The sequence below is a fragment of the Hymenobacter seoulensis genome (assembly GCF_054780535.1).
Window position 1 is genome coordinate 171,145 of record NZ_BAAGWD010000005.1, and the last position, 57,671, is coordinate 228,815.

At 58.3% G+C, this 57,671-nt stretch carries 49 protein-coding genes (2 of these 49 only partly in view); 9 read left to right on the forward strand and 40 right to left on the reverse strand.

What is annotated here, in order from left to right; genetic code table 11:
- Positions 1–12: the beginning of a GNAT family N-acetyltransferase gene (locus tag ACYVHC_RS18640; protein ID WP_460615305.1), read on the reverse strand. It extends 465 nt beyond the left edge of the window; 12 of the gene's 477 nt are visible here — the first part of the coding sequence; the start codon lies at positions 10–12; the stop codon falls past the left edge of the window.
- 139 nt (positions 13–151) lie between these two features.
- Positions 152–922, reverse strand: a complete 771-nt coding sequence (locus tag ACYVHC_RS18645; RefSeq protein ID WP_460615306.1) for an MBL fold metallo-hydrolase — start codon at positions 920–922, stop codon at positions 152–154.
- Between the two features lie 111 nt (positions 923–1,033).
- On the opposite strand from ACYVHC_RS18645, the gene ACYVHC_RS18650 reads away from it, so the two are divergent.
- On the forward strand, positions 1,034–2,515 hold the full coding sequence (locus tag ACYVHC_RS18650; RefSeq protein WP_460615307.1) for an aminotransferase-like domain-containing protein: 1,482 nt from the start codon (positions 1,034–1,036) through the stop codon (positions 2,513–2,515).
- Here ACYVHC_RS18650 and ACYVHC_RS18655 read toward each other — a convergent pair.
- The 7 genes from ACYVHC_RS18655 to ACYVHC_RS18685 all read right to left on the reverse strand — a co-directional run bounded on the left by ACYVHC_RS18655 (position 2,462) and on the right by ACYVHC_RS18685 (position 8,938).
- Positions 2,462–3,154, reverse strand: a complete 693-nt coding sequence (locus tag ACYVHC_RS18655) for a carboxymuconolactone decarboxylase family protein (RefSeq protein WP_460615308.1) — start codon at positions 3,152–3,154, stop codon at positions 2,462–2,464. The genes ACYVHC_RS18650 and ACYVHC_RS18655 overlap by 54 nt on opposite strands.
- A 273-nt stretch (positions 3,155–3,427) precedes the next feature.
- Positions 3,428–4,204, reverse strand: a complete 777-nt coding sequence (locus ACYVHC_RS18660; RefSeq protein ID WP_460615309.1) for a Rossmann-fold NAD(P)-binding domain-containing protein — start codon at positions 4,202–4,204, stop codon at positions 3,428–3,430.
- A 20-nt stretch (positions 4,205–4,224) separates the two neighbouring features.
- The gene (locus ACYVHC_RS18665) at positions 4,225–5,073 is read right to left on the reverse strand and encodes an aldo/keto reductase (protein WP_460615310.1); all 849 of its coding nucleotides are present in this window, start codon (positions 5,071–5,073) and stop codon (positions 4,225–4,227) included.
- Positions 5,074–5,092: 19 nt separating this feature from the next.
- A complete protein-coding gene (locus ACYVHC_RS18670; RefSeq protein WP_460615311.1) occupies positions 5,093–5,995 on the reverse strand; it encodes an AraC family transcriptional regulator in 903 nt (300 codons plus the stop codon).
- 123 nt (positions 5,996–6,118) lie between these two features.
- Positions 6,119–7,009 carry a helix-turn-helix domain-containing protein gene (locus ACYVHC_RS18675; RefSeq protein WP_460615312.1) on the reverse strand — a complete coding sequence of 297 codons (891 nt, stop codon included), beginning with the start codon at positions 7,007–7,009 and terminating at the stop codon, positions 6,119–6,121.
- A 53-nt stretch (positions 7,010–7,062) separates the two neighbouring features.
- A complete protein-coding gene (locus ACYVHC_RS18680; RefSeq protein WP_460615313.1) occupies positions 7,063–7,836 on the reverse strand; it encodes an SDR family NAD(P)-dependent oxidoreductase in 774 nt (257 codons plus the stop codon).
- 121 nt (positions 7,837–7,957) lie between these two features.
- Positions 7,958–8,938, reverse strand: coding sequence for an aldo/keto reductase (locus tag ACYVHC_RS18685; protein ID WP_460615314.1), 981 nt, complete (start codon positions 8,936–8,938; stop codon positions 7,958–7,960).
- An 849-nt stretch (positions 8,939–9,787) separates the two neighbouring features.
- On the opposite strand from ACYVHC_RS18685, the gene ACYVHC_RS18690 reads away from it, so the two are divergent.
- Positions 9,788–10,255 (forward strand): LexA family protein, encoded by a 468-nt coding sequence (locus ACYVHC_RS18690; RefSeq protein ID WP_460615315.1) that lies wholly within the window; start codon positions 9,788–9,790, stop codon positions 10,253–10,255.
- 278 nt (positions 10,256–10,533) lie between these two features.
- Here ACYVHC_RS18690 and ACYVHC_RS18695 read toward each other — a convergent pair whose 3' ends face one another.
- The 15 genes from ACYVHC_RS18695 to ACYVHC_RS18765 form a co-directional block, all read right to left on the reverse strand.
- Entirely contained in the window at positions 10,534–10,998 is a 465-nt protein-coding gene (locus ACYVHC_RS18695; RefSeq protein ID WP_460615316.1) for a hypothetical protein, read from the reverse strand.
- Positions 10,999–11,327: 329 nt separating this feature from the next.
- The gene (locus ACYVHC_RS18700) at positions 11,328–11,915 is read right to left on the reverse strand and encodes a recombinase family protein (RefSeq protein WP_460615317.1); all 588 of its coding nucleotides are present in this window, start codon (positions 11,913–11,915) and stop codon (positions 11,328–11,330) included.
- Between the two features lie 822 nt (positions 11,916–12,737).
- Complete coding sequence (locus tag ACYVHC_RS18705) at positions 12,738–13,376, reverse strand: hypothetical protein (protein WP_460615318.1); 639 nt, start codon at positions 13,374–13,376, stop codon at positions 12,738–12,740.
- Positions 13,377–13,391: 15 nt separating this feature from the next.
- On the reverse strand, positions 13,392–14,105 hold the full coding sequence (locus ACYVHC_RS18710) for a M48 family metallopeptidase (RefSeq protein WP_460615319.1): 714 nt from the start codon (positions 14,103–14,105) through the stop codon (positions 13,392–13,394).
- Positions 14,102–17,335, reverse strand: coding sequence for a type I restriction endonuclease subunit R (locus tag ACYVHC_RS18715; RefSeq protein ID WP_460615320.1), 3,234 nt, complete (start codon positions 17,333–17,335; stop codon positions 14,102–14,104). The genes ACYVHC_RS18710 and ACYVHC_RS18715 overlap by 4 nt, the downstream gene beginning before the upstream one ends.
- A 185-nt stretch (positions 17,336–17,520) precedes the next feature.
- Positions 17,521–18,543, reverse strand: a complete 1,023-nt coding sequence (locus tag ACYVHC_RS18720; protein ID WP_460615321.1) for a hypothetical protein — start codon at positions 18,541–18,543, stop codon at positions 17,521–17,523.
- Positions 18,544–18,680: 137 nt separating this feature from the next.
- Entirely contained in the window at positions 18,681–19,535 is an 855-nt protein-coding gene (locus ACYVHC_RS18725; RefSeq protein WP_460615322.1) for a hypothetical protein, read from the reverse strand.
- A gap of 12 nt (positions 19,536–19,547) precedes the next feature.
- Entirely contained in the window at positions 19,548–20,141 is a 594-nt protein-coding gene (locus ACYVHC_RS18730) for a hypothetical protein (protein ID WP_460615323.1), read from the reverse strand.
- A 150-nt stretch (positions 20,142–20,291) separates the two neighbouring features.
- Entirely contained in the window at positions 20,292–21,575 is a 1,284-nt protein-coding gene (locus tag ACYVHC_RS18735) for a nucleotide-binding domain-containing protein (protein WP_460615324.1), read from the reverse strand.
- Between the two features lie 13 nt (positions 21,576–21,588).
- Positions 21,589–22,137 carry a Pycsar system effector family protein gene (locus ACYVHC_RS18740; protein ID WP_460615325.1) on the reverse strand — a complete coding sequence of 183 codons (549 nt, stop codon included), beginning with the start codon at positions 22,135–22,137 and terminating at the stop codon, positions 21,589–21,591.
- A gap of 65 nt (positions 22,138–22,202) precedes the next feature.
- Complete coding sequence (locus tag ACYVHC_RS18745; RefSeq protein ID WP_460615326.1) at positions 22,203–23,480, reverse strand: restriction endonuclease subunit S; 1,278 nt, start codon at positions 23,478–23,480, stop codon at positions 22,203–22,205.
- A gap of 2 nt (positions 23,481–23,482) precedes the next feature.
- A complete protein-coding gene (locus ACYVHC_RS18750; protein WP_460615327.1) occupies positions 23,483–25,003 on the reverse strand; it encodes a type I restriction-modification system subunit M in 1,521 nt (506 codons plus the stop codon).
- 106 nt (positions 25,004–25,109) lie between these two features.
- Positions 25,110–25,412, reverse strand: coding sequence for a hypothetical protein (locus tag ACYVHC_RS18755; RefSeq protein WP_460615328.1), 303 nt, complete (start codon positions 25,410–25,412; stop codon positions 25,110–25,112).
- A 10-nt stretch (positions 25,413–25,422) separates the two neighbouring features.
- Positions 25,423–26,010 (reverse strand): restriction endonuclease subunit S, encoded by a 588-nt coding sequence (locus ACYVHC_RS18760; protein WP_460615329.1) that lies wholly within the window; start codon positions 26,008–26,010, stop codon positions 25,423–25,425.
- A 238-nt stretch (positions 26,011–26,248) separates the two neighbouring features.
- A complete protein-coding gene (locus ACYVHC_RS18765; RefSeq protein WP_460615330.1) occupies positions 26,249–26,680 on the reverse strand; it encodes a hypothetical protein in 432 nt (143 codons plus the stop codon).
- Positions 26,681–26,795: 115 nt separating this feature from the next.
- Between ACYVHC_RS18765 and ACYVHC_RS18770 the strand changes: the two genes are divergently transcribed.
- Positions 26,796–27,047, forward strand: coding sequence for a helix-turn-helix domain-containing protein (locus ACYVHC_RS18770; RefSeq protein ID WP_460615331.1), 252 nt, complete (start codon positions 26,796–26,798; stop codon positions 27,045–27,047).
- A gap of 64 nt (positions 27,048–27,111) precedes the next feature.
- Here ACYVHC_RS18770 and ACYVHC_RS18775 read toward each other — a convergent pair whose 3' ends face one another.
- Positions 27,112–28,410 carry a Y-family DNA polymerase gene (locus ACYVHC_RS18775; protein ID WP_460615332.1) on the reverse strand — a complete coding sequence of 433 codons (1,299 nt, stop codon included), beginning with the start codon at positions 28,408–28,410 and terminating at the stop codon, positions 27,112–27,114.
- Positions 28,394–28,861: a LexA family protein gene (locus ACYVHC_RS18780; RefSeq protein ID WP_460615375.1), complete on the reverse strand. Its 468-nt coding sequence runs from the start codon at positions 28,859–28,861 to the stop codon at positions 28,394–28,396. The genes ACYVHC_RS18775 and ACYVHC_RS18780 overlap by 17 nt, the downstream gene beginning before the upstream one ends.
- Positions 28,862–29,322: 461 nt before the next feature.
- On the opposite strand from ACYVHC_RS18780, the gene ACYVHC_RS18785 reads away from it, so the two are divergent.
- The 5 genes from ACYVHC_RS18785 to ACYVHC_RS18805 are packed head-to-tail and all read left to right on the forward strand — an operon-like array spanning position 29,323 to position 36,310.
- Complete coding sequence (locus ACYVHC_RS18785; protein WP_460615333.1) at positions 29,323–30,501, forward strand: tyrosine-type recombinase/integrase; 1,179 nt, start codon at positions 29,323–29,325, stop codon at positions 30,499–30,501.
- Positions 30,470–32,365: a hypothetical protein gene (locus tag ACYVHC_RS18790; RefSeq protein ID WP_460615334.1), complete on the forward strand. Its 1,896-nt coding sequence runs from the start codon at positions 30,470–30,472 to the stop codon at positions 32,363–32,365. Before ACYVHC_RS18785 ends, ACYVHC_RS18790 begins: the two co-directional genes overlap by 32 nt.
- Before the next feature lie 12 nt (positions 32,366–32,377).
- Positions 32,378–34,423, forward strand: coding sequence for a hypothetical protein (locus ACYVHC_RS18795; RefSeq protein ID WP_460615335.1), 2,046 nt, complete (start codon positions 32,378–32,380; stop codon positions 34,421–34,423).
- A complete protein-coding gene (locus ACYVHC_RS18800; RefSeq protein ID WP_460615336.1) occupies positions 34,404–34,970 on the forward strand; it encodes a hypothetical protein in 567 nt (188 codons plus the stop codon). Before ACYVHC_RS18795 ends, ACYVHC_RS18800 begins: the two co-directional genes overlap by 20 nt.
- Positions 34,971–35,002: 32 nt before the next feature.
- A complete protein-coding gene (locus tag ACYVHC_RS18805) occupies positions 35,003–36,310 on the forward strand; it encodes a Y-family DNA polymerase (RefSeq protein WP_460615337.1) in 1,308 nt (435 codons plus the stop codon).
- Between the two features lie 11 nt (positions 36,311–36,321).
- Here ACYVHC_RS18805 and ACYVHC_RS18810 read toward each other — a convergent pair whose 3' ends face one another.
- The 10 genes from ACYVHC_RS18810 to ACYVHC_RS18855 form a co-directional block, all read right to left on the reverse strand.
- Positions 36,322–37,764, reverse strand: a complete 1,443-nt coding sequence (locus tag ACYVHC_RS18810; RefSeq protein WP_460615338.1) for an efflux transporter outer membrane subunit — start codon at positions 37,762–37,764, stop codon at positions 36,322–36,324.
- A gap of 55 nt (positions 37,765–37,819) precedes the next feature.
- The gene (locus tag ACYVHC_RS18815; RefSeq protein WP_460615339.1) at positions 37,820–40,993 is read right to left on the reverse strand and encodes an efflux RND transporter permease subunit; all 3,174 of its coding nucleotides are present in this window, start codon (positions 40,991–40,993) and stop codon (positions 37,820–37,822) included.
- Positions 40,994–41,073: 80 nt separating this feature from the next.
- Positions 41,074–42,249 (reverse strand): efflux RND transporter periplasmic adaptor subunit, encoded by a 1,176-nt coding sequence (locus ACYVHC_RS18820; RefSeq protein ID WP_460615340.1) that lies wholly within the window; start codon positions 42,247–42,249, stop codon positions 41,074–41,076.
- A 23-nt stretch (positions 42,250–42,272) separates the two neighbouring features.
- On the reverse strand, positions 42,273–42,554 hold the full coding sequence (locus ACYVHC_RS18825) for a hypothetical protein (RefSeq protein WP_460615341.1): 282 nt from the start codon (positions 42,552–42,554) through the stop codon (positions 42,273–42,275).
- A gap of 168 nt (positions 42,555–42,722) precedes the next feature.
- Positions 42,723–44,105, reverse strand: a complete 1,383-nt coding sequence (locus ACYVHC_RS18830) for a sensor histidine kinase (protein WP_460615342.1) — start codon at positions 44,103–44,105, stop codon at positions 42,723–42,725.
- Positions 44,106–44,122: 17 nt separating this feature from the next.
- Positions 44,123–44,797 carry a response regulator transcription factor gene (locus ACYVHC_RS18835; protein ID WP_460615343.1) on the reverse strand — a complete coding sequence of 225 codons (675 nt, stop codon included), beginning with the start codon at positions 44,795–44,797 and terminating at the stop codon, positions 44,123–44,125.
- A 131-nt stretch (positions 44,798–44,928) separates the two neighbouring features.
- Entirely contained in the window at positions 44,929–45,345 is a 417-nt protein-coding gene (gene uraH / locus ACYVHC_RS18840) for a hydroxyisourate hydrolase (RefSeq protein ID WP_460615344.1), read from the reverse strand.
- 61 nt (positions 45,346–45,406) lie between these two features.
- Positions 45,407–45,982 (reverse strand): GlcG/HbpS family heme-binding protein, encoded by a 576-nt coding sequence (locus ACYVHC_RS18845; RefSeq protein ID WP_460615345.1) that lies wholly within the window; start codon positions 45,980–45,982, stop codon positions 45,407–45,409.
- A 252-nt stretch (positions 45,983–46,234) separates the two neighbouring features.
- Positions 46,235–46,909 carry an MCP four helix bundle domain-containing protein gene (locus tag ACYVHC_RS18850; protein WP_460615346.1) on the reverse strand — a complete coding sequence of 225 codons (675 nt, stop codon included), beginning with the start codon at positions 46,907–46,909 and terminating at the stop codon, positions 46,235–46,237.
- A 118-nt stretch (positions 46,910–47,027) separates the two neighbouring features.
- Entirely contained in the window at positions 47,028–48,776 is a 1,749-nt protein-coding gene (locus ACYVHC_RS18855; protein WP_460615347.1) for a sensor histidine kinase, read from the reverse strand.
- 393 nt (positions 48,777–49,169) lie between these two features.
- Here ACYVHC_RS18855 and ACYVHC_RS18860 point away from each other — a divergent pair, with 393 nt between their 5' ends.
- The gene (locus ACYVHC_RS18860; RefSeq protein WP_460615348.1) at positions 49,170–49,565 is read left to right on the forward strand and encodes a hypothetical protein; all 396 of its coding nucleotides are present in this window, start codon (positions 49,170–49,172) and stop codon (positions 49,563–49,565) included.
- A gap of 176 nt (positions 49,566–49,741) precedes the next feature.
- Here the strand turns inward: ACYVHC_RS18860 and treF are convergent, their stop codons facing one another.
- The 4 genes from treF to ACYVHC_RS18880 form a co-directional block, all read right to left on the reverse strand.
- On the reverse strand, positions 49,742–51,319 hold the full coding sequence (gene treF, locus ACYVHC_RS18865; RefSeq protein WP_460615349.1) for an alpha,alpha-trehalase TreF: 1,578 nt from the start codon (positions 51,317–51,319) through the stop codon (positions 49,742–49,744).
- Between the two features lie 99 nt (positions 51,320–51,418).
- Entirely contained in the window at positions 51,419–53,506 is a 2,088-nt protein-coding gene (locus ACYVHC_RS18870) for a glycoside hydrolase family 65 protein (protein ID WP_460615350.1), read from the reverse strand.
- A gap of 155 nt (positions 53,507–53,661) precedes the next feature.
- On the reverse strand, positions 53,662–55,227 hold the full coding sequence (locus tag ACYVHC_RS18875) for a RagB/SusD family nutrient uptake outer membrane protein (protein WP_460615351.1): 1,566 nt from the start codon (positions 55,225–55,227) through the stop codon (positions 53,662–53,664).
- Between the two features lie 19 nt (positions 55,228–55,246).
- Positions 55,247–57,671, reverse strand: partial view of a SusC/RagA family TonB-linked outer membrane protein gene (locus tag ACYVHC_RS18880; protein WP_460615352.1) — the 3' portion only. 620 nt of this gene lie beyond the right edge of the window; only the last 2,425 of its 3,045 coding nucleotides appear in the window; its start codon lies beyond the right edge, outside the window — the gene reads right to left on this strand; it ends in the stop codon at positions 55,247–55,249.

Sequence of the window (57,671 nt, forward strand, 5' to 3'; positions counted from 1 at the left end):
CAGGTGAAGCATAAGAACGTTGAAAGTTTAAACGGGAACTGACTGGGGAAGTACTTCGGGAGCGGTAGCAGGGCCCGCCAAAGCAAGCACCTACTGAAGAAAGAAAACAGGCCCGCCGCAAAAACCAGGCTACGGCCCGCTTTCCAGGGTTTTAGCGGATTGATTCCGGACGGGCCAGGGTACTCGTGGTCAGGGTTTGACAATCAAGCACGTCGCCGGCCTGCAGCAGGTGGATCCGGGTAGTGGGGTAGGGCTGGGTGCGGGCAATAAACTCGTCCGGGGATTGGGTGTGCTCCGGCGCCGTGCCGTAATGGAAGGGTATCACGTGGTCTACCTGAAGCAGCTTTACCGCGTGCGCCGCTTCCAGCGCGCCCATCATGGAGCGGCCGCCAATGGGCAGCACCGCAATCGTGGGCTGGTAGAGCTCGCCAATTAGCTGCATGTCGCCGAACACGCAGGTGTCCCCCGCAAAATAAACGGTAGTGCCGTCCGACAGGCCCACGACAAAGCCGTTGGCGGCGTGGGGGAAGCCGATGGTCTTGTCGGTCAGATAGACGTGGGCCTGATGAAAGGCGTTAACCATGGTCACGGTCACGCCGTGGACCAGCAGGCTGCCCCCCAGGTTCATGGGCTCAAACAAGCTTTCGTCCACCGCTTGCTCGATGAGAAAGCGCCGGCAGATGTTGTTGGCAATAATGGTCGGCGTGGTCTGCTGAATGAATTTCTTTAGGCAGATATCCAGGTGGTCCTCGTGGCCATGGGTAATCAGCAGCAGGTCCACCGCGGGCTGGTGTTCCAAGCCCGGGGGGATATAAGGATTGTCAAACAACCAAGGGTCCACGAGAATAATCTTGTTTTCGGGGGTGGTGATTTTAAAGGTCGCGTGACCTAGCAGTTGCAGGGTGGTGGGATGAGATCGCATAGTCGGAATGAAGGGGCGCGGGCCGGGCGGTGTTTTCGAAAGACCCCCCAAACCTCGTAGCTTGCCGGCCCAGTGGCCTGGTCCGGTTTTTAGATAGTCACTGGTCCGGTTATGCTTCCCTATGCCACGCTGATTCCTCTAAACCGCCACGCGGTAACTTCCCTAAGTCAGCAGCTGACCACGGGCCTGATTCAGCTCATGCAGCAGGGCCTGCTGGCCGCCGGCAACCCCTTACCCGGTACGCGCACCCTGGCCCGCCTGCTGGCCGTGCACCGCCAAACCGTCGTGGTGGCCTTCGACGAGCTGGAGGCGCAGGGCTGGATTGCGCAGCGCGCGTCCAAGCCGGCCGTGGTCAGCCCTGGCTTGCCGATGGTGGCCCCCCGGCCGTTTCTGGCCGAAGCCGCCCGCCGGATGGCGCCCCGCGCCGCCTTCGCGTACCCAAAATCCCACCACCCGTCTTCTTTGCCTTCTACGGGGAAGGCCCTGCCCTTGTCTCTGAGCAGCTCCCCGGACAGCCGGCTGGCCCCGCTGGCGGCGCTGGCCCGCACGTACCGCGCCCTCTGCCTGCAGCCGGGCCACCGCCACCTGCTGGGCTACGCCGACGAGGCCAACAGCAGCCTCTTGCTGCGCCAGCAGCTCGCCCTGCACCTGCACGCGACCCGGGGGCTGCCGGCCCGGGCGGAGAACGTGCTCATTACCCGCGGCGGCACCATGTCGCTGTATCTGCTGGCGCAGCTGCTGCTGGGCCCCGGCGACGCCGTAGTGGTAGGGCAGCGCAGCTACCACGGCGCGGACCGAGCCTTTGCCGCGCAGGGCGCCGACCTGCACCGCGTAGCAGTGGACGGGCAGGGTCTATGCATCGCCGAACTAGCCGCCCTCTGCCAGCAACAACCCGTGCGCCTGGTCTACGTGACGCCCCATCATCATTATCCAACCACCGTGACCTTGTCGGCCGAACGCCGGGTACACCTGCTGCAGCTAGCTGCGCGTCATGATTTTATCATCCTGGAGGACGATTACGACTACGATTTCCATTATGACGGGGCGCCCATTCTGCCACTGGCCAGCACCGACCGCGCGGGCCGGGTGCTGTACATGGGCTCGCTAAGCAAAGTGCTGGCCCCGGCGTTTCGCGTGGGCTACGTGGTGGCCCCGGCCGACCTCATTGAGGAGTTGGAGAACCGCAGGCGGCGCCTCGACCGCCAGGGCGACACGGTGCTGGAGCGGAGCATCGCCGCGTTGTTCGCCGATGGAGACATGGGGGCGCACCTGAAGCGGGCGCGCCGGACCTACCACCAGCGCCGGGATCTATTCTGCGGGTTGCTGCGGGAACGACTCTCCGCCTGGTTTTCGTTTGAACCGCCCACGGGCGGCCTGGCCGTGTGGGGCCGGTTTGCCGACCACGTGGACCTGCCCGAACTCTCCCGGCGGTGCCGGCATCAGGGGTTGGCACTAAGCGACGGGCGGCGCTACCAGACTGCGGCCGAACCCCAGCCTTCTCACCTGCGGCTGGGATTTGCGGCCCTCGACCGCGACGAGCTAACCCAGAGTGTTCATATTTTGGAGCACACCCTGCGGAACATGTACCCCTAGCGCCGCCAGCACCGATTCCAGAATCTGGCGTCCCGTCGTCGCGGCCTGAGCGCCGACGGTATCCTCGACCAGGACCAGCAGCTCGCGCAGCTGCGCCTCGGATACGCCCACGTTAAGCGCGCCCTGGTAGTGGGGCAGCGCCAGGGGCTCCTGCATGCTGGTCAGGGCCGCCACCGTCACCAGCTCGCGCTCCAGGAAGCTGAGCACGTCGCTCCCGAAAAGGTCGGCAAACAGGTGCTCCTTCAGGAAACGGTCCAGCACCGGGTTAAAGGAAAAAGCGGCGGTGAGCTGCTGCGGACTCATGCCCGTCACAACCACTTGGTTTTGCTCGCCCCGGACGTATTTGCTCGCGGTATCGGTGATCGGGGTGGCTTCCCGGCCCTGGCTGTCCTGGATTCTCTGGGCGCGGCGCTCCTCCACCACTTCCCGGAAGAGGTTCGTGCCCCGCACGCTGGCCGCAAAGCCGCAGTAGGCGTACAGGTGCGCCAGCTCTTCGTTGATTTCGTTGATGGTTAGGCCGGCCTCCAGCGCACTGGCCAAGGCGACTTTTAAGTAGGCCACATTGCTGGTAGCCGTGAGGGCCGATATCGTGACGAGATGACGCTGCTTAGGCGTCAGGTGCTCCGCATTAGTTTCCATGTTAACAGGGGATAGTAGGTGGATAAATGAACTGCCTAGGCGTCTTGCCAAGGGCTTCATTTACACTAGCAAAGTTCCGGTCAGACTACCCCCAGCTGTTAAAGACATTCAAACCAAAAACTATGAAATGCAAACCGAAAGCAGGCCGCGACTGCCCTAGTCGCTACCCGCCGTTTTTCAGTTGCGTACGGTGCAGGTGCCTAACTCAGAAGCACAAAGAAGGCGTGGTATGCTGACCACGCCTTCTCCCTGTCAAATGGCTATCCAGTGTACTCAGGCGTTCAAGGGAAAGGCCACCCCGGTGAGCCGGGCACATTCGGCCAGCAACTGCTCCTGCACGGCCACGTCGGCGGCTTGGGCATGCGCACTGCTGGGCCGCTGGTGGTGCAGGTACTGCCCGCTGATGCGGGCCGCCGGGTCCTCGCCGGCCGCCAGCCAGGCCTGGGTTTCGGCGCCTTTGGTCAGGCTGTCGGGAGCACCCGCGCCGCCCATCTTCGTGGGCACCCAGCCGGGGTCGACGGCGTTGGAAAGCACGGTGGGCCAGTGCCGGGCGACGGCATTGGACAGCAACAGGTCGTGCAGCTTCGAGTCGCAGTAGGCCTGGGTCGTATTCCAGGGGCGCTGTTGCCAAGTCAGGTCGCGTAGGCTGGCGTCGCCCTGGCGGTGCATGCCCGAGCTCAGGTACACCAGCCGGGCCGGGCGCTCGATGAGGCAGGTCAGTACGTAGGGCGCCAACGTATTCACGGCCAGCAGGGGCGGCCACCCCTCGGCCGTGGGTACGAGCTGGGGCACTTGGTAGAGGCCCGCGTTGTGAATTACTGCCTCGAAGTGACCGAGTTTATTGACCTGTTCGGCCACCTGCTTCATTCCGGCCAGGGTGGAGAGGTCGCCCACCACGGCGGCTTCGGCTTGCGGCACGGCCGCGCGGGCCTGCTGGGCTCGTTCGGCACTACGGCCGTGCAGCACCACTTGGTGGCCCTGCTCGGCGAGCTGGCGGGCGGCCAGCTGACCGAGCCCATCGGCCGAGCCGGTGATGAAAATACGCGCCATAAAGAAAGGGTGGTAGTGGGCTAGATGTTGAAATGCGCCTGGCTGATCATCTTTACGAGGGCTGGGTCGTGGTGGTCGAAGATGGTGGTCTTCTTCGTGTCCAGCGTTTTAATCGCTGCCAGGTCTTCGGCCGCCAGCTCGAAGTCGAAAATCTGGCTGTTCTCGATGATTCGTTCCTTCTTCACCGATTTGGGAATGACAACGATGCCGCGCTGCGTGAGCCAGCGCAGGATAATCTGGGCCACCGAGCGCTGGTATTTGGCCGCGATGGACTGGAGCAGCTCATTCTCAAAGATGGTGGGGTCCTGGGCAAATGGGCTCCAGGATTGGAGCACCATGCCGTGCTCCCGCAAAAACTGCTGCGCTTCCTCCTGCTGCCAGTAGGGATGCGTCTCCATCTGATTGACAGCCGGCACGACCTCGTGGTGCAGGAGCAGGTCCATCAGGCGGTCGGGGTAAAAGTTGCTGACGCCGATGGCGCGGATGCGGCCTGCTTTGTACAGCTCTTCCATGGCCCGCCACGAGCCGTAAAGGTCGCCATAGGGCTGGTGAATCAGGTACAAGTCCAGGTAGTCGAGCCCGAGGCGCTGCAGGGACTTTTCGAACGCCACTTTGGTGGAGTCGTAGCCAGCATCCTGAATCCAAAGTTTAGTAGTGATGAACAGCTCCTGGCGGGGCACGCCGCTGCGCTGGATGCCCTGGCCAACGGCCTCCTCGTTTTGATAGGCGGCGGCCGTGTCAATCAGGCGGTAGCCGGCTTGGATGGCCTCGAAGACGGCCCTTTCACATTCGGCGGCATCGGGTACCTGAAATACGCCGAGGCCGCAGAGGGGCATTTCTACCCCGTTGTTTAATTTGACGGTTTGCATGAAATTATGTGTAAGTAGATTAGCCCACGTTGGGCAGGAGCGGCGGGGAAAGGTCCTGGCGAAAGGCCCGGGGCGTGCGGCCGGTGTGCTTTTTAAAGAAGTGGCGGAAGATGTCCGGCTGCTCGAAGCCCAGGCTGGCGGCAATAGCGGCTACGCGCCAATCGGTATATACTAGCAGGGCCTGCGCTTCGTGGCCGATGCGGTGGGCAATGTGCGCTGCCGGGGATAAGCCGGTCGTGGCCTGCACCGCCCGGTTCAGCCGGCGGACGCCAATGGCCAGCCGGTCGGCAAATTCAGCGGCTGTTTTCAGGCACAGCCCCTGCTCGGGGCTTTCAATCGGGAACTGCCGTTCCAGTAGCTCCAAAAAGAGGGCCGTGATGCGGGCCGCCGCATTCTTGGGTCGGTTAAAATGGGTGGACGGTTGGAGTCGCCGCACCTCGTGGAATAACAAGTCGAGGTAGCTGCGAATCAGCTCGTCCCGAAACAAGTACGTGGCCTGCTGCTGCGCCAGTATTTTCTGAAAAAGGTCTTCCACGTAGGCTGCCTGTGCCTCGGTCAGCTGAAAAACCGGCGTGCCCCCGCTGGCAAATACCGGCGACTGTTGCCAGCCGGTCGCCAGGTCGTGGTCGCCCAAAAAGGCCTCGCTGAAGAGGCAGGCGAAGCCGTGCTGCTCGGCCGAGCGCAATTCCATGGAACACGGAATGCGCGGGCTGGCGAAGAACAGGCACGTACCGCGCAGCGCAATGCTTTTGTCGGCGTAGTGAATGGTGCTTTCGCCCCGCAGCAGGCACACCTTGTAGAAATCCCGCCGGTTAAAGGACGGCACCGGCTGATGCACCAGGTCTATTTCGTAGGCTTTGAAGCCTTTCAGCTTCCGCGCGCCGGCCTGGTGGTCGGCAGCAGCCAGCACTTCCTTGTTCATGAGGTAGGGGATAAGTCAACCCACACGCGCACGCCGCCGCTTACCCGGTGACGCCCGGGCGGGGATGGTGACTAGTCGTTGTGAGGGATGCTGGTACCGGCTAAGCAGCCGGTGGCGTTGGGGCTACGCGGCGGGAACCGCTTTGCGGCAGGCCAGCGGCGTGTCGCCGGTGTGCTTCTTGAAAAAGTTGTTGAAGTAGGTCGGGTACTCAAAGCCCAGGCTGTAGGCGATGTCGGCCACGCTCCAGTCAGTGTGCTGCAGCAGGGCCTTGGCCTCGTCCAGGATGCGGCCATTGATGTGGGCGCTGGTGGGCTTGCCGGTGATTTCCTTTACCGCGCGGTTGAGGCTGTTGACGTGCACGGCCAGGCGGTCGGCAAACTCCTGGGGCGTTTTGAGCGCCAGCTTCTGCTGCGGACTTTCCACCGGAAACTGCCGCTCCAGCAGCTCCAGAAAGAGTGAAGCAATGCGTGCCGCGCCGTTTTTGGGCTGAAACGAATGCTCGTACGGCTGCAGGTGCAGCGTCTCGTGAATCAGCAGTTGGATGTAGGTGCGAATCAGCTCTCCTTTGAACGGGTAGTCCGTGGCTTCCTCGGCCTGCATCTTCTGGAAAATGCCGGTCAGGTAGGCCGCCTGCGTTTCGTTAAGCTGGAACACCGGGGTGCCGTTCAGCTGAAACAAGGGCGACTGCTGCAAGCTCTCCGACCGCTCGCCGCCCCCGCGTACGAACTCCTCGCTGAACAGGCAGGCGTAGCCCCGGTGCTGGTCGGTGCGCAATTCCATCGAATACGGAATGTGCGGGTTGGAGAAGAACAAGTAGGTGCCGTCCAGCTCGATGCTCCGGTTGGCGTAATGAATTACGCACTGCGTGGTCATGATGCTCACCTTGTAGTAGTCGCGCCGGCTGTAGAGCAGGGGCGTTTGCTGCGGCTGATTGACCTCATACATCTTAAAGCCACGCAGCTTTAAGTCGCTCGTGTTTAGCTCCACCGGGGAAACGCCGCTGCCAGTACTCATGCCAGGAATTTACGAAAATCAAGGAAAAAGCGCCGGCCAGCGGCGTTCACGACTTAGTTCTTCCCGGCGTATACGCGGGTCTGGCCCCCGTCGACGATGAGGTCGATGCCGGTGATGAAGCTGCTCGCATCGGAGGCCAGGAACACCAGCGCGTCGCCGATGTCTTCTACCGTGCCCACGCGCCCCGCCGGGATTTCGGCCGCGACCCGCTGCACGTAGTCGTCTACTTGCTGCTGGGTCATCTTCTGCTCGTGGCTGTAGCCCTCGGTGGGCACCACGCCGGGGCTGATGGTATTGACCCGAATTTTGCGGTCCTTAAGGTCGGTGGTCCAGCTGCGGGCCAGCGAGCGCACGGCCGCTTTCGTGGCGGCATACACCGCGAAGCCGGGCAAGCCCATATCCGCCGTGATGGAGGCGTTGAGGATGACGGAAGCCCCGTCTTTCAACACGCCCAGCAGGCTCTGCACCGTGAGCACCACGCCCTTGACGTTGATGCTCAGCTCGCTGTCAATCTGCTCTTCGGTTAGTTCGGGAAGAGGAGTGGCGTGGCCGCCGCCCGCGTTGGCAAACAGAATATCGAGCTGGCCGTGCGCCGCTTGGATGGTGTCGGCTACCCGCTGGGCATCACGCTTGCTGGCGGCGTCGGCCTGAATACCATGGGCGGAAGGCCCTAGTTTGGCCACGGCCTCGTCAAGCACCTGCTGCCGACGACCCGTGATGTACACGATAGCGCCGGCTTCAATGAGACGCTTCGCGGAACCAAAACCAATACCGGTGGTGCCACCGGTCACCAGGGCGACACGCCCTTTTAATACTTGCGTTTCCATGTTGTGGTATTAGTAAAAAGCTTAACTCCCAGGCAACAGAGTGCCAGCCCGGCTGCCCGGGAGCTAAGTCGAATGAAGGAGGAAAAAGAAGCTGACGAAAGCCCGCTTGGGGCCCGCTGCGTTAGCGGTTAACCGTGGCTTGCTGCTGGGCATTGTAGCGCGCCCCCTGGATTTTTACCTGCTGGAGCACTTCTTCAATGCGGTGCAGGTCATCAGCGGTCAGCTCGACGTTGGCGGCGCCCACGTTCTCTTGCAGGCGGTGCAGCTTGGTGGTGCCGGGGATGGGAGCAATCCAGGGCTTCTGGGCCAGCAGCCAGGCCAGGGCAATCTGCGCGGGGGTGGCCTGCTTGCGGTCGGCAATGCCTTTCACGAGGTCCGTCAGGGCCAGATTGGCTTTGCGGGCTTCTTCCTGAAAGCGGGGCAGGGTGTTGCGAATGTCGCCTTCCTTGAAGGTGGAGTCCGCGTTGATGGCGCCGGTCAGGAAGCCTTTGCCCAGCGGGCTGAAGGGCACGAAGCCAATTCCCAGCTCTTCCAGCGTCGGAATAATTTGCTCCTCGGGCTCGCGGGTCCACATCGAGTATTCGCTCTGCAGGGCCGATACCGGCTGCACGGCGTGCGCCTTACGGATGATGTCCACGCCGGCTTCGGAGAGGCCGAAGTACTTCACTTTGCCTTCGGCAATCAGGTCTTTTACGGTACCGGCTACGTCCTCAATGGGCACGTTCGGGTCCACCCGGTGCTGGTAGAAGATGTCGATGTAGTCGGTTTTCAGGCGCTGGAGCGACTGCTCGGCCACCAGGCGAATGCGGGCCGGAGTGCTATCGAGGCCGGCCTTGGCGTCGCCGTTTTTAAAGCCGAACTTGGTGGCAATGACCACCTGCTGCCGCACATCGGCCAGGGCGCTGCCCACCAGCAGCTCGTTGGCCTCGCCATACGCCTCGGCGCTGTCGAAGAGGGTCACGCCCAGGTCTACGGCGGCCCGGATAAGTTTAGTGGCTTCGGTGACGTCGGCGGCCGGACCGTAGCCGAAGGTCATGCCCATGCAGCCCAGACCGAGGGCCGATACTTCCATGCCGCTGGAGCCAATTTTGCGCTTTTGCATCTTGTTTTCTGTTTGAGGGTGTGGGGAATAGTCCTTGCGGGGCAGCACTTGCTGGAAGCCTTTCAAAGCCCCCGTACTACTTGCTGCAGTTGACAATACAAAGGTCCCCTAACCCCAGCGCGGCGGAAAACACGATTCAAACCAAAAAGTAAGAATATCAAACCAAATGCAACCTAGGAGCCACCCGCCAATCCTTGCCGGGCTGTTGCACCGACTCTGGTAACAGTTGTCCTGCCCAGCCATTGGCAAGCGGCCCTGGGTACGCCGCCCGATTAAGCAGTGTCCCTACTGGTTGGTCAACCGCCTCCTTGTGCTACCTTTTTCGTTTTCTGAGAAGGCCTTGCCCGAACAGGCACCCATCTGATGCTATGAAGCTCTGCTTCGATGTATTATTGCTTCAAAATATTATTGCTTCGATGTTTTATTGAAGCATTGATGCATTGGCATTATGAAGCGTTTCCACCTACATACCCCTCTGCGGTGGGGTAAGGTGACGGGAAAAGAGTTCCGTTAGCTTACTTGCTTTTCTCTTGGCTTTTGGTGCGTCGTTTTACAGTCCTCCCCCCGGATAAAGCTACCTCGCCTCCCTAGCGCATAGCTTCGGCTGCGCCCAAGCTCGTTTGGTTGGCACCAAGCCATGGTAGGGGCAGGGCGGGGAGCAGGCTATCCCACCCAGACGCGGCAAAGCCAACGCTTTGCCATGATTCCCAATGGCTTAGCTGTGGCCCACCCCGGACTGCAACGGACCGCAGGAAACCGGTACCGCCCAATCAAGCTAAATTCATTAGCTTATTTAACTAACTTAATTAGCAATATCCGTATACTTGTGGCACACCTATTCTTGTTGCCATGTGTGATGTTGTTTTTCTGCCCGTTGTCCGCAAGCCGGCCTGGGTCCGCTTATTTGACATTTCCGTGCCCGCGGGATTTCCCTCCCCGGCCGAGGATCACCGCTCCATCAAGCTCGATCTAAACCGGCTGCTGCTGCCCCACGCTGATTCCTGCTACCTGGTCCGGGTCATGGGCCACAGCATGACGGGCGGGGAGTCCGGCATCCGCGACGGGTGCCTGCTGGCTGTCGACAACCAGCTCCAGGCCCAGCACAACGACGTGGTAATTGCCATGGTTGAGGGTGACTTTACCGTTAAGCGCCTTATCCAGCGCGGCCCCGAGGCCTGGTTTCTGGTGCCCGACAATCCTTCTTATCCGGAGCTGCGCATTGGCGAACCCGACCTGTTTACCATCTGGGGCGTGGTTACCCACGTCGTCACCGAAACCCGGCGCGGCCGGCTCTCCAGCCATGTTCGCGTTAGTTGATTGCAATAACTTCTTTTGCGTGAGCAAAAACTAAGTGGTGACTATGGAGGCCAGATTCAGCGCACTTTGAATCACTCGGCCTTCTGAGTTGAGGAAGATGAGCCAACTCGTGCTCTTCTGCAGGAATGGGGCAAATTACTTCAAGTAGAGAGCTACAAGTTAATGCTCTAAGAAGGTGTTGGTGATTGGAGTTCGGAATAAAAGCAAACGGGTCAGCAAGTTGTATCAAGAGTTAGATTGCTCCATAGGGCAACATTAACCTATGCAGGCCACCAAGATTAAAGTTGGCAATTCAGATGAAAAATGGCAGTGCTACAATGGACACGACCTCCATCTTCGTCATTTCGATTCATTCCCATATACCAGACAACATTTTCCTTCTTATTGAGAACGTACTTCGTGGGTAGCTCAGTCACACCAAGTATGTTTACATGTTCTGGTGTTGTTGATTGAAAATAATATAGCCCATCTTTCTCATGATGGAACGTCACAGAATCTTCCATCCACATTTTGTCTAATTTAACATTATAAATTTTCATTATCCCATCATCGAGCTTCAGAGCAAATTCTACGTTTGTTCTCTCCCGCAACTTGAAGTGTTCCATCTCAAGATTGTACTCACCAAATTCCTGTTGGATGCTTGAACAAGCAAATCTGGATTCGAGAGGATCATTGAAACCGCATCCAGAAGCTAAATACATTACACCAAGCAGGTAGGCGACTAAAAGTGCTTTCTTTGTCATTCTAAAGGGTATCTGGGGCTTTGGAAGAGCGTAAAAAGAGACGAGCCAATAAGTTGAGTAGGAGTTCTTAGACCTCTCCCTCATTATAGTTGATGGGCATCACCCCCTTACTTACTCGCATTGGCAAGTTATGTGCTGCCTCTTGCTTGCGCAACGCAAAGGGTGCCTTGATTAGCGGCAGATGTTGGAGGCCATTTTCTACATGTGCCGCACGAGTACTTGCCAACTTGACCGTGTGCCTCAACCTCCAGCCCTTATTCTTCAACACCCTTTAAGTTGGGTTTGGTGTTCTTGAAGTCATCATCTAGATGTTTAATCTACTGTTATCGTCAATCAGAAGACGTCACTTTGGATGCAGATACTCCCAAAGCGGCTAGATAGCGATAGATGGTAGCTCGACCCACCTTTAGTAATTTGGCAATATCGGTGGCATTCTGACCTTGGAGGTATAAAGTCTTAGCTGCCTCAGCTTTAGCTAGAGCATCCTTATTAAGGCCTGAAGGACGCCCGCCCTGCCGGCCACGTGCACGGGCAGCAGTCAGTCCCGCATTGGTTCGCTCACGAATAATATCACGCTCGAACTCAGCTAAGCTAGCAAACAGATTGAACATTAGCCGGCCTTGCGCCGTGGTAGTATCGAGATGGTCTTGTAAGCTTATGAAATTGATTCCCACATCTTGGAAGCCAGTAACTAGCATCACCAAGTCTTTGAGAGATCGGCCCAATCGGTCTAGCTTCCATACTACTATTGTATCACCGGATCTAACTTGATTAAGTAATTGCCGCAGTACTGGTCGCTCCTTAACTGAGGATGCCTTCTCCTGAAATATTGTTGAGCACCCGTACTTCTCCAAAGCGTCTAGTTGTAAGTGCAACAGTTGATCTGCTGTGCTTACCCGCGCGTAGCCAAACACCATAGCTTTATTCTCATTAAGTCAATATGTCTAAAGATAATGAGAATTAGAATAATGAGATTACTACCTGAGACAGTAAATCAAAGAGATTGTGAGTGGATAAGCAGATAGGCGCAAGTCTCGAATAACGTCCGTTTTATGAGACTAACCTTACCAGTAGCCATGGTAATAAACTGGTGCTAGCCGCCTAGATGTGGCGCAGGTTGGAAAGTATCTGGCGACTGGGGCGGCGGGATGTGAAAACCAAGGCGTTTACAACGAAGTTGAAGGAATTGTGGGGCGTGCGGTATTGAGCCGCCGAGTGCCCTGAGATAGGAGTAAGTATTAATGGCTAATGCACGATTATTAGAAGTAGGATTACTTAAATAGAGTAATAAAGCTTTAGGCTAGGCAATTCAAGGTCTGGCAAAAGCAGGATAACATATTCTGTCATGCACCCAAATACTGGGCAGCAAATGAGGAAAGGCTTTTGAACGGATAATGAGATTAGGGCGGCCAGTATAGTTTTTTTTAGATTGAGTGTTGTCGCACGGTTGATTCATGTAAATAAGCAGCGACTCTATATCGTGAATGCGCTTATGGGAGATATTAGCAAATGACTGGTAATGGATATACCCTAACCAGACAGTTATCTCATCCATTAAGTACTGATACTTTTTGCGGATGTGGTCCTTGTGCATCAAGCGAGCATGGGTGCTTTGACTGTAAGCCATGCCAATGTACCGAAGTTCTTTTTTGAAGGTAATGGCGTACAAGAAACAGTCTTCGCAGTCATTTAAGCCAGTATAATTAGTGGGCTTCCACTTAAGTGTTACAGAATCCATACTACTTTAGAAACAAACCTCCAAACGCCGCTTTCACTAGTTTTAAAACTTCTTGCGCTTGAGTTGGATTAAGCATAAGTCCTGTAATGGCACTGACGAAGCCGCCGATAATCCAATTCTGCCAGTCTTTCTTAGTTAAACCTTCGGCCTTCACAGCAGCCTCGGCAGTCAAGTCAATTAACTTTTGCTTGGCGGCTTCGGGCAGGTCAGCCGTGGCAAAGTTTTGCTTCATTTGACGCAATTGCCCTTGTACTTGGGCTAACTCGCCACGAGTAAATTTATCATTGGCCGCCTCTGAAACGTTCCCAAATAGTTGAGCCGTTTTAGTTGCTTCGGCCCAGAGGTCGGGGGCATCTATATCAGCACGTATTTGTTGAGCCCATATAGAAAAGCATTTCAGCACGTCTTGCCAAGTCTGTCCCAAGTCAGCCCATCCGGCACTCGCCACGTAGGGAATAGTATCAACAGAAAACTCTCCGTTAATACTGTTTCGGTTTATAGTCACAGTGAAATGGCTGATGTCTCCTAAAACTTTGATAATGTATGCGCTGGCCCCCCTATCCTCCTGAAGATGGTTTATAGGAATGTCCATTTTTTGAATAAGCTCAACGAGCTGGTTGCGCTGTGTTTTTGTCAACATATAGAAATTGAATAGTCAGCTTAAAGCCTTCTCTAACTTCTCCTTTCGGCGTTGCCAGTCGGGCAGAACTCGGGTGAGTAGATTGAAGAAACGGCGGGAATGGTTGGGTTCAATGAGGTGGCAGAGCTCGTGGAGGATGACGTAGGCAATGGCGCTTTTGTCAGCGCGGATGAGGTCGGTGTTAAGGGTGATGCGGCCGGCGGAGCTGCAACTGCCCCAGCGCTTTTGCAAGTAGCGCAGGTGAAGCGTAGGCGTGGGCAGCGAGTACTCGCTGAGCAATGGCAGGCACTGGTGAAGCACGGCTGGGAATTGATCAGTGGCATGCTGCTGGTACCATTGGCGCAGCAGTTTGGCAGTAAGGTCAGCATCATCTGGGTGGGGCGTATGCACCACTAATCGGCCGCGGATGAGCTTGACTTTTGAGTGTTCCGACTCTTCCAACCGAAGGCGGTACTGGCGGCCCAAGTAGAGGTGGGTTTCGCCGCTGACATAGCGCCGGGCCGGCGTAGAGGGCCGGAACTGTTGGAAGTAAGCTTGCTGACGCAGTATCCAGGCGGCGCGGCGGGTGACGCGGGCTTGAATCTGGGCCAGCGACACATCTGGCGGAGAGAGGACGTGGACGCGCTGGTCAGGGTGGACGGTGATGCTGAGAGTGCGGCGCGGGCGTACCTCTACTGTGAAGGCCAGTTCGTGGCTGCCATAGGTAATAGAAGACTCAGTAACACTCATGCGTACTGGCGGCGGGCAACGGCAAATACTTGGTCAAGGAGGCGGTCGATGGCTTCTAGAGAAAGTCCGAGGCTTTCGCGTGTATTTAGTTCGAAGAGGTAGTCGTCGAGGGCTAGACGGGCGGCGTTGACGAGCGAATCTTTATTGGGCCAGTCGACAATGGGTCGGTCTTGGTCGAGCAAATGACTGCGGAGTAAGTCGTCGAGGTGCAGGCCCGCGTGTATTGCTACCTCGCGGAGCATGGAGGAATCTGTACCGGTGGTCTGGCGCAGGGATTCTTCGGTGATGCCGTAGAGTGCCTGGGCGACGGGGCGACCCTGTAGGGCAGCGGGAGTGTCAGGGGCGGTGCGGTGACGTAATACTTGCTGCTGCACATCGCGGGCTCGCTGCAGATACTCGGCTTCAGAGATGCGCCGGGCGCGGTAATCGGCAATGGTTTCCTCAATAAGCTCTGACAGGCGGCGGAAAAGAGTTGGGTCTTCGTCCATCTTCTCCGTGATGGTGCGGGCGGTCCGGTGCGCAATGGTATCGGCTTTGGCGGCTGGCGTGCCGGCTTCGGCCACTACTTCAGCAAAGTGCTGCTCATCAAAAATGTTGACCAGCTGGGTGAGGCGAATGATTTCCTCAGTGCTGATGTGCGTGTCAATGAGCTTCTGTACCTGAGCTTCGTACTGTCTGTAATCAACGGTGTCGGCGTAGCGCTGCTTGGCCTGCTCGCGCAGCTTGAGGAAGAAGGCACCGTCATGGCGGTACTGTTCGACCTTAGCCGGCGGATTACGCTGCGTGAATTCCAAGGTGGACAGGGCCAGGCGCAACAGGCGCGCATAGACGGATACCATCTCGTAGAAATTATGGCGAACGGCCGCATCAGCCAATAACTGCTGGTAAGCTTCGGCGTCGTAGCGATTAGGGACGGGGCGAAACAGATCCCACACCGCTGCATGGCGCTGTGGCAACTCATCAACCTGACCACGCACATGGGCAAGCGTATCAGCCAGGTCGGCCTCGTCGAATCCGTCAAGGCTGGAATAGGTGTTCAGAGCCGAATCGAGCTGGTGAAGGTTGCCGTAGTAGTCGATGATGTAGCCGAAGTCTTTGCCAGGATGCACGCGGTTAACGCGGGCAATGGCCTGAAGCAAGGTGTGTTCGCGCAAGCCGCGGGTGAGGTACAAGACGGTGTTCCGGGGAGCGTCGAAGCCAGTAAGCAGCTTATCGACGACGATAATTATTTCAGGCTTGTCCTGATACTTAAAGGCGTTGATTACGTTTTTCTGATACTGCTCGGGCGATCCGTGCAGATCCATCATACGCTTCCAGAACCGCACAATCGGGTCGGTGGGCTCACTGGCATAGGCATCGTCGGTGCCCTCACGCTCATCAGGGCCTGATATGAGAACTTCGGATGATACCCGGCCCAGCATGTCGAGGGCAGCCTTGTACTTAAGAGCCGCTTTTTTGGAGCCGGTAACGAGTTGCCCTTTGAGGCCGGTACCGGCCCAAGTGGCGCTGAAGTGCTGACTGATGTCGAGGGCTATTTCCTGAATTTTCTGCTCGGCTTCGTTTAGGGGTTCAGCGCGACTAACCTTGTGCTTGAGGTCGGCACGCTGGTAATCGGTGAGGGGTTCGGTGACGACATCGAAGAATCGGTCGAGGGGACGGGCATTAACGGTTTGGGCAGCGTGGCGGCCCTCATAGAGCAAGGGCACTACAGCTTTATCTTCGACAGCTTGGCGGATGGTATAGGATGGATCGATGAGGCCGCCAAAGCGGGCGGCGGTGCTCTTCTCGCGCTTGAGCAGAGGCGTTCCCGTGAAGGCCAGGAAGCAGGCCTTCGGTAGCACCTGGCGCATGCGCGTGTGCAGGGAGCCGTACTGGGAGCGGTGGCCTTCGTCGACAAGCACGAAAATGTTATCGTCATTGAGAGGTGCGTCGAGATGCTTAACCGCTTTGTCAAACTTGTTGATGAGGGTAGTGATGACTTCGGCACGAGGGTCGTGCAGGAGCTGGCGCAGGTGCTTGCCGGAACGAGCGCGCTTGGGCAGCTTGCCGCACTTGATGAAGGTACCCTCAATCTGCTCGTCGAGGTCGGTGCGGTCGGTGACTAGCAGGATGCGGGAGCCGGGCAGGCGTGGGTCAGTGGCCAGCAACTGGGCCAGCATTACCATGGTGAGCGACTTACCGGAGCCCTGGGTGTGCCAGAGCACGCCGCCGAGGCGGCGGCCGTCGGAGTCGCGCTGCTGCACCCGCTCGAGGGTGGCGCGAACACCGAAGAACTGTTGGTAGCGGGCTATTTTCTTGAGGCCGTCTTCGTAGAGCACGAAGTGGAAAGCCAGGTCGAGCAGGCGTTGGGGCTGGCAAAGGCTCCAAAGGGCACGATCCTGACCAGTGGGCAACCGGGGGGCGGCCTGGAGCTGGCGGAAGTAGGCCTGGGCGTAGGTGAAGTCGCCGCTAAAGATGGCAGCTTCCTGCTCGGGGCGCAGGGGCTGGTTTTTGAGGGTGTGAAGCTGCTGCTCCCAAGCGGCTTGGGCCTCAGGATTGGGGTGTTGCTCGCGCCAGACAGCCCAGAACTCGGATGGGGTGGCAGTGGTGGCGTAGCGGGTCTGGTCGCCATCGGCCACCATTAGCAGCTGCGACCAGATGTAGAGCGGGCGAATGCCGTCTTCGGTTTGTTGGCGCAGGTGCTGGGAAATGGCCTGGTCGAGCAGGCCGGCAGCGGCGCGCTTGCACTCGAGCACGGCCAGGGGAATGCCGTTTACGAAAAGCACCACGTCGGGGCGGTAAGTATCAGGCAGCCCGGAGCGCTGCACCGTGAACTCACTGGTGACGTGGAAGACGTTGTTGGCAGGCTGCTGCCAGTCGATGTAGCGCAGAGAGAAGCTTTTGCGGTCGCCGTCGACGACCTGCTCGAAGCTCTTGCCGAGGGTGAGCAGGTCGTAGGCAGCCTTAGCGGCGGGGCCAAAGCCGAGGGGGCCGGGTAGGTCGCGCAGGGCCTGGATGGCAGCGGAGAGGTTTTCGTCGGAAAAATGATGCTCCTGGCCGCGGTGGCGCACGGCATTGAGGCGGGTGAGCTGAGCGCGCAGCACTGTTTCGAGGAGTACATTTTCGGTACGCCCGCCGCGGGCGGCCAGGGCCTGCGCGGGGGCAATGTATGTGTAGCCGAGCTTCTGCAGCCACAGCAGGGCCGGAAGCTGGGAGGCGTGATCTTCGCGCAGGTTGGGAGTAGCGGACATTACGTTCTAATGATGCGCCTCACCCCCCGGCCTCTTCTCCTAAAAGGAGATGGATGGCCTAGTGCAGGTCGCGGATGAGGTGATGTTAGTCTATTCTTGTCGCGAGTCTAATTCTGCCATTTGGAGGAATGAGCCTAGGAACCGTCCGGTCTTCAAGCCGGGCTTTTTTTGTTAATGACATGAGATTATTCAGCAGCGCGTTGGTCCGGCTCTTTCATCATGTTATCAGAGTCCCAAGAGTTGCCTAGCTCAATAAAAACTCCATCGGGTCCGACGAATATTTTGGGATCGGGATTATTATCAATTTCATCCGACTCATCGATTAGGGCATTCAATTTCGGAATCCGCTCAAATGGAATGTGCCAATCGGGATTCTCTAGATAGAATTTTGCAGGCTCTTTGAGAAGGCCGATAGTCAAGTCTAAATCTGGAAAGGATCGCGTGGTGAATAAAAATGATGTAGTAGACTTTGGAATCGTATATCGTCTGGGTACGGAATCAAGCTTATCAAAATCTATTAGGCTGCGAATAGGCGCATAGTATTGTTCCAAGAAGTCAAGCGGTTCGATGGTGTAACCTGCCTCGTTTGATTCACCTTCCGGATCTTTCCAAGTTGCATGAAGAATACCTGCACCCTTAGTGTAGGCAATGCAGGCTATGGGTACAGGTCTAGTGATATTTATGGGTTGTGCTCTACAGGCTTGTTCTAATGCACTTTCCATCAAGCCTTTCTCAATTTTTTCACTCCGGCCTTTAGCTTCCAAAACGAACCACTCTTTTTGAGGATTCATCCCGATTAGATCAGGCCGTGTACCCTTTAGTTTCTGGCCAAGACTTTTTAAGTAGCTATCGTAATGCAGTACCCAAGGAACGGTCAGGCAATGGCCGGATAAATACTTAGCCATTGTAAGCCCCATGAAATAAGAAATAGCCGTCTTTTCGCTGCCATCGAGTGCCTTATACAAATCGGTTTGCTGAAACTCCCCTTTCATCGACTCCTTCCAGCTCATCCTAATCATGTGCAAGCGTACTAAGCGCTCGTAGCGTGAATACTCCTTATGCTGGGTAAGCTCGCTTGCACCTGCTTTGCCGGCAGTAATAGCAGCCCAGACTAAATTGCTCCAATAGACAGTAACTGTATTCTCGCTGGTACATCTCGGATACTTTGCGGTGTCAAATTCAGCAGAGGTGTAAGTCAGTTTGGGCATTGTGTTATTAACTTCCTGAAAGGGTTTTACAGGATTTATTTTTGTTTCCGCGTACCCTTGTTTCAAACATGACCCTACCATGTGAGGAAATATCAGGGCTGGATGCCGAGCATTTTTCTTGTTGTAGACCTTTGCTGCTACTCATTATGCTCCGACAGATAGTCGATTAGATCTGCTTGATTTTGCTTTATCGGCTGGATTAACTCTTGGCTGGTCCCTAACAAGTTAGCCAGCATCCCAACTATTTCTTGCACAAACACCAGTGATTTGAACCACTGGGCGCAGAAATATGCTCCATCAAACTGGATTGTATCACGGTTTGCGGGACAATAATGATGTTGTTGAGATAGGTCCCTCTGCAGACGGTATAAATAAGATAAATGTTGAGTCGCGTTTAATGCATTTATTTGGTGGAACATGTCGCTTTCGGTTAGCGGTCTATCCACAGCTTTAGGGTCCTTGAAAAGTGTTAAGTCGCTTGTGGCCCTCAGTTGGCTGGGCTTTTTAGGGACAAGCGAACCTGTTTTAGGGTCAGCTATAAACATGTGTTCCCCTTTACGATGCATCTCATCTCGTAGCTCTTGCGCTTCTTGCTGAACTACTGCCGGGTCTTCACCTGGCCGCTCAAGATTCAAATTATCGGCCACGAAATTCAGATAGCTAATATATGGCCGGTCAAGAAGGTGAAGCTCATTTCTGAAGGACTCCTCGTGCTGATGGAAACTGGCTAGATATAGCCCTGTAATAGCATCTGTCAGACAAGTTCGCATCACGAGCGAAATGGGTACCTTGAGTTCTGGCTCTGCTGGCCACTGTGCCAACTGAACTACGACTCCAATAAGGTTGCACCTTATCCGGCGAAGTAAATCTAAATAGGTGTGCTGAACCAAACTTACATGCTTAAACTGAAGGCCAATACCATCAATCCCATCTATTAGACGGGTGATGTGGCGGTAAAGAACGTCGCGGTTTTTTTCGTCTGCGTAAATCATGATAGTGGGTAATTAGGGCTTATCCCAGTAGCGGCGGAACATTTCAGCTTCGACTTCCAGTAGGTGTTGGTAATCGGGGTTGGCAACGGCAGGCAGGAATTTGGAGCGGTGAATGTCCAATATCCCTAACTGCACTTCAGGCGTAAGCTTGGCTCGGAGTTGCTGCTCAAGCAGATGATTAATAGAGCAGACTCGTTCCTTAGTAAGGCGCTCTTGGCGGAAATAAAGCTTAAGGACGTGTACTTCACCATCTATAACGAGGCCCAATTCTGGTGCTACGTTTACCATGATGTCGGCGTGTTGCCAGGTAGTTTTGGGTGGCTGAATCCACTCCAGCTTCTTGCGACCCCAAAATTTCTGGTAACCTTTCACTACGGGCGGGTAACACTTCTCCTTCTGCTTATTAGTCAAACCTTGCAGTACACTTTCGAGCTCCTTTTTGGGTTTATCGGTTTTGTGCACGTGCTTGACATGGTCGCGTAGCGGACCATAGAAATCGAATTGCTCGTCGCGTCTCAGTTGCTCCACGAAGCGCAGCTTCTGGATGCCAGTTTTGGTGACGAAATTCAGGAAGTTGGTGAGCGAGAGCGAAACGGGTTCGGCCATAAGAAAGATAGGAAAGTGAAAAATTCAAGAGGTAAATTGAACTATCTATTGACACACTTATTAGGCTTCTACTTCATGGCTTCGGAGCTCCATAATGAACCAAGTTGCACGAGAACTTAATTGAAGGCAATAAATAACTCTTGGTTCAGGCTACTGGCCGAATATGAAGTGCCTCGCAGTGAAGTTTTCCAGATGGGCTGAGCGTTTCACTCGGCAAATTATTTGGTGCTGGCCCAGATATGCTGCGGTAGTTACTGCTGTTATCTGGCCATCGAAGCGCTTGCCTAAATCATGCTTTTCTTGACCTGCCTCTTTGGCCTCAGATCCCGAGTTAGTAACCTCCCACGTTATTGTATCTGTTGGCAGCTTATGGAAAGGCACTCCTCCTTTTGCACGCCTTAATTGAAATTCTAACTCTGTGCCTTTAGGAATTGAGTATAGATTTTGAGGATAGATACTTACAATTTGCCCGTTCTGTTTGATGCGACATTGCAAACGATAATCAGGTACTTCAATGCGAATACCTGAGGTTGCGCTACCATGTGCGAAATCGAATGAGAGCAGGTATTTCTGCCAGTCAAATACCCAGTTTCGGTATCTTGGTGGTCCATTGAAAATGTATGGGAGTGGCTTTTTGGAAACAGCTAACTCCGGTACACTTAGATAATCTCCTGGCAAATCGAGCTTTTTGCGCACATTGTCGCCAATCAATACCCCATTAGAAAGGGCTCTGGCTTGTAGCTTAGCTGCTAAGTCTGTATGCAAGCTCGTTGTAGTTAACTCGCTGCAACCGGGAATACCGTAGTGAGACCAAAGGACATCGTTGTCGTCGCCGTAGTCGATACCGACACGGATTTTAAGCGGTTTGACTTCTAACTGCTGGAAAAGCAAAGCCAACTGAGTATTAACGAAGTAGGTGAGCACCGAAGCCGCATTCAGTGCGGAAATGATGGCGTCGTTCTTGTGCACATTCTTGCCAACAAAATATACGAAGACCCCGTCGCCCTGAAGACGTTGAATGTGGCCGCCAAAGAAGCTGCATACTTCAATGGCTAGCGTCAAGACATAGTCTTTGATGCGGCGAATGGTAGGCAGGTCGTAGTAGGCATTGAGCCGGGTAGAGCCTTTGATGTCGGCGAACATAGACACTGCGTAATGATTCAGCGTTTCATCGTGCGCAAGACCCTTAAAATCGGGGTGAGGCCCTAATAGGGCACGTGGGGCTTTCCATTGGATGTTGCCAAACAGCATACTCAGATCTGACTGCTCTGCAGCTACTTCCGATGCCTGAATGGAATACAGCTTGGTGCGAACGGCTGGCGCTGAACGCCCAATGAAGTTGTCGTAACTCTCCACTACATGCCCCTTTTGCAGGGCGTTTTGGGAGCGCAGCAGGTTTTCGATAGAGCCGAGAGTATTGTCGAAAAGACGCACAGTAAATGGATTTTTAGTTAAATACGACGAAGAGAAATAGGGCAAAAAAGATGGTCAGCTGCACATACACCAGCTGGCTTGCCCAGCTGATGTGTCGGAATTTGCCTGACAGAATAGAGGCTACCTGGTTGGTTTGCCGGGCCAAGTCGTTGATGGTGCTGGCATTGTCAGCTTCCTTCACCTGCTGAAGAAAGGTGTCGGGTTGTAGTTCGCTTACCGAACCAAAAAATATTAGTGATTGGTAATTTCCCCGATTGTTACCGGACGTAAGCGCCGGATATACAGCCCGGATAGTGAGGTAAATGGAAATTACTGATACCAGCACGAACAGAAGCGAGATAACTTGAAACCACGCGTACACTGTACAATTCGACTTCAAGCCTTCTGCTAACTTCAAAAAGTTGACTACAAAGCCTCCAGCGGCGAAGGAGTTAAACGCTAGCAGAAAACTGCCTTTGGTGTTGACGGCATTGGCATATTGGTCGTAGCGGCCTAATATAAATTTGAGGTGGGTAATTCTATCCGTATCGGTCATGGAGTTTGGATGTTGAGATATTTCCACGGCTGAAGAGTTACCCATTTTCCAGAACCAGTTGGAGGGATAGAGATACTTTAACATGCTTATCATTATGCTCTTAATTGCTTTGTGGGTACCCGCAACTTGCCCGTAAGTAGCTGCTGCATTAGGCCCTTTTTCTGCTGCTGCCACTGCCGAAGCTGTGCCTGGAGCAGCTCGATTTCCTGGTCGCAGGCGGTGAGCACGGCGGCAATGCGCTGTTGCTCGGGGAGCGAGGGAAGGAGTATTTTCTTCTTTAGCAATTCCTCGGGGCCAATGCGAACTGCTTTTCTGCCGCCGGCCGCTATGTCAGCAAAGCGGGCGTAGAACTCCTCTCGTGAGAAGTAGGCGAGCAGTAAGCTAGCGTCAACTTCTGGGCTTATGTCAAAGGTTGGTAAGTCGAGGGTGCTTTCGTACCCATCAAGCTCATCAGGAATCAGACCGAAAGCACCATTCAGGAAATCGAGCTTGCTGTAGATGAATTGCCCGGCTTTGCGCGTGTAGTATTTCGTGTTTACGCTACCTATCTGGCGCTCATTTTTCGCAAGCACTCCTTTCCCGTACAGCTTTACAGTCAGCTTTTTGGCAGCCTTACCATTCGAGCCGGGGATACGACTCTCCGTAATAAGCGAGCTTATGCGCTGCTCTCGCCACGGCTGCCCCTGAAACTCGGGAAACCGCCGCTGCCCCGTCAGCAGTTGCTGCATCAGGCCGCGCTTGTAGGTGCGCTTGGCGGTGATGAGGTGTTGGGTGCTGGTGATGCACGAATTGAATTTACTGGCCACCTCAACAATAAACCGTTGTTCGCTCAACTGCGGCAAGGCAATGGGGAAGTCTTGAACGTCTTTGCCTGTAATGTTCGGGTCCTTACGACTGCTAGCAGCAAAGTTTTTCCAATAGTCAATGTTCTGGTTGAGCCAGGCTAGTAGAAATTCAGGTAACAGTATGTTGCTGTCTACCTCAATAGCCGAAATAGCTTGGTTAATTGCCGCATCAGCAGTTAAAATGCCCGTTCTGCCAATCTGCTTGAATCCGCCATACATGGCGACCAATACCGTTCCGCTTGGATATAATTTGCAAGAACTTTCTTTCAGAGCTAAGCTGGTAATCTGCTCCTCTGTTTCGCGGATTTCGTCGCGTGTCAGGTCACCTGTTTTAACCCAAGGTATAGTCCCGGCTGCGTAATACTTTTCATAGCCAGAACGCGCTGGCGTAGAGCCAGAGGAAATATTTCCTACCTCACTAAGCTTAGTAAATCCCCATTCTTTCGGTATCCAGCCCAGCTTCGTCGGCTTGTAACCCGGCTTCCCGGCGGCAGCCACTGCGGTCGTCATTTCCATCGTTTCCATGCTTACGCCTCCACGTTAATGCCCAGCTCGCGCAGGTAGGTGTGCACTTGGCCGCGCACAGCGGCCAGTTCGCCTTCCAGCCGGGTAATCTCCCGCTGGGTATCTATCAGGCTGATGGCCGTTTCGGCTTCCTGTGTATCCACGTAGCGCGGAATGTTGAGGCTGTAGTCGTTTTCGAGCAGCTGGGCCGGGGTAACGCGCTGGGCGTACCGCTCCTCGGTTTCGTAGCGGCGGTAGGCGGCCACCACACGGGCCATGTGGGCTTCGCCGAGTCGGTTTTGGTTTTTGCCAGCGTCGAAGTCGCGGCTAGCGTCGATGAAAAGTACATCGTCGGTGGTGCGGCCCCGGCGGAATAGCAGGATGGCGGCCGGAATGCCGGTGCCGAAGAAGAGGTTGGCCGGCAGGCCGATGACGGCATCGAGCAGGTTTTCCTCGATGAGGCGCTGGCGAATCTTGCCCTCAGTACCGCCCCGGAACAGCACGCCGTGGGGCACGATGACGCCGGCCTGGCCGTGGCCGTCGAGGGTGGTTTCAATCATATGCAGGATGAAGGCGTAGTCGCCCTTGCTCTTGGGCGGCAGGCCGCGGTAGAAGCGGCCGTGGCGGTCTAGGCCGGCTTCGTCGTGGCCCCACTTGTCGAGGGAAAAGGGCGGGTTGGCAGCCACCACATCGTAGCGACGCAGGTTTTCGCCGTCGAGCAGGCGGGGGTTGCGCAAGGTGTCGCCCCATTCAATCTGGGCATCATCGAGGCCGTGCAGGAACATGTTCATGCGGCACAGCGCGTAGGTGGAGCCGTTGATTTCCTGGCCGTAGATGGACACGTTGCGTGAGCCCACCTGGCGGGCCATCTTGATGAGCAGGGAGCCGGAGCCACAAGTAGGGTCGCAGATGCGGGCGCCGGGCTGGGGATCGAGCAGGCGAGCCAGCAGCTCGGCCACTTCGCCAGGAGTATAGAACTCGCCACCCTTCTTGCCAGCATCAGCGGCGAAGCGGGAGATGAGGTATTCGTAGGCGTTGCCGATAACGTCTTCGCCGCCCACTACAGAGGGGCGCAGGTCGAGGCGCGGGTCGGCGAAGTCCTGGAGCAGAAGTTTGAGGCGAGTGTTCCGCTCACGGGTCTGGCCTAGGTTGGGCTCAGAGTTGAAATCGATGTTGCGGAACACATCGGTGAGCTTGCCACGGTTGGCGGTTTCAAGGTCATCAAGGGCAATGTTGATCAGCTCCCCGATGTTATCGGCATTGCGCTGCTGGTAGAGGTAGTCAAAGGCACAATGCTCAGGTACTTGGAAGCGCTCCAGCTGCATAGCACGGGCTGCGCGAGCCTCATCGCCTTGATATTTGGTGAGGTAGGCGGCGTGGTGATCTTTCCACACGTCGCTGAGGTACTTGAGGAAGAGCAGCGTAAGGATGTAGTCCTTGTACTGGGTGGGATCTACAGTGCCGCGTAGCGTGTCGCAAGCGCGCCAGAGAATGTTGTTGATTTCCGTCTGGGAGACGCGAGATGTAGGTTGTTCTGGAATCATGCTTTGGGAGAAGAGTCTCATCTCCTGCAACCCCTCTCCTCGAGGAGAGGGGTTGCAGGAGGCGCGGTTTGGGGGTACTTACAACTTTATAGAAGGTAAAGGGACGTCAATTGGCTTCTTCACCAAATTCTTCGCCACATATACCGTCCCAGTTATGGTTGAAACTCACAGCTATAGCACGTCTGATGCTAATAGGAGTGCCTGACTTAGATAAGGCTAAGACTATATTCTTAAGGTCTTGTGTGGCTTGGGCAGGATGAGAAGATTCTTTCCACAGTGTAGATGCCGGCAGAATTATATCACAGTTGCGGTCAAGGGAATAGCGTTTACCAGAGTATTGTTTCTCTAGTAAGGCAGCTCTAACTTCATCATGACGTGCTGAAACGTCATAAGTGAGTAATGTATTCATAAGGAAGAGTTTAGGAAGCGGTGAGGAAAGAACCGGTGGCGGCTAGGATGGCATCTTGAAAAGCCTGCTGATAGAACAACTTTTTTTTATTTAGCAACTCTTCGGTAAGCTGTTGTTCTCGCTGGCTTAGCTGATAGAATGCTGCGAGACGCTCTTGCACTGGCAGCGCAGGTATGTCTATGGGAGTTGTCAGCAAGGCCGCTTTGTTAAGTACGGGTACTGTTGTGCTGGCATTTGTGATCCCCTGAAGGCGGCGCTGAGTGTAGGGGTGGTTAAAATACGCGACTAAGTAAGCCGGGATTATTTCCGGGTTAAGCCGTATTATGAAGAACCCAGAAGAGGCTACGTATCCAGACAACTCCCCTGTAACTAGAGTAGCAACGTAACGGCCGCCTTTAGCGGGAAGCAACACATCTCCAGCGCACAAGCGTGCACGTTCGTTGGCCAAGCTATTAGCAACATAGCGAGCGGGAGCTTCTGTAATTCGACGCCCAGTACTATCTAGGTCACTAGGAAGCAGAAGAATTAAAGGCCCTTTGTCTTGCGGCTTCTCATAGCTGCCTAAGAACACGGATGCGAGATCAGAGAGTGTAATCAAGATAATTTCTTCTGTAGTACACTACAAAAGTGAGGTGTAGCAGTGATATATCCTAAATATTTCTCTGTATATGACTACAATTTTATTTAATTAACGTGTCTGCTAATACAAATTGTAAGTTGACTATGCACCTATCACACTGTCTAATTGGTTGTTTTGCAGATCACTAAGTGCAAGAACACGAGTAGTCAAGTATTCTAAAGACTAATAGCACTCAAATAAGAGCGTCTAAAGATGATCAATGCAGTGTGGTGGTTATACCCAAGAGAACCGAACGCATATCGTTCTGTACGTCTAAATTCTCGAAATTTTCATATAGCATTTTAGCTCCTAATACTTTCAGTTCATTGACTAATCCTGGATTGAAGGTCGCAATGATCTGGTATGGATAGTCATCGTAACCCAACTTGGTAAATAGAGGCATGTAGCTTGAAATTTTGCCCCTTTTTTCATCAAAGCTGATAATCCTAAGTCCACATCCTCTTAAAGCATACATAATTTGAGTTAAATGCTCCCTAGTAGGGCAATGCTCACCGGGGAATATAGTAGTTACTGGTAGGGTACAGGACAAAGGATTTGCCAAGTTAAGTTGCTGTAGTAGCACTGTAAGTAACTGCCATGCTCTACTGTTAACAGAAGCTTCTGTCAGGGAATGATTAAGATGAGACATGAGTATGGTGATTAAGTGATAATCCTTTCTCAATTGAAGGCCACGCAAAGATTACCATCTAAATGCATCGTATACGATACGAATTGTAATTAATAGTCGGCTGTCCTTCGCGACAGTGAAAAATCCGGCTACTATACAAGCCTTTGGCCTACACCTTAGGAGTCTTCGTGTTCAAAGAGGACTCAGCCAGCAAGCGTTAGCCGATGAGGCGGATTTAAGTAGGCCCACGATTCAGCGTGTTGAAACTGCTCAGCTTTGTGCTACGCTAGATGTATTAGCGAGTATCGCCCGTGGGCTACAGATATCTCTACCGGAGCTAATGGATTTTCCTGAAGTAGATGGCACCACTCATAACATACCTAATTAGTTGTCAATTAGTAGATGTCACCGATTGTGTGAGGCTAACGTAGGCTTTGTTTATTAATACATCATCAGGCCCGTATCTGTAAAAGATCATCCCAATTAGTAGTATAAGCGGGGCTCTGCCACTGGCGCTGGCCCGAGTAGAAAGCGGGCTGGCGGCCCACCCCCACCTGGACGGTGGCGAAACGCACCGTGCCCGCGCCGTAGCGCTCATTGAGCTTGTCTAATTCACTCATGAGCCTGGTTCTCCGCTCGGCTTGCTCATTGGAGGCAAACAGCAGCAATTGCTGCTGGCCCGCCGCTTCCAGACCATCGAAGAGCACGCCGGCTTTCTTGTACACCGTGCCCGGCTGCCAGAGGCGCTTGAGCGCGGCCCGGGCGTAGCGCAGCAGCTCACTGGTGTCGCTGGTGGCCATGGGCAGGGCGATGGTCGTGGCGAACGTATGCGGGGGTGGGTCCGAGCCGAAGCGGTTCTGGCTGATGAAGACCGTGAGCAGGCTCACGGCCGAGCCCTGGCGGCGCAGCTTTTCCGCGGCGCGGGAGGTAAAGGCCCCCACCGCTCCCAGCACCTCCGGGAAGGCCGAGAGCGGGGTGCCGAAGGTGCGGGTGCAGGCAATGCGCTGCCGCTCCAGGGTGCCATCCTCACTCGGGGCCAAGGCGTAGCAGGGCACACCTTGCAGCTCGCGCACGAGGCGGGCGCCGACGACGCCCCCCAGGTGCTTGCGGGCCCAGGCCTCGGACACCTGGGCCAGGTCGGCCGCCGTCCGGATCCCGGCATCCGTGAGCTTTTGGGCGTACTGGCGGCCAATGCCCCAGACGTCTTCCACGGGTACCTGCGCCAGGGCCCACTGCCGCCGCTCATCCGTATCCAGGTGTAAGACCCCGTTAAGTAAAGGTGATTTCTTGGCTACGCGGTTGGCCAGCTTGGCCAGGGTCTTGGTGGGGGCAATGCCGATGCAGACCGGAATGCGCGTGCGGCGCAGCACCTCCCGCTTGATCACGGCCGCATACTGGGTCAGGTCGCCGTGGAAGCGCTCCATGCCGGCTAGGCTCAGGAAAGCTTCATCCACGGAGTAGATCTCCAGCTCGGGCGTCACGGAGCTCAGGTAGTGCATGACCCGGGCCGACATGTCCCCGTAGAGGGTATAGTTGGAGGAAAAGACGTGGGCCTGGTGCTGCTGCAGCAACTGCTTGACCTTGAAGTAGGGCTCGCCCATCCGGATGCCCAGGGCCTTGGCCTCCGCCGAGCGCGAGACGATGCAGCCGTCGTTGTTGCTGAGCACGACCACTGGCTTTCCTTCCAGCGCCGGCTGGAAGGCTCGCTCGCAGCTCACGTAAAAATTATTACAATCAACTAACGCGAACATGATTGGAAAGTCGGCCGCGCCGGGTTTCAGTGACTACGTGCGTGACTACGCCCCAAATGGTAAACAGGTCGGGCGCACCGATGCGCATCTCGGGGTAGGATGGGTTATCCGGTACTAGGAACCAAGACTTTGGCCCTCTTTGAATAAGGCGTTTAACAGTAAAGTCGCCTTCGACCATGGCAATGACAATATCGTTGTGCTGGGCTTCGAGCTGGTTATCTACAGCCAGCAGGGCCCCGTCGCGGATGCCGGACTCGCCGCCGGTCATGCTGTGACCCATTACCCGCACCAAGTAGGAGGAATCCTTGTGGGGGAGCAGCAACTGGTTCAAATCCAACTTGATGGACTGATGGTCCTCCGCCGGGGAAGGGAACCCAGCAGGGACAGCGATATCAAACAGCCGAACCAATAAAGGCTGTCGTCTGACTGATAAGAAGGCTACTTGGCACATAGCAATAGGGAACAAGTGTGCTACAAGTATACGTGTATTACTAATTAAGTTAGTTAATAGACTAATAAAATTAGTTTGCTATAGATATATTAATACCCTGCTTGTTCAGAGGTGTTTCAGGCTTTTAAAGCATTTGCCATATTTTTTTATAACCATGATACAAATAGCTATGCCTGCTATAGTACAACGTATACCACCATCTATGTTGTTTATTATATGCAAAACTCATTTGACAGACACGTGATGACATAGATAAGAATAGATTTTGATCAAACTATTGATGAGCAACTAAATAAATACCCTTTATATTGGTTAAAACAGAGCTATACAACGGCGCGTTAAATGCCAATAGATAATAATAGTTATAATCATACTTTATATAAATTTAGATTCTAAACGAATTGTATGTATGGGAAAAATTATAAAATGGTCATGTTGCAATAAACATTAAACGTCGAAGGATGCATATACACGCTTTCACCTGTGAGAATGATCGAGCGCGTTATATTCTGTACGATGAAAACGAGGCAATTATTGATTTGCCTACCCGATTCGCTTATGCTTTAGCCAGCAGGATACGCTACAGCAAACGTTCTGTTATTGAATACTTGAAAGTACTCAAGCTATTCTGTGAGTACGTCAGCTTAAGAGATTCTGGTAATCAAAACACAATGGATGAAACCATAGCCAGCATGGGACCAGTCATCATAGAAGATTGGTTTCTGAAATTAAGGGATGAAGGCATAAGTGGTGCGACTCTACGAACCCGAGATGTCATACTGAAAGCCTTTATGGAATGGCTCACTACACAAGAAGCGGGTCAAGTAAGGCAACCGTTGGATCATCCTTATTCAGACGGAAGGTTAAAAACTGCGACTCCATCGCGTCCTGCTCCTAAATATTTGACCTATCAGGAAGTGGCAACTTATATCCAACACGGTCTTCGTAACGAGAGCGAGCGATGCCTAGCACATTTTATGTATGATACTGGCGCGCGAGTTTCCGAAGTCCCCCGTGTACTTCAGGCTGATCTACCTGATTTAGAAGCCTACTCTTTTGAGACAATGTATTTCCCTTTACTCATCCGAGGTTCTAAAGGACGTGGTGGTTTACTGAGGGAGCGCTACACCATTATAAGTCGCCCCTTACTTGAGCGTTTATATCGCTTACACAATAACTGGCGAGTCTATTTGCGTGCCCAGGCTAACTACCCGGCTGACAAAATGCCCGCCTTTTTAAATGTATTAGGGCAGCCAATTACAGCTAGTGCTATTCAGAAGCAGACTTACAAGGCCTCAGTTCGCCTAAACAAGGACGGGCTAATGTCTAAACACATAACCCCGCATTGTTTTCGACACGGTACCGCCTTTTCTATTCTGCAATCCGAGCATGGCCGTGAATTTTTAGAGAACCTCGTTGTCTGTCAACGAGCCTTAGGGCATGTCAGTATCAAGACAACAGAGCTGTACACGATGATACCTGCACCCATCATTGCACGGATGCAGCAGTTCGGCTCACCCCATGGCTTTCGAGAACGATATCAAGAAGCGCAGTACATCTACGAGCAAAGCTTCAAGCCACAACGTGATCATACTGAACATCGGGGGCATGGGCCACACGTCATCACTAAGCGGCACTAATATGGGCGTATATCTAAACACGACCGATACAAACCGTTTGTTGCTACCCGAACCAACACTCAAAGACCCTTTGAGTCAAGTTGATTTTTTATTTAAGAGGTTGGCTAAAATCCGGTCTACTAGCCGTCATAATTTTCTAACCGCCCTCTCATTGTATAAGAAGCTGTATCTGGCAGCTACGAACAACTATGATCCTAACCTGCCAACTAAGAAGCTTTTCTATATTCATGAGCAGTGGGATAGCTTCTGCTTATTGAAAGTGCAGAGCTTCCTAGAAAATAATAACACAGAAAGTAACCCTCTACGTCTTTCATCGGCATCCGTCGCCAATTTCATCTCCGCACTTCGACAAGTGATGCAGTATGCAGCACTTCATAAACTAACGACAAGTACCTATATATACTCAACTTCGTCTGCGCCAGTCCAACGGGAAACAAATCAGAATGAGGCATACTCTGATGCAGAGATGGATATCATTAATAATTGGCTTAAAGAAAAGTTAACGCAAGCCAATAAGATTATTTGTACCCCTGGTTATCAGCGGGTAGGTGGAGGGCAGGATCCACGAATTAGGAAGCCAAGAACGTTACAACATCAGCAAAGCAAATCAGGGGATTTTGGCTGGACCCATATTGCCAATCAGCGATGGTACTTTGAAAATGTAATGGACTGCCAGGCAGAGTACAAAAGAGTTACGCCAGAGCATCCGCACTATTCATTCTATTACCACACGGCAAATCATCCAGGCGGTTATCAATCGTTATTTATCGATTGGAGAATCAAGCCCATCATTACGCTGGATGTGATGATGCCACTGGCCTTGAAATTGAGTTTGGAATCTGGATTGAATCCTAGCTCACTTTGGAACCTAACTACCGATTGTTTTCAAGAGAAGCATCCTTTGACCGGTGTACCATACATCCAGTACTACAAAGCTCGTAGTCAGGGACACATGGAGATGCATTTGAGTCCATATAACAAAGACGCAACGATTTGCGAGTTTAAAGAACAACAAGCTAATGTTATCCGCAAAACAATTGCCTTAGTACTACAAGCAACATCTTCTCTGCGAGCTAGTGCTCCTAAAGGGAGTGAGAATATTCTCTTTCTGTTCCAGGTCTCGCGCAAAAACTATTTTGGGGAGGTGCGTCGGATGCACGATGGCGTTTCCTCTACGTGGTGCACGAGCCAGGTTGCCACCTACGGGTTAAAAGCGGAAAATGGCAGGCCGCTTCAACTAGCCCTTGGGCGCTTCAGGTCCACAAGAATCACAGACATGGTGCGCAAAGGGTTTGACTTTTTTGAAATACAAAGTCAGTGCGGACACCGGTCAATCTTGACGACGTTAAAATATATAGCCCGTAATAATCTAGAGGTTAAAGCACGACAGGATGTGCTACAAGCTCTACGGGTAATCCACGATAATCAGGCTTGGCAACAACAAACTCAGCCTGCATATGCAGGAACGCCCTCTTCCTCGCATAATACAATACTATATAAAGGCATTGTAGCAGATTGCCGCAACGTGTATGATCCCCCTGATGAAGTAAAAAAGCTAAAGGAGTACACAGCGGGTCAGGCCTGTACTCGCTTCAATATGTGCCTGTTTTGTAAGAATGTTGTCTTGATGCGGCATCATCTACCCATGCTAGTAAACTATCAGCGGCAAATCAGAGAGGCAATTGGACACAATACTACTGAACTCCCGAACGAGCAATACTATGTGCGCACGTTAGGGATCCTTGATCGTGTGTTAGATCCAAGTACCTCTGAATTCTCTCAAGACGATATAACCTGGGCGAACACGGCTGCGGAAACCATGGATGGATTTATTGACCCAGTGGTATATCGATCCATCTTATAAGTATAGTGGATTATGCAGAAGGCTTCTTTAAGAGAATGGAACGATTGGCAGCAACTTTCTGAAGGAGCATTAAGCATCCATGACGACCTGCCCATTTCTAAGCTAAGTTGTTTTGGAGATGGTATTTGGGACTTTAACGATTCTAATAAGAAGCGTACTTTAACCAAAATGCCAGCTCAATTGCGCATTAACTGGCAGAAGTATACTGATGTGTTGTCACCTGCTTTACTACGCAGTGTTAAAGTATTAGCATTCTTCTTTGTCCATTACCCTGTCGCACTAAGCAATTTTCGGCGAGCTTCCGTTCGGGGGCTTAACCCAACCTATTATTGCCCAGTTATTACGGCTCTTCTAACGTTTCTGTCTGAAGTCTGTAGGCAAGCTAGCCTAGCAACTAATCCATCTGATTCAGTGGATAGGTATATCGAGACATTAACTGATATTACCATTACCGACATTCAGAAGGCGCTTGGGAATTTGTCGGTAGCTAGAAGTAAAAGGGAGGGGATATTAAAGCTTTTGGGCAGTTTAACGAGTCCCCTTTTGCAAGCATACTTGCCTATTCCGCCCTCAGGTGCGGCACCAGTATCATGGAATATCCATGATTTGAAAACCATTGATTTTAATATTATAAAACCTGCTTTACCAGGAGAAGGGAAAGGATTCAGAGACAAACCACTACCCGATTCATTATTCAGTTTCCTAGTTGGAGTAGCTACTCAAGATGTGCTGTGTTTTTTACTCGCCATTAAGCAAGTTCCTATAACACCAACTACATCCGTAACGCTAGATCGGAACAATTTTCTTAAGACCCATCCCAATTTCCAACAGTGTTACGAAGCGTTCATATCCTTATCTACGACACACTACGAGGCGGTCCTCAAAAGCAGTAAATCAAGCGGTTGGACGACACTTATGCGGGAGTTCAAGCGACGACGTCATGGGTTTTCCTACGGCTACATAAAGAACTTGATAGAGCGCGTCCAGTCGGCCGCTAGATACCTATTGCTGCAATTTACGGGCCTGCGTTATAGTGAAGCTGCCTTATTGCAGACAAGCTGTATTAAGAAGTTGTCCTCTGGCGATTACGTTATAAAAGGAACTGTAAGTAAGAATAAATCAACTGGCTTATTAACAGGACTAGATTATTGGGTAGCCTGCCCAATTGTTCGTGATGCAATAGCTGCGTTAGAAGAAATCGCGCGGTTTACTAGGAATGCATACTTGTTTACACCTAATATATTTTCAGTTATTAAAGAGATAGATACACCAATGACAGCAACCTCTATAAATAATATTTTAACAACATACCTCTACGACGTTGACGAGCAACAGCAGTATTGTTTGGCAGAGCGATTTACGAATAGGAGGTTCCAAGGTGTAAAAGAATCATATCGATTAACAACGCATCGGTTAAGACATACTTTGGCTCTACACATGAGTCGAGCTGGGTTGGGAATTCCATATATCAGTTTTCACCTAAAGCATATCTATCAAGCTCATAAGCGCTTCCAATCTGTTCAAGACGTGACATTAGGGTACGGCGGAATAGGAACGGATATATTCAACAACGCTATAGGAATCAGGCAAGCTAATCGAGAACTAGTTCACGCTGTATATCATCCCCATGCTCCTTTGGCGGGTCCTGGAGCAGAAGCATTTAAGCACAAGCGGGAGTTATATTTCACCGGCATGTTAGCGGCTGGCTGGCAACTAGATGAGATTATGGAACATCTCTCTTCAAGAGGTTTGCTAATGGCTGACGTTGGGTTAGGCTACTGTCAGGGCCGTAGAGAGATTGAACAGGAGGATGGCAGCAAGCAGCTACCTCCCTGTCTAGGCCAGCTTAAATGCAATCCTACTCGTTGCAAAAATGCGCTAATACCGCAATCCAAAGCACCTATATGGATACAAATGTATACTGAGAATCAGCAACGTATGCTTGATCCATTAATGGCACATGCTAAGCCAGAGTTTGAACAATTCGTAGAAGAGGCTCGCCAAGTGCTGACTCATCTAGGAGTAAATTTTGAGGACCATGCAAGGATTAGCTCCTGAATTTGTATTCAGACATGGTGGATCAGCAAGTGACTGGGTTGATCAGCACGACCGTTTACGCGCTGAAGCCCAGTCTTTTGCTTATTATGAACGAAATCAACTAGACTGGTGGAAGCAGAATAAGCAAATCAGGGACCTATTTATCGATGTAGAGCAAGAGGTAAGATCGTCGATTAAAGCTGGAAAAATACCTTCTATCCGAATTCTTTCTTGGGTCCAATTGGCTCGTAGACTCTCTTGTGATCGGGCCACGCTTAAACATGATCGGCGCTATCATTGGATTAATGATCGGCGCTTAATGCTATTGACACTTATTCAACAAGCAAGAGAAGAGTCTAAGATTGTAGCAGAGCCAGCTATTACCAAGCTCTCAGAAATGGAGCAACTAAAAGTTAGTTTACAGCAGCAGCGTACACAAACAGCAATATGGTATGATAAGTACCTGCGGTTAGAACAACGCTATGAGGAGTTGTTGCGGGTTTTAGCTGTCCGGAAAAAGCAACTCTGGATTGACAGTTCGTCTGATAATCACCACTTACCGAATTGAGGAATACGGCTGAGATAGGTAACTAATTGATATTGCCCATACTCAACACATTTTTACTCTCACAAAACTTCTACGTCAGCTGCGAGCGCGCCTTCCAGCCCCGCCTCGAAGGCCAGCCCGTCGTGGTGCTCAGCAACAACGACGGCTGCATTGTCTCGCGCTCGGCGGAAGCCAAGGCCCTGGGCATCCGCATGGGCGAGCCCTACTTTAAAGTCAAGCCCCTGCTGCTCGAGCACGAGGTGCGGGTGTTTTCCTCCAACTACGCTCTCTACGGGGATATGTCGGCCCGGGTCATGCACTACCTGAGCACCGTAACGCCCGAACTGGAGATCTACTCCGTGGATGAAGCTTTCCTGAGCCTGGCCGGTATGGAGCGCTACCAGGGCGATTTAACCCGGTACGCCGCCAACATCCGCCAGGAGGTGCGGCGGCGCACGCGCATTCCCGTCTGCATCGGCATTGCCCCCACCAAAACCCTGGCCAAGCTGGCCAACCGCGTCGCCAAGAAATCACCTTTACTTAACGGGGTCTTACACCTGGATACGGATGAGCGGCGGCAGTGGGCCCTGGCGCAGGTACCCGTGGAAGACGTCTGGGGCATTGGCCGCCAGTACGCCCAAAAGCTCACGGATGCCGGGATCCGGACGGCGGCCGACCTGGCCCGGGTGTCCGAGGCCTGGGCCCGCAAGCATCTGGGGGGCGTCGTCGGCGCCCGCCTCGTGCGCGAGCTGCAGGGCACGCCGTGCTACGCCCTGGCCCCGAGCGAGGACGGCACCCTGGCGCGCCAGCGCCTGGCCTGCACCCGCACCTTCGGCACCCCGCTGTCAGCCTACCCGGAGGTGCTCGGGGCCGTCGGCGCCTTTACCTCCCGCGCCGCGGAAAAGCTGCGCCGCCAGGGCTCGGCCGTAAGCCTGCTCACGGTCTTCATCAGCCAGAACCGCTTTAACTCCGACCCGCCCCCGCATACGTTCTCCACGACCATCGCCCTGCCCATGGCGACAAGTGACACCAGTGAGCTGCTGCGCTACGCCCGGGCCGCGCTCAAACGCCTCTGGCGGCCGGGCACGGTGTACAAGAAAGCCGGGGTGCTGTTTGACGGTCTGGAAGCGGCCGGCCAGCAGCAATTGCTGCTGTTTTCCTCCAATGAGCAAGCCGAGCGCCGAACCAAGCTCATGAGTGAATTAGACAAGCTCAATGAGCGCTACGGCGCGGGCACGGTGCGTTTCGCCACCGTCCAGGTGGGGGTGGGCCGCCAGCCCGCCTCCTACACGGGCCAGCGCCAGTGGCAGAGCCCGGCCTATACCACCAGCTGGGACGACTTGCTGCAGATCCGCGCCTAAGGCCGCGCCCCTTACTGCCAGCCGCCGCCCAGGGCGCGGTACAGGTTCACGCCCTGCAGCAGCTGGGCCCGGCGCGCCTCGGCCAGGCTTAGCTCGGCTTCCAGCACGCTGCGCTGCGCCGTAATCACTTCCAGGTAGGTGGCGTAGCCGGCCACAAACAACTCGTTGGACGTGGCCACCGCCCCGGTGAGCAGGGTTACTTCCCGCTGGCGGGCAGCGGCGGCGGCGCGGTAGTTGTCCAGGCCCTGCAGCCCGTTGACCACCTCGCGAAAGCCGGTTTGCAGGGCCTGCTGGTAGCGGTAGTACTGCTCGAAGCTGCCGGCCACGGCCAGCCGGTAGTCGGCCTTGAACTGCGCGCGGTTCAGCAGCGGGCCGGTTAAACCGGCCAGGGCCCCGTAGGCCAGGGAGGCGGGATCAAACAGTACCCCGGCCCGGTAGGAAGTAAACCCGGCGTAGGGCGTCAGGGTGAGGGCGGGCAGAAAGGCCGCGCGGGCGGCCGCTACGTCGGCGCGGGACGCCTGCAGCTCCAGCTCGGCCTGGCGCACGTCGGGGCGGCGCAGCAGGGCGCTGGAGGGCACCCCCACGCGCAGGCGCTCGGGCAGCACCTGGCTTGGTAGCGGCCGGCCCCGGGTGATGGGCCGGGCGTAGCGCCCCAGCAGCTGGTTCAGGCCGGTTTCGGCTTCCGTCACCTGCTGGCGGGCTTCGTGGCCCAGGCTTTCGGTGCGCGCAACCTGGGCGGCAAACTGCTGCACGGCCAGCTCAGTAGCCCGGCCGGCCTGCTTTTGAATGCGCATCAGGCGCAGGGCCTCGCGCTGCAGGGCGGTGTTGCGCTCCAGCACGGCCAGCTGATTATCGGCCGTCAGCAGCTCGTAGTAGAGCCGGGCCACCTCCGCCACCACGGTGGTGGTAACCAGGTGGCGGCCCTGCTCGGAGGCCAGCACCCGCAGGTACGCCGCCTGGCGGCGGCTGCGCAGCTTGCCCCACAGGTCTACTTCCCAGGCGCTGCGCAACCCCACAAAAAACTCGGGCGTCACCGGTCCGGGAATGCGCTGCTGCCCGTCGATGTTGGGCGAGAGGTTGGTGTCGAAGTTGCCCACCCCGTTGAGCGTGTAGCGGCCGTAGCGGTCGCCCCCGGCCGAGGCGGCAGCCGACACGCTGGGCAGCAGGGCGCCCCGCCGGACCAGGTACTGGGCCCGGGCGCCCTCCACGCGCTGCAGGGCCACCTGCAGGTCCAGGTTTTGCCGCAGGGCCGTGTCGATAAGGGCCGTCAGGGCCGGATCCGGGAAAAACTGCCGCCAGGGCTGCGCCCCGGCGTGGAGCGTGTCCGTTCCTGCCGTCGCCTTGGGGAAGGCGGCGGGCAGGGACGGTCCGGCGGTGGGCCCGGTGGGGGCGGCCACCCGGCAGCCGGTGCTGAGCAGTAGGGAGCTGACTATAAGCAGGGGAAAGAGGCGCATACACAAGGTTGAATGGTGATGGATAAGCGGGCGACGGTGGCAATCAGACGCTAGCCTAATGCGCCACGAGCTCTGCTTCCCGCCCGACCTCCACTTCGGCTGGTTTATCCTCCGCCAGGTTTTTCACTTTCTCAAGCGAGGCAAAGAGCACGTACAACCCCGGGATGAGTACCATACCGAACAGGGTACCGATCAGCATGCCGCCGGCCGCCGCCGTGCCAATGGAGCGGTTGCCCAGGGCCCCGGCCCCGCTGGCCATCACCAGCGGCAGCAGGCCCGCGATAAAGGCGAACGAGGTCATCAGGATGGGGCGCAGGCGCGACACGGCCCCTTCCACGGCCGCGGCCAGCACCGGGGCCCCGGCCCGGCGGCGCTGCTCGGCAAACTCGATGATGAGGATGGCGTTTTTGCCCAGCAAACCCACCAGCATGACCAGGGCCACCTGGGCGTAGATGTTGTTTTCCAGGCCCAGCAGCTTAAGGCTGAGAAAGGCCCCGAAGATGCCCGTGGGCAAGCTCAGCAGCACGGGCAGGGGCAGCAGCAAGCTTTCGTACTGGGCCGCCAGCAGCAGGTACACGAAGAGCAGCACCACGCCGAACACGTACAGGGCCTGGTCCCCGCTCAGGATCTGCTCGCGCGTCATGCCACTCCACTCGTAGTCGTAGCCGCGGGGCAGCTGCTGGGCCGCCACGCGTTCAATGGCCTGGATAGCGTCGCCGGAGGAGTAGCCGGGGGCAGCGTCGCCGTTGAGCAGGGCCGAGGTGTACATGTTGTAGCGCGTGAGCTGGTCGGGGCCGAACACGCGCTCCAGCTTCACGAAGGTGGAGAAGGGCACCATCTCGCCCCGGTCATTTTTCACGTGCAGGGCCAGCAGGTCGTCGGGGCGCCCGCGGTACTCGGGGCCGGCCTGCACCATGACCTTGTACATCTGCCCGAAACGGATAAAGTTGGAGGCGTAGTAGCTGCCCATCAGCGTCTGCAGCGTGCTCATGGCCCGCTCGATGGTTACGCCCTTCTTGGCGGCCATGTCCTGGTCGACGTGGATCAGGTACTGGGGGAAATTGGGGTCGAAGCTGGTGAAGGCCCCGCCGATGGCCGGGTCCTGGCGCAGGGCCGCGAGGAAGGTCTGCGCTACCTCCGCCGTTTGCTGCAGGTTGCCCGTGCCCGACTTGTCCAGCAGGCGCAGCTCAAAGCCGCTGCTGTTGCCGAAGCCCGGCACCGTGGGCGGGGGCAGAAACTGGATGTCCGCGTCGGCGATGTTCTTGGTTTTCTCCTCGAGCTCGGCAATGAACTCGGGCACCGACTGCTGGCGCTGGTCCCAGGGCTTGAGGTTAATCATGCCCATGCCGTAGCTGGAGCCCGCCACCTCGTTGACGAGGCTGTAGCCGGCCAGGGTCGAGACCGACTCCACGGGCTTGAGCTGCTGGGCGATGCGCTGCACCTGGGCCAGCACGGCCTCGGTGCGCTCCACGGTGGCGCCGGCCGGCGTGGTCACGTTGATGTAGACCATGCCCTGGTCCTCGGTCGGGATAAAGCCCGCGGGCAGCACGCGGCTCACGCCCCAGGTGGCCACGCAGAAGCCCGCCAGCACCACGAGCGTCACTACGCGCCGCCCGGCCACGGCCGAGAGCAGCTTCTGGTAGCGGCCGGCCAGCGCCTCGTAGCGGCGGTTAAAGCCGGCAAAGAAACGGCCCAGCAGGCCCTTGGGCTCCGCGCCCGCCTCGTGCTTGAGCAGCAGGGCGCACAGGGCCGGCGTCAGGGTGACCGCGTTGATGCCCGAAATCACGATGGCGATGGCCAGCGTCAGCGAAAACTGCCGGTAGAATACCCCCACCGGCCCGTCCATAAAGGACACCGGGATAAATACGGCCGACATAACCAGGGTGATGGCCACCAGCGAGGAGCTGATTTCATCCATGGCCTCGAAGGTGGCCGCCCGGGCCGGTAAGTGCTTTTCCTGCATCTTGGCGTGCACGGCCTCCACCACCACGATGGCGTTGTCGACCACGATGCCGATGGCCAGCACCAGGGCAAAGAGCGTGAGCAGGTTAATGGAAAAACCCAGCACCTGCATGAAAAACAGGGTCCCCACCAGGGCCACCGGCACGGCCAGGGCCGGAATCAGCGTGGAGCGCCAGTCCTGCAAAAACAGGTACACAATGACGAACACCAGCAAAAACGCCTCGACCAGCGTGCGCAGCACCTCGTGAATGCTCGCGTCCAGAAAGCGCGACACGTCGTAGGCGATGCTGTACTTCATGCCGGGCGGGAAGCTGGTGGCCTGCAGCTCGGCCATGCGCGTTTTCACGTTGGCAATCACCTCGGAGGCATTGGAGCCGGGGCGCTGCTTGAGCATGATGGCGGCCGAGGGGCGGCCGTCTTCCTTGGAGGACATGCCGTAGGTAAGCGAGCCGAACTCCACGTCGGCCACCTCGCGCAGGCGCAGCACCGAGCCGTCGGCGTTGGCCCGCACCACCAGGTTGCGGTACTGCTCGGGCTCGAACAGCTTGCCGGTGTAGCGCAGCACGTACTGCAGGGCGTGGGTGCGGTCGGCGCCCGAGCTTTCGCCCGATTTGCCGGGGGCCGCCTCCACGTTCTGGTCCCGGATGGCCTGCACGATCTCCTCGGTGCCCACGTCGTAGGCCGCCAGGCGGTCGGGCTTCAGCCACACCCGCATGGAGTACTCGCGCGAGCCCATGATTTCGGCGAAGCCCACGCCGTCGATGCGCTTAAGCTCCTGGAGCACGTTGATATCGGCGAAGTTGTAAATAAACTTCTCGCCCGCGGCCTGATCGTCGCTCGTGATGTTGAGGTAGAGCAGCATGGAGTTCACTTCCTTCTCCGTGGTTACGCCGGCCTTGATCACTTCTTCGGGCAGCTCGTCGAGAATGGTGGTCACGCGGTTCTGCACGCCCACGGCGGCCAGGTCCGGGTCGGTACCCACCTTGAAGAAGACGGTGATCAGCGTGACGCCGTTGTTGGAACTCACCGAGTTCATGTACGTCATGCCCGGCACGCCGTTGATGGCGCGCTCCAGCGGGGTGGCCACGGCCTTGGCGCACACCTCGGCGTTGGCGCCGGTGTACTTGGCCGTCACGGTCACCGAGGGCGGCACAATGTCGGGAAACTGCGTGATGGGCAGCGTGAACAGGGCCAGCGCGCCCAGCAGCACCAGAAACACCGAAATAACCAGCGAGAGAATGGGCCGGCGAATAAAGATATGGAACATGGGCACGGGGACGCCCCGCAGCGGGGGCGGCCGGAGGAGGTGAAAGGTTGGGAAAGCGAGCGCGCGGGGCCGGGGGGCGCCTACGGGGTGACGTCCCCCCGGCCCGAGTTGAGCACGACGGGGCGGGGGCGGATGCGCTGCCCGTCTTTCAGGCCCGCTACGCCCTCGTATACCACCCGCTCCCCGGCATGCAGGCCGTCCTTCACCACGTAGAAGTCCCCGGTGCGGGCCCGGGGCTTGAAGTTGCGCTGGTGCACCGCCCCGGTGGAGTCGACCACGTACACGTAGTTCTGGTCCTGAATCTCGAAGACCGCCTTTTGCGGCAGCAGCAGGGCCGCGGGCAGGGTCGTAGTCAGCCGGATCCGGCCCGAAGCCCCGTGCTTGAGCAGGCGCTGGGGGTTGGGGAACCGCGCCCGGAAGGCCAGCGAGCCGGTGTTGGGGTTAAACTCGCTTTCCGTGGTTTCAATCCGGCCCGCCGACGGGTACACCGTGCCGTCCGCCAGCGTCAGCTGCACGGAGTCGGAGTGATGGGTGGGGTGGCGCTGCCGGGCCTTGACGTACTGCAGGTATTCGCTTTCGCCCACGTTGAAGTAGGCGTATACCTCGTGCAGATCCGACACGGTGGTGAGCAGGGTGCCTTCCTCCACCACGCTGCCCTTCTTCAGGGGGATGCGGTCGATGATGCCGTCAAAGGGAGCCCGCACCAGCGTATAGCTTAAGCGCAGGCGGGCAGCGGCCTCCCCGGCGCGGGCGTCGGCTACCCGGGCGTCGGCGTCCCGCACCTTGCTAGTGGCCAGGGCCAGCTCCGTGGGGGCAATAATGCTTTTGGCGACCAGCAGCTGCACCCGCTCCCGCTCCACGCGGGCCGCCTGAGCCTGGGCCTGGGCGCTGGCCACGGCGGCCTGGGCCTGGCGCAGCTGGTTTTGGTAGACGCTGGCCCGCAGCCGGAACAGGGGCTGGCCCTGGCGGACGGGCCGCCCCTCGTCCACGTAAATGTGCTCCAGGAAGCCCGCGACCTGGGCCCGCACTTCCACGTTGCGCACGGCCTGCACGTCGGCTACGTAGTCGTGAAAAAGCTCCTGCTCGCTGGTGCGCAGGGTTACGACGGGCAGCTCGGCCGGGGCCGGGGGCTGGGCCGGGTTTTTGCCATCGGCCGAGCAGCCGCTGATTCCCGTGGCCAGCACCAGGGCCAGCAGGGTGCTACCCCACGGCCCGCCGCGCCGCAGCGCCCCCGGGGTTTTCCGTACTGAATCCATGCGCGGTGTCAAAAGTATCGAGCTCATTTAGAGGTTGAAAAAGCGGCTTGTTGTTCGGCCAGGGCCGGGCCGCCCCCGCGCCGCACCAGCAGGCTATCCTGCCGCAGGCGCTGCTGCTGGCACTGGGCCAGCAGGCGCTGCGTCAGGTGCAGGTCGGCGGTGGTGGCGGCCAGTTCGTCGTCGTCCGCGGGCCAGGCTTCGGGCCGGGAGCTCAGCAGCACCCCGTTCAGGCCCAACGACAGCAGCAGGGCCCCACCCAGCAGCAGGGCCAGCAGATTGGTCGGCGGGGGAGAGGAAGAAGTCATCAGCGGGGCGGCGGCAGGGCCAAAGGAAACGTGCCACAAAGGAGGCGCCGCGACATTAGAACGAGATGAGAACGGCATTAGAAAACATGAAAACCGCCTTCCCCGCCCGGATACCGGGGGCGGGGAAGGCGGTCTGCGCTTTGCCGGGGGCGGGTAGCGGGGACGGGCTTACAAGGGGGCCGCCGGCAGCAGGAGCGTGGCCGTGGTGCCCTGGCCGGGGGCGGAGGTGATTTCCAGGCGGCCGCCGTGGCGCTGCACCACGCGCAGGGTCAGGGGCAAACCCAGGCCGTAGCCGGGGCGGCCCAGCGCGCCCGAGGCCCGGTACAGGGGCTCGTAAATCAGGCGCAGCTCCTCGGGCGCCAGGCCCGGGCCGGCATCCGTGATGCGCACGCGCAGGGTGGCGGCGCCGGCGTAAGCCAGCTCCGTGCGCACGGGCCCGCTGGAATATTTGCCGGCGTTGTCGAGCAGGTTGAGCAGGGCCGTCAGCAGCAGCTCCGCATTGCCGGGCAGCGTGAACAGGTCGCCGTCGGTTTCCGTGGGAAAGTCCCCGAAGGTGAGGCGCCATTCGCGGCCGGGGTACTGGGCGCGGGCCACTTCCAGGGCCTGGTTCAGGCACTCGTCCAGCCGCACGGGCCCGAAGGCGGGCAGGGCGCCGTCGGCCTTGGCCAGGTTTAGCAGCCCGTTGGTAAGAGCGCTCAGGTGGCGGGCCGCCGCCAGGCTCTGAACCAGGCTCTGGCGGGCTTCGGGCAGGGTGGCGTCGTACTCCAGGGCCGTTTCCAGGGTGCCGGTAAGGGTCGTGAGCGGGGTGCGCAGCTCGTGGGAGGCGTGGGCCAGAAAGCTTTTCTGGCCTTCAAAGGCCTGCTCCAGGCCGGCCAGCATGGTGTTAAAGGCCTGGGCCAGCTGGGCCAGCTCGTCGCGCCCGTTGCCTTCGGACAGGCGGCGGCCCAGGTTGGTGGCCGAAATCCGCCCCGCCTGCCGGGTGATGCGCGCCACCGGCTGCAGGGCCGAGCCGGCAAAAAACCACCCGGCCAGGATGGTGAGCACCAGCGCCCCCACGTTGCCCAGGGCCAGCAGCAGCCCCAGCTGCCGCAGCTGGGCCCAGCCCACCCGGTCCTCGGCCGACACAAAAATGCGGTAAAGCGCCCCCCCGGGCTGCTGGGCGTACACCAGCCCGATGGACTCGCGGTGCCCCACGGCCGGGTACACCGCCATGCGGCCCGGCTGCAGGCTCGAGAGCCGGGCGCGGTTTACTTGCTGGTCGATGTGGTCGGCGCTACTGTAGCGCAACGTATTATCGGGGGCGTAGATGCTGATTTCCTCCCGGGGCAGGGTCAGCAGGTCCCCGCGCCGCAGGCTGCCGAGCATGCCCGTTTCCAGCTTGTGGGTGCGCACCAGCAGGCGCCCGGCCAGCAGGCCGCTGTTGCCCAGGCGCAGCTCAAAGCGATGGGCCCGCATGGAGGCGTTAAAGTAGTAGATAAAGGCGGAAAAGCTGACCTGGATGCCCAGCACCAGAAGCGTAAAGCGCAGCATCAGCTTATTGCGGATCAACATGGGGCGGCGCCGGGGGATTACTGCTCGCGCATGACGTAGCCCATGCCCACCACCGTATGAATCAGCTTGGAGGAAAACCCACGGTCGACTTTCTTGCGCAGGTAGCTGACGTACACGTCGATAACGTTGGTGGTGGTATCGAAATCCAGCTCCCAGACCCGCTCGGCAATATCTACCCGCGAGACGATGCGCCCCTGATTCAGCAGCAAGTGCTCCAGCAGCGAGTACTCGCGGGTAGTAAGGTCGATGCGCCGGCCGGCGCGGGAAACGGTTTTGGCGTCCAGGTTCAGCTCCAGATCCGCCAGGCGCAGCAGCTGGGGCGTGCCGGTTTCGGCGTAGCGCGTGGTCAGGGCGCGGGCCCGCAGCAGCAGCTCCCGGAAGGCAAAGGGCTTGGCCAGGTAGTCGTCGGCCCCGGCCTCAAAGCCCGCTTCCTTGTCGGCCAGGCTGTCGAGCGCCGTAAGCAGCAGCACCGGCACGCGGCGGCGCTCCGCCCGGATCAGGCGGCAGAGCTCCACGCCGTTGAGGTAAGGGAGGTTCACGTCCAGAATCACCAGGTCGTAGGGCTGCTGCCCGTACAGGGACCAGCCCGTGCGGCCGTCGTAGGCAATGGTCAGCTCGTAGCCTTCGTGCTCGAAGCCTTTCTTGATAAACGAGGCCACCTGGGGCTCATCCTCAACCAGCAGAATTTTCATGCGCGCAACAAAAAACAACGGGTCGTGCAAGCCAAGGGGCGGCCCGGCCGCCGCAAGCTACTACCCCGGCGCGGAATGCCCGCCCCGGCCGCCAAGGTTTAGGCCCGGCCAGGGCCGGGAAGGAGGACACCTCAGCTGCCGCGGTAAGTGGAGTAGCCGTAGGCCGAGAGGGTGATGGGCACGTGGTAGTGGGCGCCGTCTTTGAGCTCAAATACCACGTCGATGTAGGGGTAAAACGAGGCCAGCTGCCGGGCGGCGAAGTAGGGCTGGGTCAGGAACGTGAGCTTGTAGAGGCCGGGGTGCCCGGCGGGGGCCCCGGCGCGGGGCAGAAAGTCGCCGATGCGACCCGCCGCATCGGTTTTCTTTTCGGCCACCGGGCGCCAGGCTTTTTGGGCGGCATCGTACTTTTCCAACCGCACGGTCACCCCCGGGGCGGGGGCCCCGGCACTGATATCCAGAATGTGGGTGCTGAGCTGGTAGGCGGGCGGGGATTGGGCCAGGCCCAGCAGGGGCAGCAACCCAAGCAGGCAAACAAGAAGGGTTTTCACAAGAGCAGCAAGTAAAAGTAAAAAAGCAGTTGGGGGAGATTGGGCCCTGCCGGAAGCTGGCCTAGGGCAGGCTAAGACCGGCTTCCGGCAGGGCCGCCGCGCGGGCCAGCTCATCGTCGTTTTCCGGGCCGCCGCCCCCGGCTACTCCGACGGCGCCGATTACCTGCCCCTGGTAGAGCAGGGGCCGCCCCCCACCCAGTAACAGTAACTCAGGCAGGCTGCGGAGGTTTTCCGTGTCGGGACTCCGGCGGGCGCGGCGGCCCAGCTGCAGGGTGGTCGTTTTGGTGGACAACGCGGTAAAGGCCTTGCGGCGGGCAGCTTCGGTATTGTGCGGACCGACCCCGTCGCCTTGAGCGAGCAGGATGGTTTGCCCGCCGGCATCCACGACGGCAACCGAAACCTGCTGGTGCAGCGTGGCGGCGGCGGCCCGCACCTGCTCGGCCATGGTCAGCGCGGCCCGCAGCGTAAGCCGGGACGTTGGCAGCACGTAGGAGGCCGCGGGGGCGGGACTTTGGGCCCGGGCCCCGGCCGGAGCCAGCAGCAGGGCCCCAACCGGTAGCAGCAGCCACCGCATCGTTTCTAGACGGAGCCGCCGGGTGGGCGCGCCCCCGGTCGGGGGCCAACACAGGATCTTCATAGGAGAAAAAGAAAGAAAAAGTAAGCCGCCCGCCCGCGGCGCGGCCAGCAGAAAAGCGCCGGCGCCGGGGCGGGTGGTATCGGGAAAGGAATAACCGCCCGGGGCCGGCAGCAAAAACCCGAACCGCGTAGTCCGGCCGGCCGCCGGCTTCCGCGACAAAGCTGGCCCGGGGACATTAAAACCGTATTACAACGGTATTAGAAAACATTAGCGGCCGGCGGCCAGCCCAGCAAACGCGTGGGGGCCGAAGGCTTAGTTTAAGCGAAAGTTCTGGGTGCTTTTGGGCACCAGCGGGTGCCGGTCCCGTAGCAAGGCACACTGGATGGCCAGCGTAAAAATCACGAGCAGCGCCAGCTCCAAATCGCCAAGCAGTAGGGCACTGCCTTCCGTAGCCCGGGCGTCCCGCGAAACCTGCTGCCCCACCCGCCGCTGAATGTCGTTGAGCCGGCTTAGATCCGCGTGAATCCGGGTGAACTGCCGGGCCAGCGCGGCGGTCTGGGCCGGGGCCCCGGGAGCGGTGGTAGCCAGCAGCTGGGCCTCCAGCGCGTCGTAGCGGCGCCGGCAGGCGCGAAAGGCGTCAAACACGCGCGCCTCCTCCGGTACCAGGTACGTGGCCTCGTGGCACGCAATAAGGGCGGCAATCTGCTGGTTGTAAGCCGCAAGCTGGGCTTTCGTGCGCCGGCGCCGCTCAGTCGACGGGGCGGCCAGGTAGCGCTCCAGGGCCTGCCGTTTGGCGTACATTAGATCATTGAGCTGAAACAAGCCCGTTGCCGGTAGTAACCGGTCCTGGTACAGCGATGCCACCGAGGTATGCAGGTCCCGCAGCAGGTGCTTTTCCACCAGGCTGCTGCCCAGCACCCCCAGCATCACCAGCAGAAACAGCCCAACGGGACGGGCCTTGTAGTGGATTCGCGACAGCAGGTGCATGGCCCAAGAATTGGTGAAACAGGGCAGAAGATACGAAAAAAAGGCCGCGCTCCGCCCCGTTCGCCGCGCTCCGGAGCTGCCCCCGGCTGCGGCCGGATTGTCGCGGCCCCGCTTCTGCTCAAGTCCCGGGTAGCGGCGCGGTGGGCAGGGTGATCGTGAAAGTTGAGCCCACGCCCGGCTGGCTTAGCACCGCAATGGTGCCCCCGGCATTTTCGGCCAGACGCTTGACCATGTACAGGCCAATGCCGGACCCCTCCACGTGGTCGTGCAGGCGGTGAAACATGCCAAACAGCTTGCCCTGCTGGTCTGCACTAAGGCCCAGGCCGTTGTCTTGCACCTCCAGCACGATGGCGGTCGCGGTGCTGCGGCAGCGCAGCTGCACGACGGGCGGCAGGTCGGGCCGCTGGTACTTAATGGCGTTGCTGAGCAGATTGTACACGATGCAGCGCAGATTCTTCGGGGCAAAGCGAATCCGGGGGCAGGCCGTGATCTCCACTGTGAGGCGGGCGGCGCTGGCCGCCAGCAGGGACGCCAGATCCAGGCGGATATCGTCGATCAGGGAAGCCAGCTCCACGGTTTCAGCCGGCTGGGCCTGGACCCGCTGCAGGCGGGACACGTCAGTGAGGTGGCTAATGGTAAGCTGAAAGCGGTCGACGGCGTGCTGCATGCGTTCCAGCAAGGGGTGCACCCCAGCCGCCCGCTTTACGGGGGCGGGCAACTCTTCCTGCAGCGCGTGCAGCAGGCCTTCCAGGTTGCTGATGGGGGTTTTCAGGTCGTGGGAGGCCGTGTAAATAAACGTGTCCAGGTCGGCGTTGGTGCGCAGCAACAACTGGTTGGCAGCCGTCAGCTCCGCGTTGGCCTGGGCCAGCTGCTGGCGGGCCAGCACCTGCTCCGTGACGTCGGTGCCAAACACGGAGATGCCGGCCGGCTGGCCGGCTTCCTCAAACCGGTGGTAAGTGAACGTAAAGTACTGGCGCCTGGCCGGCTGGCCGGGGGCCGGAGCCAGGTCGGCGGGCACTTCTACTCCCACCTGGGGCTCCCCCGTGGCGTACACCCGGTCGAGCAGGGCGACGAAGGCGGGCGTGGCCGCGTCGGGCATAACCTCGGCCAGGGGGTACCCCCGGCGCTGGCGGCCGGGAAATATCCGTTCCTGGGCCGCGTTACAATACTCAAAGCGGTGGTCGGGGCCCCGCAGCAGGGTAAGCAGGGCGGGCGTTTGCTCCAGGACCTGATGAAAAGCTTCGCGCTCGTGCAGCTGCCGCTGGGTGGAAGCCAGCGCGTCGGCCTGCAGGGTTTCGTTCAGGTGCCGGGCCAGCACGGCCTCGGTTACGTCGTAGGCAAAAAGGGAGACGCCCACGGTGCAGCCCTCCTCCTGGTAGGCATCGCAGGAAAACGTGAAGTACCGGGTCCGCGCGGCCTGGCCCGCGGCCGGGGCAATGGCCAACGGCGTTTCCACCCCAAAATGGGAAATGCCGGAGCGGTACACCTCGTCGAGCGTGGCGACCAGGCCCAGGGCTACCGCATCGGGGTGCAAGGCGGCCACGGTCCGGCCCCGGGGCATGAGGTGGTCCGGAAACAGCTGATGAAAGGCGGGGTTGCCGTAGTCGAGCTGGTGCGTGGCTCCCCGCAGGATGCACACGGCGGCCTTGGTCCGGCTCAGGAAGCGCTCCAGGCTGGCGCGCTGGTGGCTGGATTCGGTTTGGGCGGCCGCCGCCAGCTGGGCGCTAGCCCGCACCTGCAGTTCCAAATCGTGGTTGCGGGCCTGCAGCACCTGCAGTTGGTGTTGCAGGTCGGCCGGGGTAGCGGAAACTGAGGCGGCGGGGGCCGCAGGAAGGGAGTCGGAAGAACCGACGGAGGAAGTTGACATAGCAGCGCAGAAAGCGCCAGAAAATAACGGGGGCCAGGAAAGCAGCGGCGAAAACTGCGGGCGGGGGGCCGGAGCCAACCTACCGCGCCCAGGCGGTGGGGAAGGGTCGGGGGAGGTGCAAGCCAAGCTGGGCCGCCGCTCCGCGGACTCGGCACTGGCGTGTACGGGAATAGCTGAACTTTCGCCGCAAACCAGAAAATATCGGGCGGAAAGGAATCTGCTTCCCTCCCTAAAAGGCTTGCCAGCAGCCGAGCGGACAGCGCAGCACAGCGGTGGCCACCGGCCGGGGTGCAGAGGACGTTCTGCTGTTTGCGGCGCTATTGCGTACTTTAAGGGCCTGCTGCCGGGTTGGGCCGGGCGGGACGAATATATTTACGCTTTGCCGTTTGCCTTATGCACCACCGTATTGTCTTTTCCTCGGATCACCTGGTGTTGGAGTACGATGTGCTGGCCAACTACCTGCACGCTATCTGGGGACGGGAGCAGACGCGCAGCACGATTCAGGCCGGTTACGAACAAATATTGCTTACGCTGCAACACGAATTCTGCCACCGGCTGCTGGACAATCACCGCGCCATGGAGGGCATCTGGATTGAGGCAGCGGAGTGGGTTAGTCAGGACTGGTATCCACGCGCCCAGCGCGCCGGCCTGCAGGCGCACGCCATCGTGTACGCGGCCGAATTCTTTGGGCGGCGCTCGACGGAGGAAGTGGTGCGCCGTATCGCGGGCGGGGCGGTGGTCGGCTTCGAGGAGGTGGACGTAGCCCGGCGCGCGCTGTTGTCCATGTAAGCACGGCGGCGCCCCCTTGTCCGGCCCGGAAAGGCGGGACGAAGGGGCGACGCCGTCATGGCAAGCGGGCGGTAGCCGTATAAGTGCCGGTCGCCCGGCTTTCCGAACTGCTACTAGAGTAAGCCACCCGTGCCATCCGGAGCGCGGCAATGCGGCCAGCGGCCGGAGGACCAGCTTTACAGCGCTTTTTCCGGCGTGTACTTGTTCATAAGCTTGAGCAGCACCCCGTTGGTCCAGCCGAAGCCATCCTGGAGGGGGTACTCCCCGCCCCCGGCTTTGGCCTTGGGGTTCACCACGTTGTACTTTTCCATGAGCTTGCCGGTCTGCTGAAACACGTCCTGGTTTAGCTGGATCCACCGCGTGGCCACGGTGCGGGCCAGCGCATCCTGCTGGTAGCGCTCCAGCCCACTGATGGCCAGGTACTGCAGCGGGGCCCAGGCGTTGGGCGAGTCCCATTGCTGGCCCCCGCTTTGGCGGGTGGTTACCAGGCCCCCGGGCTGCAGAAAGTCCCGCTGCAGGCCCTTGGCGACGCGCCGGGCCTGGGCCGGGGTGGCAATGCCGAACTCCAGGGGAAACACGCCCGCCAGCGTCCGCTGGGGTGAGCGCAGCTGCTGCCGGAAGTTGTAATCCACAAACCACTCGTTTTTGGCATCCCAGCAGTAAGCCAGAATGGCGTCCTTGCGGCGTTGGGCCTTGGCCAGGTAGGCGCTGGTCTGGGACGGATTGCCCTGAAGCCGGTAGGTGCTGGCCAGCGACGTTTCCAGGTAATACAGCAGGCAGTTCAGATCAACTGGAATGATGTCGATAGTTTGAATGCTGCCCAGCTTGCCATCGGGCCCGAACCAGCGGGTGCTGAAGTCCCAGCCCGAGGCCGCCGCGGCCCGTACGTTGCGGTAGAACTGGGCCGGGGGCTGGGAGCTGAGCTTGGCCGCGGCCACGTCCTCGGCAAAGGATTCCTCCCGGGGCTGGTCGCTGCTGTCGTAGTAGCGGTTCAGCAGCTCGCCTCGAGGCAGGCGCACCACCCGGTCCCGGGCCTGCCCCGGCTGCAGGCCCTCGGCCCCGGCCATCCAGTAGGCGTACTCGCGCAGCAGGTGGGGCTGGTAGCGCAGCACGGCCTGCGGGTCGCCTTCCTGCTGGGCCAGCAGGTCTACCATCCGGGCAAAAAACGGGGGCTGGGAGCGGGTAAGATAGTAGGTGCGGTTGCCATTGGGGATAAAGCCGTAGGTGTCCAGCAGGTAGGCAAAGTTATCGACCATGTTGCGGATGACGGCCGTGCGCTTGCTTTCCGCCAACCCCAGCATGGTAAAGTACGAGTCCCAGTAGTACACTTCCCGGAAGCGCCCCCCCGGCACAATGTAGGGGTGGGGCAGGGGCAGCAGCGAGGAGGCGCCGCGGGCCAGCGTATCGGGCTGGCGCTGCAGCACGGTCCAGAGCGTGTCCAGATGGTGGCGCAGGCCCTCCTCCACCCGGCTGTGGTACGCTCCCCCCACGGCGGGCGGCGCAATAAAGTGGGCGGCCACGAAGGCCTTCAGGTCAAAGCCCGGCGCTTGCTTCTGCTGCTGGTAGGCCAGCAACACCGCGGCCGGCGCCTGCCGGGCAATGGCATCCACGAAGGTTTTGTTGTCGGGGTACACGCGCCCCAGCTGCACGGCTTCAAACAAACCGGGGTAGAGCTGCCGGGGAGAGGGCGGCAGGGACTGGGCAGTGGCGGCCCCCCCGATCAGCAGGAGGACGGCAAAAAAAAGCTGGCGCATGGAAAGGAAAGTAAAGGGTCGGGGCCGGTTCAGGTTTGCCGGCTAAGGGTATACTCCCCCCGGGGGGCCGGGGGTTCGCGTACGCGGGACGGGCCCGGCTTAGCGGCCGTTGGAGTAGGTTTTTCGCTGGGGCCCCACGCCCGTGATCCGGAGGGACTGCCAGCCCGCGGGCAGGGTGGTTTTGGTTTGGGTGATGCCGGTGGGGGTGATGTTCAGCCCCCCGAAGCCCATGAGCACGGCCTGGAGCACGCCCCCCGCCCCGGTGGCAAAGTAGGGGTTGGTGCCGCCCTTGGTTTCGGCAATAACCCGGAAGGGCGGCAGCAGGTTGGGCTCGTAGGCATCCTTAAACCAGAGCCGGGCTTTGTCGGCGTGGCCGAGGCGGGCGTAGAGCAGGGCGAAAATGGCCTGGGTCATGGCCGGGGTGCCCTCATTGGGCACGCGGGTTTCGTAGTAGGCCAGGTCCTTCTGGATCTGGGCCGGGGCGGTAATCACGCCGAGCGGATAGGCCAGCAGGTTGACGTCGCCCTGCTTGATGCCCTCGCCCTGGTAGGTGGCGTGCTCCCGGGTAACGCCGTCGGCCATTTTCAGAATCGGAATGTTCTGGGCCACGTGCAGCCAGTCGGGGTTGGCCTTTAGGCCCAGCAGCTTGGCGGCGGCCGCGGCATTGCGCAGGTTTACCTGGGCGGCGGCGTTGGTGAAGGCATCGTTGTCCACGTTTTCCGCCCACTCGTCGGCGGCCACCACGTTTTTGATGTCGTAGCGGCCCGGGCCGTTGCGCTCCACCCGGCTAGCCCAGAAGTCGGCCGTGGCCGACAGGATGGGCCAGCCCTTCTCGCGCAGCCAGTCCCGGTCCTGGGTCACGCCGTAGTACTGCCAGGCGGCCAGGGCCACGCAGGCCGAGATGTGGTGCTCAAACGGGCCGCTCAGGGCCCAGACGGGGGTTTCTTCCACGCCGGTATCGGCGCTTTCCCAGGGATACATGGCCCCCTGGTAGCCGTGGGCAAAGGCATTGCGCCGGGCCGGCTCCAGCCGCCGGAAGCGGTACTCGAGCAGGGACTTGGCAATTTCAGGGTGCAGGACCGCCAGCACCGGAAACATCCACACGTCCGTGTCCCAGAACACGTGGCCGTTGTAGCCCAGCCCCGACAGCCCCATGGGCGAGGGCGAGTTGTCGGTCCCGGCCCGCGAAAAGCTGTACAGGTGGTAGAGCATGCTGCGCACGTCCTGCTGGGCCTGGGCATCGCCTTCAATCTGGATGTCGCTCCGCCACAGCTCACCCCAGGCCTTGGTGTGAAAGTCCAGCAAGCGGTCCTTGCCCTCGAGGCGGGCAAAGATGGTCAGGCGCTCGGCCTCGTTCAGCGGGTCGGCGTGGTGGGCCGAGGTGATGGAGGAGCCGGCCACGGCGTAGGAGTAGGTCTGGCCGGCGGGCAGCTTTTTGCTGAACTTCATCAGGTGCATGTTGTTGTCCCACATCTCGTGGATCACCCGCGGCTCCTGGCCGTGGGCCTCGGCAAACAAAAAGCTGTTGGAAGCGCACAGCTGCAGCTTGCCCGTGGGGCTTTGGGCCGAGGACGTGAGCAGGCTGAGCGTGACGTGGGGCCGGTCAATCTCGTTGTAGTAGTTCTGGGCGCCGCGCAGCGCATCCGGGGTTTCCAGCACGCTGGCCGCCGTCAGGGCCAGGTCTTTTTTGGCCGTGATGGCCACGTCCAGCAGCACGGTAAACGGCAGGTGGCGCAGGGCGTAGTAGGTGTAGCGGATGGTGGCCTTGTCCTGGTAGTCAAAGGTGGTGGTGAGGGCCGCGCGGCGCATGTCCAGCTCCTGGCGGAAGTGGCTGGCATCCGAAGCGGCGAGCCGCCGCCCGTCCACCTCCAGGTACATGTTGAGCAGGTTAAAGCTGTGGAGAAAGTTGCTTACCCGGCCCCGGCCGTACTGGTCGTAGGCCCCGGCCAGCACCACGTTTTTCACCTGGAAGGGCGCCGGCGACGACACAATGCCGATCATGCCGTTGGCCACCGTCACGCCGTAGTAGTTGCTGGGGTCCACCTGCGCAGCGGCCAGGCGCCACGGGTCAGGGGTTTGGGCCAGTGATGGAAACCACAGTGTCAGAAGCACCAGCGCCAGCGCACCCGCGCCAACGCTTTGTTTTCGGGCGGCATTGCAAAGCAACTGGGGGGTAAGTTGGGCCATGGAGCAGGGGTAGTAGGAGTACGGGTGGGGTTGGAGACGAATTAGCACCTAGGGTATCGGAGCCGATGGGGCGGGGTATTCAAGTAGCAGCAAACCGGCCGCTGGCCGCTGCCGTGCAGCAGCAACCAACGGCCGGTTTGGCTAGTGTCGGGGGGCTAGTAACCCGGATTTTGCGTGATGTTGGGGTTTACGTCCACCTGGGTCTGGGGGATGGGGTAAATCAGGCGCTTGGGCTCGCTGACGGGCTTGTCCTTGCGGGCCTGCAGAAACTTGCCAAACCGGATCATGTCCTGGCGCCGCCACGACTCGCTGTAAAGCTCCCGGCCCCGCTCATCCAGCAGGATATCCAGGGTCAGCGCGGGCAGGGCGCTGGCCCCCCGCGAAGGATGGGTGCGCAGGGAGTTGACGATGGCCAGGGGGGTAGCGCCGTAGCTGCCGGCGCTGGTGGCCGTGGCCCCCCGCAGGATGGCTTCGGCCTTCATCAGCAGCACGTCGGCCAAGCGGAAGCTTACGTGGTCGTTTTCGGCCCCGTTGCCCCCGCGGGCCTCGCTTACGTAGTCAACCGGGTATTTGATGGGCCGGATGCCCTTGGCTTCCAGGTCGGCCCCGGTTTCAAACAGGTTAATCTCCTGGGTGAAAACCAGCGGGGCCCCGCCCCGGGTAGTCAGCGGGGCATCTGTGGCCAGGTTGTACTGCTGGCCGATCAGAAAGCCCACGTTGATGCGCCGGCTGGGGTTGGCCGGGCCGCCGCTGACGTCGTAGGCCACCCCCCGGCGCTTGTCGCCGGCCTCAAACAGGTTGTAGAACTCCGCCGTAGTCGCCGGGCCGTTGTAGCCGTCCACGGGGCGCATGTTGTAGTGGGACACAAACTTCCACAAGTCGCGCACCGGGCCGCTGTTGCCGTAGGTGTTTTCCTGGGTGAAGATGTTTTCCCGGCCGATGGCCCCGTTGTTGGGCGCGAAGTTGTCGAAGTAGTTGGGCGTAAACGTGTACTTGCCGCTGTTGATAATCTCGTCGGCCAGGCGCACCACCAGGTTCATATCGGCCGCCGCAAAGGTCGGAGCCGCGCGGTTGGCGTACACGCCCTTGTTAAGGTAGCACTTCATCAGCAGCACCCGGGCCGCATCCTTGTTGGCCCGGCCGGCGGGGCCCTCGGGCAGGGCGCCCTGGATGGCCGTGATTTCGCTGACGATGTAGTCCAGCGCCTCCGGGCCCTTGCGCACGCGGGCATCCTCGCTCAGGCTTTCGCCGGGCTCGCGGTAAAGCACCTGGTCGTAGAGGTCCAGCACCAGGTACATGGCCCAGGCCCGCAGAAAACGGGCTTCGGCCGCCTGCTGGGCGTTGGGCGCAAACCGGAGCAAATCGGTGGAGGCGTAAATAATGCCGTTCAGCTGGGTGTAGGTTTCCCGCACCCGCTCGTTGTTGGCGTCCCAGGTGTGGTTGAACAGCTGCCGCCACTTGCCGTTGTCATCCCAGTCGGGCCCGCGGGTGGGCATGATGCGGGCATCGGTGGACACTTCCTGCAGGGCAAACACGCTTACGTGTCCCTGGATGGGCTCACGCTGGGAGTTGTACACCCCCTGGAGCAGGGCGGCCGGGTCCCCGCTGGGAATCTGGTTCTGGGTGAGCTGCCCCTCCAGGGACTCGCTCAGCTCGCAGCTGCTGGTTACCTGCAGCAAACCGAGCAGGGCAGTTGCGCAGGCAAATTTAAGGTATCTCATAGTGGGAAAGGATTAGCAGTTACAGGGAGAAGTTCACCCCGAAGGTGAAGGTGCGGGCGCTGGGGTAGGGCAAGTAGTCAATGCCGACGGAGGGAACCTGGTTGGCGCCCCGCTTCACGGTGTTGATTTCCGGGTCAAACCCGTCATAGCCGGTGAGCACGAACAGGTTCTGCCCCGTCACGTACACCCGGGCTCCCTTCACGAAACTGCCCATGTTGCCCAGGGCGTAGGAAAGCGTGAGGTTGGACATCTTCAGGTAGTCGCCCTTTTCCAGGTAGCGGGTGGACGCCGCCGACGGGTTGCCGGTGGCTTCTTTGATTGGGTTTTCAAACGTGGAGAGGGCAATGTTTTTGCCCGCGCCAATCTGCCCGACGTTGCCCACCGCGTTGAGCGTGTTGTTGTAAATGTACTGGCCGAACACCCCAGTCATGTTGGCGACCAGGGACAGCTTGCCGTAGCGCGCGTTGGCGCTCAGCCCCAGCAGGGTGCGGGGGTTGGGGCTGCCGGCGTACCCGATCGGCCCGAATTCATTGGACAGGCCCTGTTCGGTGAGACCGTTGTACTGGGGCAGGAAAAAGGCGTTGATGGGGTAGCCGTTGCGGATGCTCTGGGAGAGCGCGCCCGACAAGCCCTGGCCGTTGATGGCCCCGGTGGGAATGGCGGCCCCCACCAGGTCCGACACCTCGTTGCGGATAAAGGTGGCATTGGCATTGAAGCCAACCTCGGTTTTCTCGTTGCTCACCAGGGTGGTTCCCAGGCTCAGCTCCACGCCTTTGTTGATGATCTTGCCGTCGAGGTTTTCCCAGCGGATGGCGGCGTTGGAGGGCCTAGGCTCCCCGGGCGTGGTGGGAAACAGCAGGTCCGTCGTGGTTTTGTAGAAGTAGTCGGCCGTAAACGTAAGGCGGTTATTGAAGGCCCCGATGTCAAGGCCGGCGTTAAACTGAGCGTCCGACTGCCACTTCAGGTCCGCATTCTCATCGTTGAGCGGGGACTGGGCCCCGTTGTTGTCGAGGCTGTAGCGAAACTGCGCCGCGCCCGCCGGAAACTCCTGGTTGCCCGTGCGCCCGTAGCCGGCCCGCAGCTTCAGCTGGGTGAGCGTCTCGGCCGGGAAGAAGGCTTCCTGACTTAGGTCCCAGGCCAGGGCAAACGAGGGAAAGTAGCCGACCCGGTTGTTGGGCCCGAACTTGCTGCTTTCGTCGCGGCGCAGGGTGGCAGTCAGCACGTAGCGGTCCTTGAAGTTCACGGTGGCCCGGCCAAAAACCGACTGCAGCTCGGAGGAGGGGTCAACGAAGGACGAGGCCTGGCGGGCCCCCGTGCTCGAGTACTGAATGTAGTTGGTGTAGTCGAGCCCGAAGATGCCGAAGCCCCCCACGTCCGGGTTGCCGAACGCATTCACGTTGGCGCCGGAGTTGGCGAAACTCGTGTACTCGTAGCCCAGCAGGGCGTTCAGGTTCAGGTCCGTGGCCACGGGCTTGTTAAAGGTCAGCGTGTGGGCAATTTGCTGGGTAACCAGTTCATTGTTGCTGATGCTGGCAAACCCTTTGTTGGCCACATCGGGGAAGTTGATCAGGCGCTGGTCGATGGAGGTGCGCCGCTGGCCCGTGTTGTAGTTGACACTGATCAGGCTGCGGAACTCCAGCCAGTCCGTAAACCGGTAGTAGGGCGAGGCGCTGGCCAGAATGGTGGTGACCCGGGAATTATCATTGTAAAACTCCTGGTTGGCCAGGGGGTTCACCACGTCGCCGGCCTGCACAAACAATGACCCATCGGGGTTGCGCAGGGGCTGGGTGGGGTTCCACTGCAGGGCCTGGCCGATCAGGCTGCCCCGGAAGCCCGCGTCGGTGGTAATCGGAGCCAGCTGCTCCCGAAACTGGCTGGTGGCAATGTTTACGTCCAGGCCCAGCTTCTTGCTTTCCAGAAACTGCAGGTTGGTGGAAAGGTTGGCGCTGTACTTCTTAAAGCCCGTTTTGTCGACGATGCCATCCTGGTCGAGGTAGCCCAGCGAGAGGCGGTAGCGGCCGGTTTCCCCGCCCCCGCTTACGGCCACGTTGTAGTTTTGCAGGTAGCCCGTGCGCAAAATCTCATCCAGGGCGTCGACATCGCCGCCCTTGTCGTTGCTGGCGGCCACGCCATAGTACGTGAGGGCCTCCCGGTACTGGGTGGCATCCAGGAAGTCGGGCCGGCGCAGCAGGGTGGAGAAGCCCCCGGACACGCCGACGCTGAGGGTGGGGGCGCCGGACCGCCCTTTTTTGGTGGTGATCAGCACCACCCCGTAGGCGGCCCGGGCCCCGTAGATGGCCGTAGCCGAGGCATCTTTGAGCACCGTTACCGACTCCACGTCGTCGGGGTTCAGGAAGTTCAGGGGGTTGCTGTCGGCCCCGGCCCCGAAGTCGCCCGCGGCCACCAGGCCCGGCCGGGCCGAGCGCCCGTCGAGCGGCACGCCA

Coding starts and splice junctions, on each gene's coding strand:
- ACYVHC_RS18645 (WP_460615306.1), bottom strand. CDS start 922: ATGCGATCTCATCCCACCACCCTGCAACTGCTAGGTCACGCGACCTTT.
- ACYVHC_RS18650 (WP_460615307.1), top strand. CDS start 1,034: ATGCTTCCCTATGCCACGCTGATTCCTCTAAACCGCCACGCGGTAACT.
- ACYVHC_RS18655 (WP_460615308.1), bottom strand. CDS start 3,154: ATGGAAACTAATGCGGAGCACCTGACGCCTAAGCAGCGTCATCTCGTC.
- ACYVHC_RS18660 (WP_460615309.1), bottom strand. CDS start 4,204: ATGGCGCGTATTTTCATCACCGGCTCGGCCGATGGGCTCGGTCAGCTG.
- ACYVHC_RS18665 (WP_460615310.1), bottom strand. CDS start 5,073: ATGCAAACCGTCAAATTAAACAACGGGGTAGAAATGCCCCTCTGCGGC.
- ACYVHC_RS18670 (WP_460615311.1), bottom strand. CDS start 5,995: ATGAACAAGGAAGTGCTGGCTGCTGCCGACCACCAGGCCGGCGCGCGG.
- ACYVHC_RS18675 (WP_460615312.1), bottom strand. CDS start 7,009: ATGAGTACTGGCAGCGGCGTTTCCCCGGTGGAGCTAAACACGAGCGAC.
- ACYVHC_RS18680 (WP_460615313.1), bottom strand. CDS start 7,836: ATGGAAACGCAAGTATTAAAAGGGCGTGTCGCCCTGGTGACCGGTGGC.
- ACYVHC_RS18685 (WP_460615314.1), bottom strand. CDS start 8,938: ATGCAAAAGCGCAAAATTGGCTCCAGCGGCATGGAAGTATCGGCCCTC.
- ACYVHC_RS18690 (WP_460615315.1), top strand. CDS start 9,788: ATGTGTGATGTTGTTTTTCTGCCCGTTGTCCGCAAGCCGGCCTGGGTC.
- ACYVHC_RS18695 (WP_460615316.1), bottom strand. CDS start 10,998: ATGACAAAGAAAGCACTTTTAGTCGCCTACCTGCTTGGTGTAATGTAT.
- ACYVHC_RS18700 (WP_460615317.1), bottom strand. CDS start 11,915: ATGGTGTTTGGCTACGCGCGGGTAAGCACAGCAGATCAACTGTTGCAC.
- ACYVHC_RS18705 (WP_460615318.1), bottom strand. CDS start 13,376: ATGTTGACAAAAACACAGCGCAACCAGCTCGTTGAGCTTATTCAAAAA.
- ACYVHC_RS18710 (WP_460615319.1), bottom strand. CDS start 14,105: ATGAGTGTTACTGAGTCTTCTATTACCTATGGCAGCCACGAACTGGCC.
- ACYVHC_RS18715 (WP_460615320.1), bottom strand. CDS start 17,335: ATGTCCGCTACTCCCAACCTGCGCGAAGATCACGCCTCCCAGCTTCCG.
- ACYVHC_RS18720 (WP_460615321.1), bottom strand. CDS start 18,543: ATGCCCAAACTGACTTACACCTCTGCTGAATTTGACACCGCAAAGTAT.
- ACYVHC_RS18725 (WP_460615322.1), bottom strand. CDS start 19,535: ATGATTTACGCAGACGAAAAAAACCGCGACGTTCTTTACCGCCACATC.
- ACYVHC_RS18730 (WP_460615323.1), bottom strand. CDS start 20,141: ATGGCCGAACCCGTTTCGCTCTCGCTCACCAACTTCCTGAATTTCGTC.
- ACYVHC_RS18745 (WP_460615326.1), bottom strand. CDS start 23,480: ATGGAAACGATGGAAATGACGACCGCAGTGGCTGCCGCCGGGAAGCCG.
- ACYVHC_RS18750 (WP_460615327.1), bottom strand. CDS start 25,003: ATGATTCCAGAACAACCTACATCTCGCGTCTCCCAGACGGAAATCAAC.
- ACYVHC_RS18755 (WP_460615328.1), bottom strand. CDS start 25,412: ATGAATACATTACTCACTTATGACGTTTCAGCACGTCATGATGAAGTT.
- ACYVHC_RS18765 (WP_460615330.1), bottom strand. CDS start 26,680: ATGTCTCATCTTAATCATTCCCTGACAGAAGCTTCTGTTAACAGTAGA.
- ACYVHC_RS18775 (WP_460615332.1), bottom strand. CDS start 28,410: ATGTTCGCGTTAGTTGATTGTAATAATTTTTACGTGAGCTGCGAGCGA.
- ACYVHC_RS18780 (WP_460615375.1), bottom strand. CDS start 28,861: ATGTGCCAAGTAGCCTTCTTATCAGTCAGACGACAGCCTTTATTGGTT.
- ACYVHC_RS18785 (WP_460615333.1), top strand. CDS start 29,323: ATGCATATACACGCTTTCACCTGTGAGAATGATCGAGCGCGTTATATT.
- ACYVHC_RS18790 (WP_460615334.1), top strand. CDS start 30,470: ATGGGCCACACGTCATCACTAAGCGGCACTAATATGGGCGTATATCTA.
- ACYVHC_RS18795 (WP_460615335.1), top strand. CDS start 32,378: ATGCAGAAGGCTTCTTTAAGAGAATGGAACGATTGGCAGCAACTTTCT.
- ACYVHC_RS18800 (WP_460615336.1), top strand. CDS start 34,404: ATGCAAGGATTAGCTCCTGAATTTGTATTCAGACATGGTGGATCAGCA.
- ACYVHC_RS18810 (WP_460615338.1), bottom strand. CDS start 37,764: ATGCGCCTCTTTCCCCTGCTTATAGTCAGCTCCCTACTGCTCAGCACC.
- ACYVHC_RS18815 (WP_460615339.1), bottom strand. CDS start 40,993: ATGTTCCATATCTTTATTCGCCGGCCCATTCTCTCGCTGGTTATTTCG.
- ACYVHC_RS18820 (WP_460615340.1), bottom strand. CDS start 42,249: ATGGATTCAGTACGGAAAACCCCGGGGGCGCTGCGGCGCGGCGGGCCG.
- ACYVHC_RS18825 (WP_460615341.1), bottom strand. CDS start 42,554: ATGACTTCTTCCTCTCCCCCGCCGACCAATCTGCTGGCCCTGCTGCTG.
- ACYVHC_RS18830 (WP_460615342.1), bottom strand. CDS start 44,105: ATGTTGATCCGCAATAAGCTGATGCTGCGCTTTACGCTTCTGGTGCTG.
- ACYVHC_RS18835 (WP_460615343.1), bottom strand. CDS start 44,797: ATGAAAATTCTGCTGGTTGAGGATGAGCCCCAGGTGGCCTCGTTTATC.
- ACYVHC_RS18845 (WP_460615345.1), bottom strand. CDS start 45,982: ATGAAGATCCTGTGTTGGCCCCCGACCGGGGGCGCGCCCACCCGGCGG.
- ACYVHC_RS18850 (WP_460615346.1), bottom strand. CDS start 46,909: ATGCACCTGCTGTCGCGAATCCACTACAAGGCCCGTCCCGTTGGGCTG.
- ACYVHC_RS18855 (WP_460615347.1), bottom strand. CDS start 48,776: ATGTCAACTTCCTCCGTCGGTTCTTCCGACTCCCTTCCTGCGGCCCCC.
- ACYVHC_RS18860 (WP_460615348.1), top strand. CDS start 49,170: ATGCACCACCGTATTGTCTTTTCCTCGGATCACCTGGTGTTGGAGTAC.
- treF (WP_460615349.1), bottom strand. CDS start 51,319: ATGCGCCAGCTTTTTTTTGCCGTCCTCCTGCTGATCGGGGGGGCCGCC.
- ACYVHC_RS18870 (WP_460615350.1), bottom strand. CDS start 53,506: ATGGCCCAACTTACCCCCCAGTTGCTTTGCAATGCCGCCCGAAAACAA.
- ACYVHC_RS18875 (WP_460615351.1), bottom strand. CDS start 55,227: ATGAGATACCTTAAATTTGCCTGCGCAACTGCCCTGCTCGGTTTGCTG.